48 protein-coding genes (1 of these 48 only partly in view) are annotated in these 57,671 nt (G+C 53.9%); 13 read left to right on the top strand and 35 right to left on the bottom strand.

What is annotated here, in order from left to right:
• Positions 1-53: 53 nt before the first annotated feature.
• The 6 genes from aroB to J7I43_RS02830 form a co-directional block, all read right to left on the bottom strand.
• Positions 54-1,079 (bottom strand): 3-dehydroquinate synthase, encoded by a 1,026-nt coding sequence (gene aroB, locus J7I43_RS02855; RefSeq protein WP_209143024.1) that lies wholly within the window; start codon positions 1,077-1,079, stop codon positions 54-56.
• Between the two features lie 22 nt (positions 1,080-1,101).
• A complete protein-coding gene (locus J7I43_RS02850) occupies positions 1,102-2,187 on the bottom strand; it encodes a chorismate mutase (RefSeq protein WP_209143022.1) in 1,086 nt (361 codons plus the stop codon).
• Between the two features lie 37 nt (positions 2,188-2,224).
• Positions 2,225-3,067: a prephenate dehydrogenase gene (locus J7I43_RS02845; protein WP_209143020.1), complete on the bottom strand. Its 843-nt coding sequence runs from the start codon at positions 3,065-3,067 to the stop codon at positions 2,225-2,227.
• On the bottom strand, positions 3,064-4,248 hold the full coding sequence (locus tag J7I43_RS02840) for a pyridoxal phosphate-dependent aminotransferase (protein ID WP_209143018.1): 1,185 nt from the start codon (positions 4,246-4,248) through the stop codon (positions 3,064-3,066). The genes J7I43_RS02845 and J7I43_RS02840 overlap by 4 nt, the downstream gene beginning before the upstream one ends.
• 19 nt (positions 4,249-4,267) lie before the next feature.
• On the bottom strand, positions 4,268-5,095 hold the full coding sequence (locus tag J7I43_RS02835) for a prephenate dehydratase (protein ID WP_209143016.1): 828 nt from the start codon (positions 5,093-5,095) through the stop codon (positions 4,268-4,270).
• Between the two features lie 602 nt (positions 5,096-5,697).
• Positions 5,698-5,898 carry a hypothetical protein gene (locus J7I43_RS02830; RefSeq protein WP_209143014.1) on the bottom strand — a complete coding sequence of 67 codons (201 nt, stop codon included), beginning with the start codon at positions 5,896-5,898 and terminating at the stop codon, positions 5,698-5,700.
• A gap of 146 nt (positions 5,899-6,044) precedes the next feature.
• On the opposite strand from J7I43_RS02830, the gene J7I43_RS02825 reads away from it, so the two are divergent.
• A complete protein-coding gene (locus tag J7I43_RS02825; protein WP_209143012.1) occupies positions 6,045-6,599 on the top strand; it encodes an RNA polymerase sigma factor in 555 nt (184 codons plus the stop codon).
• 20 nt (positions 6,600-6,619) lie between these two features.
• Positions 6,620-7,696 (top strand): trypsin-like peptidase domain-containing protein, encoded by a 1,077-nt coding sequence (locus J7I43_RS02820; RefSeq protein ID WP_236023322.1) that lies wholly within the window; start codon positions 6,620-6,622, stop codon positions 7,694-7,696.
• 96 nt (positions 7,697-7,792) lie between these two features.
• Here the strand turns inward: J7I43_RS02820 and J7I43_RS02815 are convergent, their stop codons facing one another.
• From J7I43_RS02815 to J7I43_RS02775, 9 genes are all read right to left on the bottom strand, one after another.
• On the bottom strand, positions 7,793-8,542 hold the full coding sequence (locus J7I43_RS02815; RefSeq protein ID WP_209143008.1) for a carboxypeptidase-like regulatory domain-containing protein: 750 nt from the start codon (positions 8,540-8,542) through the stop codon (positions 7,793-7,795).
• A gap of 134 nt (positions 8,543-8,676) precedes the next feature.
• Positions 8,677-8,862, bottom strand: a complete 186-nt coding sequence (locus tag J7I43_RS02810; protein ID WP_209143006.1) for a CsbD family protein — start codon at positions 8,860-8,862, stop codon at positions 8,677-8,679.
• Positions 8,863-8,958: 96 nt separating this feature from the next.
• Entirely contained in the window at positions 8,959-9,888 is a 930-nt protein-coding gene (locus tag J7I43_RS02805; protein ID WP_209143004.1) for an aldose 1-epimerase, read from the bottom strand.
• Positions 9,889-9,987: 99 nt separating this feature from the next.
• Positions 9,988-11,316 carry a xylose isomerase gene (gene xylA / locus J7I43_RS02800; RefSeq protein WP_209143002.1) on the bottom strand — a complete coding sequence of 443 codons (1,329 nt, stop codon included), beginning with the start codon at positions 11,314-11,316 and terminating at the stop codon, positions 9,988-9,990.
• 12 nt (positions 11,317-11,328) lie between these two features.
• Complete coding sequence (locus J7I43_RS02795) at positions 11,329-12,816, bottom strand: xylulokinase (RefSeq protein WP_209143000.1); 1,488 nt, start codon at positions 12,814-12,816, stop codon at positions 11,329-11,331.
• A gap of 46 nt (positions 12,817-12,862) precedes the next feature.
• On the bottom strand, positions 12,863-14,491 hold the full coding sequence (locus J7I43_RS02790) for a sodium/sugar symporter (protein WP_209142998.1): 1,629 nt from the start codon (positions 14,489-14,491) through the stop codon (positions 12,863-12,865).
• A 150-nt stretch (positions 14,492-14,641) separates the two neighbouring features.
• Positions 14,642-16,111 (bottom strand): alpha-L-fucosidase, encoded by a 1,470-nt coding sequence (locus J7I43_RS02785; protein ID WP_209142996.1) that lies wholly within the window; start codon positions 16,109-16,111, stop codon positions 14,642-14,644.
• Positions 16,112-16,128: 17 nt separating this feature from the next.
• Entirely contained in the window at positions 16,129-18,513 is a 2,385-nt protein-coding gene (locus J7I43_RS02780; RefSeq protein WP_209142994.1) for a glycoside hydrolase family 95 protein, read from the bottom strand.
• 94 nt (positions 18,514-18,607) lie between these two features.
• Positions 18,608-19,717 (bottom strand): NAD(P)/FAD-dependent oxidoreductase, encoded by a 1,110-nt coding sequence (locus tag J7I43_RS02775; protein ID WP_209142992.1) that lies wholly within the window; start codon positions 19,715-19,717, stop codon positions 18,608-18,610.
• 255 nt (positions 19,718-19,972) lie between these two features.
• On the opposite strand from J7I43_RS02775, the gene J7I43_RS02770 reads away from it, so the two are divergent.
• On the top strand, positions 19,973-20,248 hold the full coding sequence (locus J7I43_RS02770) for a type II toxin-antitoxin system RelE/ParE family toxin (protein WP_209142990.1): 276 nt from the start codon (positions 19,973-19,975) through the stop codon (positions 20,246-20,248).
• Between the two features lie 11 nt (positions 20,249-20,259).
• Positions 20,260-20,613 (top strand): HigA family addiction module antitoxin, encoded by a 354-nt coding sequence (locus J7I43_RS02765; protein ID WP_209142988.1) that lies wholly within the window; start codon positions 20,260-20,262, stop codon positions 20,611-20,613.
• Here the strand turns inward: J7I43_RS02765 and J7I43_RS02760 are convergent, their stop codons facing one another.
• From J7I43_RS02760 to J7I43_RS02715, 10 genes are all read right to left on the bottom strand, one after another.
• Positions 20,614-21,483 carry a hypothetical protein gene (locus J7I43_RS02760; RefSeq protein ID WP_209142986.1) on the bottom strand — a complete coding sequence of 290 codons (870 nt, stop codon included), beginning with the start codon at positions 21,481-21,483 and terminating at the stop codon, positions 20,614-20,616.
• Between the two features lie 113 nt (positions 21,484-21,596).
• A complete protein-coding gene (gene ilvA, locus J7I43_RS02755; protein WP_209142984.1) occupies positions 21,597-22,862 on the bottom strand; it encodes a threonine ammonia-lyase IlvA in 1,266 nt (421 codons plus the stop codon).
• A 130-nt stretch (positions 22,863-22,992) separates the two neighbouring features.
• The gene (gene ilvC, locus J7I43_RS02750; RefSeq protein WP_209142982.1) at positions 22,993-24,036 is read right to left on the bottom strand and encodes a ketol-acid reductoisomerase; all 1,044 of its coding nucleotides are present in this window, start codon (positions 24,034-24,036) and stop codon (positions 22,993-22,995) included.
• Between the two features lie 59 nt (positions 24,037-24,095).
• Positions 24,096-24,638 carry an acetolactate synthase small subunit gene (gene ilvN / locus J7I43_RS02745; protein ID WP_209142980.1) on the bottom strand — a complete coding sequence of 181 codons (543 nt, stop codon included), beginning with the start codon at positions 24,636-24,638 and terminating at the stop codon, positions 24,096-24,098.
• A gap of 29 nt (positions 24,639-24,667) precedes the next feature.
• Entirely contained in the window at positions 24,668-26,419 is a 1,752-nt protein-coding gene (gene ilvB, locus J7I43_RS02740) for a biosynthetic-type acetolactate synthase large subunit (protein ID WP_317197056.1), read from the bottom strand.
• A complete protein-coding gene (ilvD, locus tag J7I43_RS02735) occupies positions 26,385-28,064 on the bottom strand; it encodes a dihydroxy-acid dehydratase (protein ID WP_209142979.1) in 1,680 nt (559 codons plus the stop codon). Before ilvD ends, ilvB begins: the two co-directional genes overlap by 35 nt.
• A 260-nt stretch (positions 28,065-28,324) precedes the next feature.
• The gene (locus tag J7I43_RS02730; protein ID WP_209142976.1) at positions 28,325-29,227 is read right to left on the bottom strand and encodes a branched-chain amino acid transaminase; all 903 of its coding nucleotides are present in this window, start codon (positions 29,225-29,227) and stop codon (positions 28,325-28,327) included.
• Between the two features lie 77 nt (positions 29,228-29,304).
• Entirely contained in the window at positions 29,305-29,448 is a 144-nt protein-coding gene (locus J7I43_RS02725; RefSeq protein ID WP_209142974.1) for a hypothetical protein, read from the bottom strand.
• A gap of 186 nt (positions 29,449-29,634) precedes the next feature.
• Complete coding sequence (locus tag J7I43_RS02720; RefSeq protein WP_209142973.1) at positions 29,635-30,690, bottom strand: phosphotransferase enzyme family protein; 1,056 nt, start codon at positions 30,688-30,690, stop codon at positions 29,635-29,637.
• 41 nt (positions 30,691-30,731) lie between these two features.
• Positions 30,732-31,628, bottom strand: a complete 897-nt coding sequence (locus tag J7I43_RS02715; protein WP_209142971.1) for a nucleotidyltransferase family protein — start codon at positions 31,626-31,628, stop codon at positions 30,732-30,734.
• A gap of 289 nt (positions 31,629-31,917) precedes the next feature.
• On the opposite strand from J7I43_RS02715, the gene J7I43_RS02710 reads away from it, so the two are divergent.
• The 4 genes from J7I43_RS02710 (at position 31,918) to J7I43_RS02695 (ending at position 37,202) form a co-directional block, all read left to right on the top strand.
• The gene (locus J7I43_RS02710) at positions 31,918-33,252 is read left to right on the top strand and encodes an alpha-L-fucosidase (RefSeq protein ID WP_209142969.1); all 1,335 of its coding nucleotides are present in this window, start codon (positions 31,918-31,920) and stop codon (positions 33,250-33,252) included.
• A gap of 30 nt (positions 33,253-33,282) precedes the next feature.
• Positions 33,283-35,538 carry a family 20 glycosylhydrolase gene (locus tag J7I43_RS02705; protein WP_209142967.1) on the top strand — a complete coding sequence of 752 codons (2,256 nt, stop codon included), beginning with the start codon at positions 33,283-33,285 and terminating at the stop codon, positions 35,536-35,538.
• Positions 35,522-36,409, top strand: a complete 888-nt coding sequence (locus tag J7I43_RS02700) for a 1-aminocyclopropane-1-carboxylate deaminase/D-cysteine desulfhydrase (protein WP_209142965.1) — start codon at positions 35,522-35,524, stop codon at positions 36,407-36,409. The genes J7I43_RS02705 and J7I43_RS02700 overlap by 17 nt, the downstream gene beginning before the upstream one ends.
• 70 nt (positions 36,410-36,479) lie before the next feature.
• Positions 36,480-37,202: a hypothetical protein gene (locus J7I43_RS02695; protein WP_209142963.1), complete on the top strand. Its 723-nt coding sequence runs from the start codon at positions 36,480-36,482 to the stop codon at positions 37,200-37,202.
• Here the strand turns inward: J7I43_RS02695 and lipB are convergent.
• Entirely contained in the window at positions 37,186-37,902 is a 717-nt protein-coding gene (gene lipB / locus J7I43_RS02690) for a lipoyl(octanoyl) transferase LipB (protein WP_209142961.1), read from the bottom strand. The two genes, J7I43_RS02695 and lipB, sit on opposite strands and share 17 nt — an antisense overlap.
• Positions 37,903-37,947: 45 nt before the next feature.
• Here lipB and J7I43_RS02685 point away from each other — a divergent pair, with 45 nt between their 5' ends.
• Both J7I43_RS02685 and J7I43_RS24910 read left to right on the top strand, forming a co-directional pair.
• Positions 37,948-39,009 (top strand): RluA family pseudouridine synthase, encoded by a 1,062-nt coding sequence (locus J7I43_RS02685; protein ID WP_209142959.1) that lies wholly within the window; start codon positions 37,948-37,950, stop codon positions 39,007-39,009.
• A gap of 261 nt (positions 39,010-39,270) precedes the next feature.
• Positions 39,271-40,890, top strand: a complete 1,620-nt coding sequence (locus tag J7I43_RS24910) for a gliding motility-associated C-terminal domain-containing protein (protein WP_209142957.1) — start codon at positions 39,271-39,273, stop codon at positions 40,888-40,890.
• Between the two features lie 65 nt (positions 40,891-40,955).
• Here the strand turns inward: J7I43_RS24910 and J7I43_RS02675 are convergent, their stop codons facing one another.
• From J7I43_RS02675 to J7I43_RS02645, 7 genes are all read right to left on the bottom strand, one after another.
• Positions 40,956-41,870 carry a hypothetical protein gene (locus tag J7I43_RS02675; RefSeq protein WP_209142955.1) on the bottom strand — a complete coding sequence of 305 codons (915 nt, stop codon included), beginning with the start codon at positions 41,868-41,870 and terminating at the stop codon, positions 40,956-40,958.
• Positions 41,871-41,996: 126 nt separating this feature from the next.
• Positions 41,997-42,839: an anti-sigma factor gene (locus tag J7I43_RS02670; RefSeq protein WP_209142953.1), complete on the bottom strand. Its 843-nt coding sequence runs from the start codon at positions 42,837-42,839 to the stop codon at positions 41,997-41,999.
• A gap of 5 nt (positions 42,840-42,844) precedes the next feature.
• Complete coding sequence (locus tag J7I43_RS02665; protein WP_209142951.1) at positions 42,845-43,396, bottom strand: RNA polymerase sigma factor; 552 nt, start codon at positions 43,394-43,396, stop codon at positions 42,845-42,847.
• A 101-nt stretch (positions 43,397-43,497) separates the two neighbouring features.
• Positions 43,498-44,076, bottom strand: coding sequence for a peptide deformylase (gene def, locus J7I43_RS02660; protein WP_209142949.1), 579 nt, complete (start codon positions 44,074-44,076; stop codon positions 43,498-43,500).
• Between the two features lie 56 nt (positions 44,077-44,132).
• The gene (gene ruvX, locus J7I43_RS02655) at positions 44,133-44,549 is read right to left on the bottom strand and encodes a Holliday junction resolvase RuvX (protein ID WP_209142947.1); all 417 of its coding nucleotides are present in this window, start codon (positions 44,547-44,549) and stop codon (positions 44,133-44,135) included.
• A 4-nt stretch (positions 44,550-44,553) separates the two neighbouring features.
• Positions 44,554-45,423: a UbiA-like polyprenyltransferase gene (locus J7I43_RS02650; RefSeq protein ID WP_209142945.1), complete on the bottom strand. Its 870-nt coding sequence runs from the start codon at positions 45,421-45,423 to the stop codon at positions 44,554-44,556.
• Between the two features lie 4 nt (positions 45,424-45,427).
• On the bottom strand, positions 45,428-45,961 hold the full coding sequence (locus J7I43_RS02645) for an RNA methyltransferase (RefSeq protein ID WP_209142943.1): 534 nt from the start codon (positions 45,959-45,961) through the stop codon (positions 45,428-45,430).
• A 55-nt stretch (positions 45,962-46,016) separates the two neighbouring features.
• On the opposite strand from J7I43_RS02645, the gene mutS reads away from it, so the two are divergent.
• Positions 46,017-48,617, top strand: a complete 2,601-nt coding sequence (gene mutS / locus J7I43_RS02640) for a DNA mismatch repair protein MutS (protein WP_209142941.1) — start codon at positions 46,017-46,019, stop codon at positions 48,615-48,617.
• Between the two features lie 229 nt (positions 48,618-48,846).
• On the opposite strand, the gene J7I43_RS02635 is transcribed toward mutS, so the two are convergent.
• Positions 48,847-50,535, bottom strand: coding sequence for a SusD/RagB family nutrient-binding outer membrane lipoprotein (locus J7I43_RS02635; protein ID WP_209142939.1), 1,689 nt, complete (start codon positions 50,533-50,535; stop codon positions 48,847-48,849).
• Positions 50,536-50,553: 18 nt separating this feature from the next.
• Positions 50,554-53,844 (bottom strand): SusC/RagA family TonB-linked outer membrane protein, encoded by a 3,291-nt coding sequence (locus tag J7I43_RS02630; RefSeq protein ID WP_209142937.1) that lies wholly within the window; start codon positions 53,842-53,844, stop codon positions 50,554-50,556.
• 1,132 nt (positions 53,845-54,976) lie between these two features.
• On the opposite strand from J7I43_RS02630, the gene J7I43_RS24675 reads away from it, so the two are divergent.
• Both J7I43_RS24675 and J7I43_RS02625 read left to right on the top strand, forming a co-directional pair.
• Positions 54,977-55,258, top strand: a complete 282-nt coding sequence (locus J7I43_RS24675) for a carboxypeptidase-like regulatory domain-containing protein (protein ID WP_236023280.1) — start codon at positions 54,977-54,979, stop codon at positions 55,256-55,258.
• Positions 55,192-57,671 carry the 5' portion of a SusC/RagA family TonB-linked outer membrane protein gene (locus J7I43_RS02625; protein WP_317197064.1) on the top strand. The gene runs 556 nt beyond the window's last position, so the window shows 2,480 of its 3,036 coding nt (coding positions 1-2,480); it begins with the start codon at positions 55,192-55,194; the stop codon falls past the right edge of the window. Before J7I43_RS24675 ends, J7I43_RS02625 begins: the two co-directional genes overlap by 67 nt.

Here is a 57,671-nt window from a genome sequence, read left to right as displayed (position 1 = left end):
TGCACATGCTGTTTTTAAACGGTCAAATGAAATCCCGCTGTTGAGCGGTTACATTATATTTCCTGTAAGATCTGCTTCAGCTCATCGAGCAGTATCGGCTGGGTTTTGGCCTGGCCGAGCTTTTCGAGCAGCACGAAGTGAATGTGATCTTTTTCCCTTTTTTTGTCAAGTTTGAAGATGGAGAATACCGCCTCCTTGTCTGAGGTCATGGTTACCGGCAGGCGGTAATCATTGATCAAACGGATCAACCGGTTGGTTTGTTCGGCCGGCAGCAGATCGTATTTTTCGGAGATCTTAGCAGCTGCTACCATCCCGATGGCCACCGCTTGTCCGTGCGCGATACTCTCCAGCTTTTCCACGGCATGCCCGAGGGTATGCCCGAAGTTCAGCCAGCGGCGGACGCCGCTTTCAAACTCGTCTTCCAGTACAAATTTTGTTTTGATTTCCACAGACCGCTGCACGAGGTATTCCAGCGTGCCCACGTCTTTCGCCATCGCTTTATCTTTATTCATTTCGAGATAATCGAATAATTCCGCGTCGTAGATGCAGGCATATTTGATGATCTCCGCGAAGCCGTTGCACCATTCTCCTTCGGGCATAGTGGAAGGCAGCGAATAATCGAAAAGAATAAAACGCGGCTGGCTGATGGTGCCGAGCATGTTTTTATGCATGCCGTGGCTCACGCCGTTCTTTCCGCCGATGGATGCATCTACCTGCGCCAGCAAAGTGGACGGCACAAAGCCGAAAGGAATGCCGCGCATGTAAATGTTCGCGGCAAAACCGCACATATCCGTGAGCATGCCCCCGCCGATGCCTACCAGCATCGTTTTCCTGTCTGCCTCCAGTTCTATCAGCCCGTTGATGATCTGGTCGATCACGTCCATGTTCTTGTTTTCTTCCCCGTCGGGGATCACGAGTTTTTTCCAGCCCGGGAACATTTCCGCGTAATGCTGGTCTACGTTTTCGTCTACCAGCAGGATGGTGCGCGATTTGTCCACATAGTTGCCGAGATTGGCGATGCTTTCACCGAGATAATATTCGGTGGAGGCGTTTTGAAAGCGGTGCGTCTGTTTGATCATATATCGTACTGAAAAATTGGGCTTAGTCGTTCATCACTTTGTTCTGGCGGTTGATGGATTCCAGGTGCACCGCGTCAAAGTATTTCAGCACGAAATCTTTGGTAAGGCCCAGCTTTTCGCCGGCGCGGATGCCGCGGTCCAGGATCTCGTTCCAGCGGTTGGTCTGCAGGATCGTGATGTTGTTCTCTTTTTTGTACTGGCCGATCTTCTCCGCGATCTTCATGCGGTTGCCCAGCAGCAGCAGGATCTCGTCGTCGATGCCGTTGATCTGGTTGCGCAGTTTTTCCAGCGCGGTGTTAAAATCTTTCTGGTCGGTACGCTCGTGCCTCCAGGTGATGTTGTCCAGCATTTCGCCGAATTTCTCGGGCGTGATCTGCTGTTTGGCGTCGCTCCATGCGTTATCCGGATCAACGTGCGTTTCGAGCATCAGGCCATCGTAATCGAGGTCGATCGCTTCCTGCGCTACTGCCTGCAGAATGTCGCGGCGGCCGCTGATGTGGCTCGGGTCGCAGATCATGGGCAGTTCGGGGTGGCGGCGTTTCAGTTCGATCGCCAGGTGCCACATGGGCGCGTTGCGGTATTCGGTGTTGCCGTAGCTGGAGAAGCCGCGGTGGATCAAACCGATCTTCTCGATGCCTGCTTTGGCGATACGCTCAACGGCGCCGATCCACAGTTCCAGGTCGGGGTTGATCGGGTTTTTGATCAGCACGGGGATCTTCACGCCTTTCAGCGCGTCGGCCACGTCCTGCACGGAGAAGGGGTTTACGGTAGTGCGGGCGCCGATCCAGAGGATGTCTACACCGAAATGCAGCGCGTCTTCCACCTGTTTGGCGGTAGCTACTTCCACCGTTGTAGGCATGCCCGTCAGTTCTTTGGCTTTCTGCAGCCAGGGCAGGCCTTTTGCACCGATGCCTTCGAAAGAGCCGGGGCGGGTGCGGGGCTTCCAGATACCGGCGCGCAGCACATCCACTTTACCGGTTTTTGCCAGCGCCAGCGCGGTGGCAAGCGTTTGTTCCTCAGTTTCGGCCGAGCAGGGGCCTGAAATGATCAGCGGCTTTTTGTCTGAAGCCGGATCTGCGAATTTTGTTTTTGCTAAGATCTGTTCCATTGTTATCGTGACGTGTTAAGAGTTTACAAATGATTTGTTATTTCAGGATCTTCCTGATCTTATTGCTTTTCTGGATCAGCTTGTAGAAGGTGTCGTAATCTTCCGCCTGCAGCAGCTGTTTCATCTGCTGTAATTGGTTGATATGCTCCTCCAGTACGTCCAGCACATTGTTGCGGTTGTGTTTGAAGATCGGCACCCACATGTCCGGCGAGCTTTTGGCAAGCCTTACGGTGGATTCGAAACCGCCGCTGGCCAGCTCGAAGATCCTTCCCTGCTCTTTCTCTTTTTTCAGCACCGTTAATGCCAGCGCGAAGGAGGTGATGTGGGAAATGTGGCTCACGTACGCCGTGTGCAGGTCGTGCTCTTCGGCATTCATGTACACGATGCGCATGTTCAGTTTGTCCACCATCGATTCCACCAGCTCCAGCGCGTCTTCGTCGCTGTTCTTCACATCGCAGAGCACCATCGTTTTTTGCGCGAACAGGTTGCGCACGGCCGCTTCAGGACCGGAATACTCGGTGCCGGCCATCGGGTGGGCGGCTACAAAGCGGCCTCTTTGAGGATGACCGGCAGCGAGCTGCAATAATTTTTGTTTGGTGGAGCCCACGTCCATGATCACATGATGCGGCTTCACTTTATCGAGAATAGACGTAAGTGTTTGCAGCAGCGCGTCTACCGGGATGGCCAGCACGATCAGCTGCGCGCGTTCCAGCGCATCTTCGAGCGTGGAGCCTTCGTCGATTATTTTCAGTTCCTGGGCTTTGGCGAGATTTTCTTCGTTAAAATCCACGCCGATGATCCAGTTGGCCACACCTTTTTCTTTGAGGCTGAGGGCGAGCGAACCGCCGATCAGGCCCACTCCTACGACGGCGGCTATCATATGGCGGCGGTTTGAGGTGCAACAATCGTTTTTCTCACCCGCTCGATCGCTTCGGCGAATACCTGTTCGTCGCGGCAAAGGCTTACGCGGATGTATTGCTGCCCGTTCGCGCCAAAGATGCCGCCGGGGGTGATGAACACATGCGCTTTCTGCAGCACGGCGTCGCTCACGGCATAACCGTCCGCATATCCCGCCGGTATTTTCGCCCAAACGAACATGCCTACCTGGTTGCGGTCGAATTGCGCGCCCAGCAGTTCCAGCAGCTCGAACACTTTTTTGCGGCGGCCGGCGTAAATGGTATTCAGTTCGGCGTACCATTCAGGCCCCAGCTCAAGCGCGGCCACGGCGGCCATCTGCACGGGCTGGAACATGCCCGAATCCATATTGCTTTTAAAGCGCAGGATGTCGTTGAGGAATTCCGCTTTCCCCACGAGCATGCCTACACGCCATCCGGCCATATTGCCGCTTTTGCTGAGGGAATTCAGTTCCAGCGCCACTTCTTTTGCGCCCGGCGTGGCCATGAGGCTGGCGGGGCGGTCGTTCAGGATAAAACTGTACGGGTTGTCGTGGCAAAGAAGAATATGATGTTTGGTGGCGAAGGCCACCAGTTTTTCGAAAGTATCTTTTTTTGCCTGCGCGCCGGTGGGCATATGCGGGTAATTCACCCACATGAGCTTAACGTTCGTCAGGTCGCGCTGTTCCAGGGCGGCGAGATCCGGCTGCCAGTCGTTGGCGACGTCCAGATCGTAGGTAACCGGCGTGGCGCCCGAAAGCTGCACGGCGGAACGGTAGGTGGGGTAACCCGGGTCGGGAATGAGGGCTTCGTCTCCTTCCTGGAGGAACGTCATGCAGATGTGCATGATGCCTTCCTTGGAGCCGATAAGCGGCAGCACTTCCATATCGGGGTTGAGGGGAACGTTGTAGTAACGGCCGTACCAGCCGGCAATGGCCTGCCTGAGGGCGGGAATGCCTTTGTAGCCCTGGTAGGCGTGGGTGTTGGGCTTGGCGGCGTGCTCGTTGAGCGCGGCCGTCACCGAGGGGTGCGGCGGCAGGTCGGGACTGCCGATGCCCAGGTTGATCACGTTGGCGCCCGCTTTATTCATATCGTCGATTTCGCGGAGCTTCCGTGAGAAATAATATTCCTCTGTATGCTGTAATCGTTTGGCTACGGATGGTTGCATTAGTTTATGATTTCAGGTATCAGGTATGCGTATTGCCTTTTTTGTATATACCCAGCACCGTGAGGCGCTCCGTAAGCGGTGTGATCTTTTTCAGCGCCTGCTGGAAATGATCCAGGGATTCGAATTCCATGTCGGCATGGAAATAATAATGCCATTCTTTCGCCGGGATGGGGAAGCTCTGGATCTTGCTGAGGTTAATACCTTCCCCTGCGATCCGGGTGAGCACCTTCGCCAGGCTGCCGCTCTCGTTGGAAGTTTGGAAATATACGGAAGATTTGTTTGCATCAGCGGGCGGTTGCACGCCATTTTTTGAAATCGCCAGGAAACGGGTGTAATTGTTCTTGGCGGTATGAATGTTGCGCCCGATGATGTCCAGCTCATAGATCTCCGCCGCGAGGTCGCCCGCGATGGCCGCCGTGCTTTTCAGCTTTTTCTGGCGCACATGTTTGGCGCTGAGGGCCGTGTCTTCCGTTTCCACTAGTTTGATCTGCGGGTGTTTCGCCAGGAAGTCCATACACTGCAGCAGGGCCATGGGGTGACTGTGCACTTCCTTGATGTCTTCGATGGACTGCCCGGGCATTACCATCAGGTGCTGGTTGATCTGGAGGTAAACCTCGCCGATCACGTGCAGGCCTGAGTTTTTAAGCAGGCTGTAATTGGGCAGGATGCTCCCGGCAATGGAGTTTTCGATGGCCATCATGCCGGCATCGGCATTGTCTGCATTCTTCACTTTCCTGACAAGCTCGGGGAAAGAGGCGCAGGCTTCAATTTCGGACTGTTTCCCGAAATAGTTGCGCGCGGCGATCTGGTGAAAACATCCTTCGAATCCTTGTATGGCAATACGCATGAGCTGAGAATATGAATGATTGAGTCAATAAAAAAGGGCCCCCTTTTGAGCGGGACCCTTCATTTGTTCGTTTTTGATAAACCGTTGTTACAAGAGAGTCCCGCTTTCTTCGTGGTAAAAGAAAAAATAAAAGAAATACAGGCTAAAGCTCTTTTGTGACATATAATCTGTTTATCGGAATTCATTGTAAAAAGAAAGGCCCCCTTTCCAGGAGGCCCGTTATATTTTTAAGCATTTTCAGCACAAACGAACCTCCTATTCCTGGTACCAGAAAAAGTAAAAGCCGTAAAAGTAACCGAAAGTGCGTTGTTGCATTGCTGTTTATTTTGATAGAACAAAAGTAAGCCAGGATTTTAATTGTTCAAAGAGCCGTGCAAAAATATAAAAATCATCAAACAAAACAATTAATTACATAGATTTTATTCAAAAACGGGATAAAAATGGTACAATATTGGCATCAAAGAGGCGTTTTGTATGCTATAGCAAATAATTTTCCGGAAGGAAATTTGCTGGGGAGAGCTTTGTGCCTGGCGCGGACAAGGCAAAAAAAAGCCCCGCTTACGCAGCGGGGCCCGGATGAATATCCTTTTGCTTGCCTATAATTATTTAGCAGAATCAGCAGGAGCTACAACCGCAGAGTCAACCACTGCAGCAGTGTCAACGGGAGCGATGGTAGAAGTGTCTACGCTGTTGTTGATCGCGCTGTCCAGGTTGGTAGAATCACCAGAACCGGAAGTACCAGCATTGTTACAAGCTGCAACGAACAGACCGAGGGCGAGTGCCAGGAAACCAAACTTTTTCATTTTGAATGTTTTTAAGGTTTATTTGAAATGAGATTTATACTTTATTCCGGGATCACCCAAAAGGTAACCCGCCATTTCAAAAAAAATTATTTTTCCTACTTTGGGTTACTAAAAGCCGCTAATCGTATTAATAAGTGAATAATCTTTTGCACATAGAAAGGGATCAGGAATTACTGCACGGGCTGGCCGCCAACGACGATAAGTCTTTGGAAACCATTTATTTAGAAAATTTCCCGGCAATCGCCAGGATGGTCATGCAGAATAACGGGTCGGAAGACGATGCCAAAGACATCTTCCAGGAAGCGATGATCGTGTTGTATGAAAAGGTGCAGGAAGGGGGATTTGTGCTAAGCTCGCGTTTAAAGACCTTCCTTTATTCCGTTTGCAGAAGGCTGTGGCTCAAGAAGTTACAAAGCTCTTCCCTCAGCGCGCCCCTTTTCGGGGAGCTGGAAGAAACCACCGCCGCAGAAGACGCCCTTGAAGCACATCTCGAACGCGACCGGCAGTTCAAACAAATGGAAGAGGCGATGGGGAAGATCGGGGAGCCTTGCAAAACCATCCTTGAAGATTATTACATCCACCGGCAGAGTATGCAGGATATCGCGGAAAGGTTCGGCTACACCAACGCCGAAAATGCGAAGAACCAGAAATACAAATGCCTGATGCGACTGAAGAAATTATTCTTTGCACCATATAAATAAAAGCCAGGGAGGCTGTTGTGATGAACGATATACATTTAATCCAGGAAATAGAACGTTATCTCGACGGAGAAATGAGCGCCCCTGAAAAGGAGGCCTTCGAATCTCTCCGCCGCAGCGATTCCGCTATCGACCGGCAGGTAACCGAGCACCGGCTGCTGTTGCAGCAGCTTAGGGCCAACGGCATGCGGAAAGACCTGCTCCGCCGCATGGATTCCATCCATGCCAAAGCGGAAATACCCGTCGCTCCGCCCGCACTGGCGCCGGTGGTACCGCTGCGCAGCCGCCGCCGCACCTGGCTCAACCTCGCCGCGGCAGCATCCATCGCGCTCATCACTTCCCTCGCCACCATGGCCATTATGCAGAATAATGCCAAAAGGTCTTACACTTCCAAGTATGAAGACGTGCGCCGCGTGCTGAACAATATCCAGCGCTCGCAGAACGCTCTCATCCGCGATATCAGCAAAAACAATCCTCCCCTCAACCCCGGCACCTATGGCGGCACCTGTTTCGCCATCAGCCGCAACGGTTTCATGGTCACTAATTACCACGTAATCGCCGGGGCGGATTCCATTTATATTCAAAACAACAAAGGCGAAGCCTTCAAGGCGGTGAGCATTTTCGAAGACGTGTCCAGCGACCTGGCGGTGCTTCGCGTGGCGGATTCCAATTTCCGCACGCCGGCGCTTCCCTACTCGCTGAAACTGCAGCCTTCCCGCCTCGGCCAGGAAGTGTTCAGCATGGGCTTCCCGAGAGACGAGATCGTTTATGGCATGGGCTACATCAGCGCACAGACCGGCTTCAACGGCGATACCCTGGCCTACCAGGTAAGCATCCCCGTGAACCCCGGCAACAGCGGCGCTCCCCTGCTGGATAACAGCGGCGAAGTGATCGGCATCATCACCGGCAAACAATCCTCTTCAGACGGTATTGCTTTCGCAGTGAAGTCCGGCCACCTGAAACGTCTGCTGGACGAGCTTCCCAAAGAAAAATTCAACCGCAGGGACCTGAAACAGAAAAGCCAGCTGGGCGGCCTCAACCGCGTAGACCAGGCTAAAAAGCTCGAAGAGTTTGTGTATATGGTGAAAGTGTATAACTAAACCGCGGGTTGTTGTGATTTGCTTTCCAAAATGAAAAATAAAAAGAAAAGGGCCGGAGTGATCCGGCCCTTTCTTTATTTGCGGTAAGTTGATCCGTTATTGCAGATCGTTTTCCTTCAGCACCCTTTTCGGGTCCTGCTTCCATTGTTTTGCTCTCACGGAGATCCACATGATCAGGTCTTCGTTGGTGATCTTGCGCAGCAGGCCGTAAGACGGTGTGTACACCTGCATGAACTGCATCAGCGTATCGCCCGTGAACCCGGTTACCCGGCTTACAAAACTTTTGGAATAACGGTAGTCGATGTATTGCTGTATCTCGTTTTCCGCGTACAGCTTTTTGAATTTCCGGAGGTCCTTTTGTTTCCGCGAAGCGCGCGTAAAGGGACTGAATGTAATCCCGAAGCCGCCGCTGGTGCGTTTCGAGGTATCCACCAGCGTACGCGTTTTTTCTTCCAGGAACGGCCTGAACTCCTCGTACCGCGCTATGGAATCGAGCTGGTAAGGGTTCCAGCGGCCGGAAACCTCCACCTGCGGCAGAAACCGCTCTTTCATCCGCAGCCGCGCATTGTAGATCTGCGTGCCGGCCACATTGGTCACCTTCACGCTGTCTGACACGTAACCGATAAAAGAGATGAGAATTTCGTCGCCGCTGTTGGCATTGATGCGGTAATAGCCGCCCTGGTCGGAAAATACCCTGGCGCCGGTGTTTTTATTCCGGATAGTGGCTGGGTACAACACCAGCTGCCCGTCTGCACTGGTGATCTGGCCGCGCAGGGTAACGGGGTTCTGATAATCCTGCGCCCCGGCCGGGGTGAAAGCGCCTCCCGCAAGCAGGACGGCAAGCATGGTTCCAAATAACAGTCTGCTGATCATGTATTTACTAACAATTGTGCCTGTGAATAGTTAATACACGAATGTAATATAAAAATCAATTCCCGGGAGTGCACTGGTCTCCCGGGAATTGCCGTAGTTCTTGCTTTTTACAAAGACCGGATGAGCGAAATCACTTCATCCCGCGACTTACCCAGCTTGATCTGGATCTGCCCGATCAGGCGGTCGTCTTTTCCCTGCTCGTAATACAGGTCTTTATCCGTCAGGTCGTCAAACATTTGTTTCAGCTTGCTCTTTATCTCCGTCCACCGGTCCTTGATCATCAGGATGTCCATATCATGACATTTAATTGTGAAAAATGAGGGGTCATGCTACCTGAAATCCAAAGTTTGTGCCAAACAGCAGTTATTGATCAAAACCGGCTATGGTGGCTATTTTACGCGAACGGCCGTGGTAAAAAGCATACTTTCCCCCGCTTCCAGGGTAACCAGTCCCATGCCGTTGTTGAAAGCGTTCGGGGCGCCGGTCAGGTTTTCAATCGCAATGCTGTTGCGGTGCGGCGGCGTGTATACCTGCAGTACGGGATAGGCCTGATCGGGGAAAAACTCGATCTGTACGCCTTTTACCGGGTCTTTCAGGGTGCAGAGCGGCGCGGGGCGGTTAAAATCGAGCAGGAAGGAATTGTCCAGGCTCACGCCATGGAGGCTTTTGCTTTCGCTGTAGCCGTTGAAAGGCAACACTTTGCCGGTGGGAATGAGTTTTTCGTCGAATTCGACGATCTCTTTCGACCAGAATTGCAGTTCCAGCTGGTCTACCGGCGTGCCCGTCGTAAAGTACGGGTGCCAGCCGTCCATGACGGGGATAGCGCCGGAATGCTGGTTGAGGATGGCGGTGGTTACCTGCAGCATCTGGTCGGGCAGCAGGCGGTATTTTACTTCGCAGCTGTACGGGAAAGGATAACCGGCGTCTGAACCAGGATAATGATGTTCCAGCTCGATCTCGGCGTAACTGTCGTTCACTTCCTCTTTTGTAATGGTGAATGCCTGGTCGTACAGCAGGCCGTGGATGGGGGATTTCTGAACGGTATAACTTTTTCCCTGCCAGTTGTACCGCGCGTCTTTGATGCGACAGGCGAAGGGGCTGAGCTTTACGCTTTTGAAACTGCCGGTAACGCCCGCGTTGAGCTCGCTTACATTCTTATAGCTGTCTATTACATTCAGTTTTCCATTGCCGTTAGGCACGATAAACGCGTGCAGCAGCGCCCCGAAAGAGGGGATCACATGCACTTGGGCCCCTGCGTCGTCTTTCAGGGCAATAATGGAGAAACCGTTTTCCTCCAGGTGTTCGATACTAAATCCCATGCTGTCAATTTGCGGTAAAATACAAAATGGCGGCAAAAAGTTCATATGCAAAAAGGCGTCGCTGCGGTAACAACGGCGCCTTTTTTATGATTGAAAAAATTAAATGTACTGGTTGATGATGTTTTCCAGCCATTCCTGCCGGCCGCTGGTCTGCTTGGGCTCGCCGTTGGCGATGGCGAACGCGCGGAGATCTTCCAGCTGCAGTTTGCCTTCTTCAAAGGCTTTACCCTGGCCGCTATCGAAGGAAGCGTACCGTTCCGTGCGGAATTTGCGATAGGGCGATTCGCGCAGGATCTTGTCTGCAACGATGGCCGCGCGCGCAAATGCGTCCATGCCGCCGATGTGCGCGTGGAAAATATCCTCAAGATCGGTGGAGTTGCGGCGCGCTTTTGCGTCGAAGTTTACGCCGCCGCCTGCAAAACCGCCCGATTCCAGGATCACCAGCATGGTTTCCACCAATTCGTTGAGGTTCATCGGGAACTGGTCGGTGTCCCAGCCGTTCTGGTAATCGCCGCGGTTGGCGTCGATGCTGCCCAGCATGCCCGCGTCTGCCGCCGTTTGCAGTTCGTGCTGGAAGGTATGGCCGGCCAGCGTAGCGTGGTTCACTTCGATGTTGAGCTTAAAGTCTTTATCAAGACCGAACTGGCGCAGGAAACCGATCACCGTGGCGCTGTCGTAGTCGTATTGATGTTTGGTAGGCTCACAGGGTTTCGGTTCGATGAAGAACGTTCCCTTAAAGCCCTGTTTACGCGCATAATCGCGGGCCATGGTGAGAAAGCGGGCAAGATGCTCCAGCTCTCTTTTCATATCGGTGTTCAGCAGCGTCATGTACCCTTCGCGGCCGCCCCAGAACACGTAGTTTTCACCGCCCAGCGCGATCGTGGCGTCCAGCGCGTTTTTGATCTGCGTGCCGGCGTAAGCCACTACTGCAAAATCGGGATTGGTGGAAGCGCCGTTCATATAACGCGGGTTGCTGAACACGTTGGCGGTGCCCCAGAGCAATTTCACGCCGCTGGCTTTTTGTTTTTCCTTCGCATACTCAACGATCTGCTGCAGGTGGCTTTCGTATTGGGAAAGACTGCCGCCTTCGTCTACCAGGTCGATATCATGAAAACAATAATACGGCACGCCGAGTTTGGTGATGAACTCAAAAGCCGCGTCCATTTTGTCTTTCGCCTGCTGCACGGGATCGGAGGCCGTGAGCCAGGGAAAGGCCTTGGTACCGGGACCGAAAGGATCGCCGCCGGTGCCGCAGAACGTGTGCCAATAAGCCACTGCGAAACGGAAGAGTTCTTTCAGCGGTTTGCCGTTGATCACTTTGTTTTCGTCGTACCATTTATAGGCGAACGGATTATCTGATTGTGCGCCTTCAAAGCTGATCTTCCCTACTGTCGGGAAATATGTTTTGTTGCCGGTAATGATATTCATGGTCAAAAGTTTTTAAAGAGTTGAAAGGATCTGGCCGAGGCGGTTTTTCCATTTTTCGTACGTTTCGCCGTAAGCTTTGCTGATATTCGCATCCGGCTCGATGGAGGCCAGGCATTCCATGCCAATGAACGCTTCGGGGAACGAGCCATACACGCCCGCGCCCACCCCCGCGCCTCTTGCCGCGCCCAGCGCGCCGTCTGTATTATACAATTCAATCGTAACGCCCGCGGTATTGGCGAAAACTTCCCGGAACAGCGGGCTGAGGAACATGTTGGCTTTGCCCGCTCTCACGCGGCTGATCTGCAGGCCCATTTGCCGCATGATGTCCACGCCGTAGGTCAATGCAAATACGATCCCCTCCTGGCCCGCGCGCAGCAAGTGCTCGCGATGATGCACGCCAAACTCGAGGCCTTCTATTCTTGCGCCTGGCTGACGGTTGGCGAGAATGCGCTCCGCGCCGTTGCCGAAAGGAAATATCTGCAAACCTTCCGAGCCGATGGGCGCTTTGGCGGCAAGCTGGTTCATGTCGTCGTACGAAAGCCCGCCGGTGATGCCGCGCAGCCAGCTGTTGAGGATGCCGGTGCCGTTGAGGCACATCAGCACGCCGTTGCGAATATCTTTATCGGTCTGGTTCACGTGCATGAAGGTATTCACCCTGCTTTCCGCATCGTACGCCGCGGCATCGTGCACGGCGTACACCACTCCCGAAGTGCCCGCTGTGGTGGCGGCTTCGCCGGGCTGCAGCACGTTCAGCGAAAATGCGTTGTTCGGCTGATCGCCGGAGCGGTAGGTAACGGGAATGCCTGCACGCAAACCGAGCAGCTCCGCCGCTTTGTCCGTCACACGGCCCTGTTCGCCGAACGTGGGCACGATGGGCGACAACAGGCTACGGTCTATTTTGTAATAATCGAGCAAACGTTGCGATACCTGCTGCTCCGCAAAGTCCCAGAAAATGCCTTCGGACAGGCCGGAAAGCGTAGTGGCGGGCTGGCCGGTGAGGCGCATCGCGATAAAATCGCCGGGCAGCATGATATGTTTGATGCGGGCGTAGAGCGCCGGCTCGTTTTCCTGCACCCATTTGAGTTTGGAAGCGGTGAAATTCCCGGGGGAATTGAGGAGATGCGGAAGGGTGTAGGCGCTGCCGAGGTCCTGCGCGGCTTTGTCTCCAAGGGCCACGGCGCGGCTGTCGCACCAGATAATGGAAGGCCGCAGGGCCTGCTGGTTTTCGTCTATGCACACCAATCCGTGCATCTGGTAAGCGATGCCGATGCCTTTTACGGCGGCGGGATCGAATGCATATTGTCCGCGGAGGGCGCGGGTGGCTTTGATCACTTCCTGCCACCACATTTCAGGGTCCTGCTCGGCCCAGCCGGAGCGGGGCACATTCATGACCAGTTCGCCATCCGACCCGGTGGAAGCCGCCAGGCAACAGCCTGTTGCGGCATCCAGCAGGGCGGCCTTTATAGACGAAGAGCCGATATCATAACCGATTAAAAACATAATACTGTAGCGTAATGCGTGGAATGTAAAAAAACGATGTTACCTGTTACCAGAACACGGTGTACAACGCCGCCAATATCCCGCAAATGAGGATGGCGCCGATAGTGAATGCCGGGTTGAGTTTGAACATGGACGCATCAATTTTAAGCGCTTTCGGATTGTCTTTGCTGCGCGGGTCAGCCAGGCTGATCACGGCCATAACGGCAACGATGATCAGGAACACCCAGCCCATCCTGTTGATGAAGGGCAGCGTGGTGAACTGGAACTTTAACCAGACAGACAGCGGGATCGCCAGCGCGGCGCCTGCCAATGCGGCATTGGCGGTGGTGCGTTTCCAGAAGAACCCGAGAATGAAGATCGCGAACACGCCCGGGGAAATAAACCCGGTGTATTCCTGGATGAACTGGAAACCCTGGTCGAGGCTCTTCAGCGCGGGCGCAACAATGGCCGCGATGATGCAGGATACGATGATCACGATGCGGCCTACCTTCACCTGGTCCTGCTCGGTAGCATTTTTCTTGAAGATGTGCTTGTAGATATCGAGCGTGAAGATCGTTGCGATGCTGTTCGCTTTACCAGCCAGGGACGCCACGATGGCGGCGGTGAGCGCTGCGAAGGAAAGCCCTTTCAGGCCCGCGGGCAGCAGGTTCAGCAGGATGGGATACGCATTGTCCGGCTTCACTACTTCCTTGCCGTCTACGAAACCGAGCATTTCTTGCTGGAACATGCCGTTCTTCCACAACACGTATGTCGCAATACCGGGCAGCACTACGATAATCGGCATGAGCAGCTTGAGGAAACCGGCAAACAGCAGGCCGTTGCGCGCGGTCTTCAGGTCCGCGCCCAGCGCGCGCTGCGTGATATATTGGTTACAGCCCCAGTAATTCAGGTTCACGATCCACATGCCGCCGATCAGTACGGCCAGCCCGGGAAGCTCCATGTAATTGGGATTGCTTTTGTCGAAGATCATATGGAAATGCTCGGGCGCTTTCTGCCGCAGCAGTCCCAGCCCGTTCATCATCCCGTCGATGGAATAACCCTGCCCGCCGCTGCCGAGATTCTGCGATACGAGGTTTAGCGCCAGGTATGTAGTAGCCAGGCCGCCGAGGATCAGGAAAAACACCTGGATCACGTCGGTAAAACCGATCACTTTCATACCGCCTAGCGTAATGATCACCGCGAACACCGCCAAACCGATCATGCACGCCGTAAAGCTGAAGCCGGAAATGGTAGATACCGCGAGCGCCCCGAGATAAAGGATGGAAGTGAGGTTCACGAACACGTACAGCAACAGCCAGAACACCGCCATCACCGTGCTTACCCTTGAATCGTACCGTTGCTGCAGGAACTGCGGCATGGTATAGATCTTATTTTTGAGGTAAATAGGCAGGAAAAAGATCGCCACCACCAGCAGTGTAGCGGCCGCCATCCATTCGTAAGTACTGATAGCAAGCCCCATTTTAAAGCCGGAGCCGCTCATGCCGATGAACTGCTCGGCGGAAATATTGGAGGCGATCAGCGATGCGCCGATAGCCCACCAGGTAAGAGACCCTTCTGCAAGAAAAAAGTCTTTTGTGTCGGCGACAGCTTTCTTTTTACGGTTGTAGATATAGTAGCCATAGCCTGCTACGATCACAAAGTAAATGGCAAAGACGAAATAATCTTTCAGTTCCATTTTGTATCAGAATAACGTGAGAAAAATTAATAGTGTGTCAAGATAACAAACTATTTTTAATTGTTAAATCTACAGTTAAAAATATTGGCATAAAAAAGACCGGCCCGGGAGGGGCATCCCCACGGGCCGGTCCAAACTGTTCACAATCAATTAACTGGCTTTAGTGATCTTAAACGTGAACGCATGCTCGCAGGGCGTTTCTTTCACGCTCAGCCTGGGCACGGAAACCTCGATGCCGCCCGTTACTTTTTTGAAAGAAAGGTCTTTGTCGTAGCCCAGCAGCCGAACTTTCGTGCCTGCAGAAGGCTGTACGCCTTTAATGAGCAGCCTGCCTTCGGGAAGAACGGGCGCGATGGCGTAAACATTGTCGCCGTTCACGGTGAAGAACAATTCTTTGCGGGCATAACCGGGGTCGGGGTTTACGGTCTGTTTCAGCATCACCTCGCCGCTTACCATGCCTTTATTCGCCGGCTTCCAGTCCTGGCGGCCTTCAGACCATTGCACATGCGTTTTCCAGGCGCGGGTGTTGTAGATGGCCTCGCCGTTCACATCGAGCCATTTGCCGATCTGCAGCAGGCGTTCCTGCATAATGGGCGGGATCTTGCCCTGCGCATCCGGCCCGATGTCCAGCAACAGGTTGCCGCCGCTGCTCACGATATCGAGCAGCAGGTATATCAGCGACTGCGCGCTGTTGTAATCCTCTACGTCCTCATTCCTGTTATAACCGAACGAAAAGCCCATGCCGCGGCATTCTTCCCAGGGGCGGGCAAACTTCGCTCCCACTTCGTATTCCGTGGTGTAATAACCGCCGTGTTTTTTACGGATGCCTTTGCCCCAGCGGTCGTTCACCGCGATCTTGTCTTTCACCGGCGATTCGTTGTACAGCCAGGTGAGGAATTCGCGGCTTTGCCACAGCGTGTCCGACTGCTCCCATTCGCCGTCGGGCCAGATAATGTCCGGCTCGTAACGGTTCACGAGGTCTTTCAGCTGCGGGATCATATGATCGTTCACGTACGCTTTGTATTGTTTGTTTTTGTACAGCGGGTTGTACCATTCGTACAGCGAATAATAAAAGCCCATCTTCACCGGCGTTTTGCGCACGGCGGCGGTGAGGTCGCCCAGCAGGTCGCGTTTGGCGCCCGCATCTACCGCGTTCCAGGGCGTGCCGAAGGCTTTGGTGGCTTCTTTGCTGGGCCAGAGGGCAAAACCGTCGTGGTGTTTGGAAGTAAGCACGATGTATTTGGCGCCTGATTTTTCGAAGAGTTTCGCCCATGCGTCCGGGTCGAAGTCTTCGGCTTTAAAAAGGTCCGCGAATTTGTAATACGAAAAATCGTCGCCATACACTTTTGCGTGATGGTCGTACACGGCGGTGGGTTTGGGATTGTTATTCCCGTGCACCTGTTTGGATTGCAGCCAGTACTGGTACCATTCCGAGTACACGCCTTTCGGCGCCCATGCGGGCACGGAATACACGCCCCAGTGGATGAATATCCCGAACTTTGCGTTTTCGAACCATGCGGGAACCGGCCTGCTGTCCAGCGATTCCCAGGTGGGCTTGTACTGCTGCGCCATCGCGGTGAATGGCAAAAGCAGCCATAACAAACATTTTAATGATCTCATATAATTGACGTGTTTTTTTATAAAAGCTGATCGACGGATACCGTTATTTCTTTTCCTCGTTCAACGGTGAGCGGCAATAAATGCTGGCGGTACTTCAGCACCAGGTTGCGCCCCGTGGTGGAATGTACTTTCACGGCGGAAAGCGTGCCGTTCTCCCAGGCAATGTCCAGCACAAAACCGCCGCGCGCGCAAAGCCCCTTGATCTCCCCGGAAGTCCATTCGGCGGGCACTGCGGGCAACAGCTCCACGTAATCGCCATGGCTTTGCAGCAGCGCTTCCGCAATGCCGGCGGTGGCGCCGAAATTCCCGTCTATTTGGAAAGGCGGATGGTTGTCGAAAAGATTGGGCAGGGTGGATTTGGCGAAAAGCGCCTGCAAATGGTTTCTCACACTGTCCGCCTGTTTGAGGCGGGCGTAGAAGTTGATGATCCATGCGCGGCTCCAGCCGGTGTGGCCGCCGCCTTTGGCAAGACGGCCGGTGAGCGTGCGCAATGCGCCTTCATACAAAGCCGGCGTTTGTTCGGTGATCTGTGTGCCGGGGTGCAGGCCGAACAGGTGCGAGATGTGCCGGTGGCCGGGCTCTACTTCCTGGTATTCCTGCATCCACTCGAGAATGCGCCCGTCTTTCCCGGTTTTGGTGGGCGGCAGCTGCGCGATGATGCTTTCCCAGCGCGCGATCTCAGCAGAATCGGTGCGCAGCGCTTTGGCAGCGGCGATGCATTTGCCGAGGAATTCGCGGAGGATCTGGCTGTCCATCGTAGGCCCGTAAGTGAGGCCGGTGGGCTTGCCGGTAACCGGGTGCACGAACTGGTTCTCCGGGGAGCTGCCTGGGGAGGTCACGAGGTAACCTTCCGGGCTTTTCACGAGATAATCTTCCACGAACAGCGCGTGTTCTTTCATCACGGGATACGCTTTGTTTTTGAGGAAAGCGTAATCGAGCGTGAACGCGAAATGTTCCCAGAAATGCAGGCACATCCAGCTGGCGGCCATCGGAAAAGTACCCCATGCCACGCCGTTCTGCACTCCTGTTTTACCAAATGCATCCGTACAGTGATGCACTACCCAGCCGCGGGCGTTGTACATTTTTTTTGCGGTGATGCGCCCTTCCGGCCGGATGTAGTCCATGAAGTCGAACAGCGGCGCGGTGGTGAAGGAAATATTCGTCACTTCCGCCGGCCAGTAGTTCATCTGGAGATTGATGTTGGTATGAAAATCCGCGTTCCAGGGCGCGTCGAGATGCTGGTTCCAGATGCCCTGGAGATTGGCGGGCAAAACGCCCGGCGCGCGGGAACTGCTTACGAGCAGGTATCTTCCGTATTGAAAGAAAAGACTGATCAGGTGCGGGTCTTCGATACCTTGTTTTGTTCTCAGCAGCCGCTCGTCCGTAGGCAGATCGTCTGCATGCGGGCCGTTGATGCGCAGGCTCACGCGTTCCATGATGGGCTCCAGGTCCTGCACATGTTTGGCGGAGATATTTGCGTAACTCTTTGCCGCGGCGGATTGCAACAGTTTTTTACATTTATTGAGGGCAGACACGGCGTTCTCGAAATCCTGTTTTTTGTAATTGTAATTGGTGGCGCCCTGGATGTACAGGGTTACGGTGTTCGCGTTCTTCACTTTTATTTCCTGCCCGTTTACGGCCCTGCTGCCGCCGGCGTTGGACACCTGCAGCATGCCCGCGAATTTCATATGCAGGCCTTCGGGGCCGCGGTCTTCCCTGCCGTTTTTGTCGTTGATCTGCCCGTTGAGCACCAGCTGGCTGCTGCCCGCGGCGGTTACCCTGCAATCGGCGAAGCGGTTGCTTGTATCGCGGATGTCAGGCCGGTCGATACTGAACGCGGCGTTGATGGAGCCGGGTTTCGACGCGGTGATATGCACCACGATCACATTGTCCGGCGCGGAAGCGAGCACTTCCTGTTTGTATTCAACGCCGTTCACCGTAAAGGTGGTGGCGGCGATGCCGGTGTTGAGGTCGAGACTGCGTTTATAATGATCGTAGGCGCTGAAGCCGTAGTGGATGTTCACGTTCATCAGCGTTTGATAAGAGCGGAATGCGCGCGCGGTTTTGGTGGAATTTTCCGCGTCTACCGCGAGGAAGTTGGCCTGCGCGATAGTGAGCGCTTCCTGGTTCTTCCCTTCGAACAGCAGCTGGCGGATGGTATCCAATACTTTGTATGCATTGGGATTGGCGTCGTTGAATTTAACGCCGGCCCATACGCTTTCTTCGTTGACCTGGAGTATCTCTTTTTCAGGCCGCCCGTAAACCATCGCGCCCATTCGGCCGTTGCCGACGGGCAAAGCCTCTTCCCATCTGCGGGCGGGCTGTTTGTACCACAGCTGCATGGATTCCTGCGCCATGGCCGCATTGGAGAACAGTAACAGTAGTATAAGGAGCTTTTTCATAACTGTAAACGATGTAGGATTAGGATAAATATAATAAATGAGGCGTTGGCTTACAACATACCGTTAATTAAATACCACTATTTGAGACGATCCGTTAGTCCTGCATCATGGCCGCAAGCGTTCTGCCCACTTCAGAACCGATGGCCACGCCCATTCCGCCCATGCGGACGGCCAGCCAGATGCGGGAAGAATATGCCTGCACGATGGGCTGCTTCGTTTTGCCGAAGGCCATAATGCCCGCCCAGCGGTCTTCGATGGTAAACTGGTGATGGGGAAGGATGATGGTTTTCAGTTTTTCCTCAAGGTCTTGCTGTATGCGTTGGCTCAAAGCGAATTCGGTGGTGGCTTCGCCATTGAAATCGAGATTGCGGCCGCCGCCGAACAATACGCGGCCGTTCAGTTCACGGAAATAATAATATCCCTGGTCGAAATGATAGATGCCTTTGAAAGGCAGTTTTTTGACGGGCGCGGTGATGAGCACCTGTCCGCGGCCGGGCGTTACGTCCAGCCCGGGGACCAGTCCTTTTGCAAAAGCGTTGGTGCATATGGCGAGGCGCGGGGCGGAGAAAACGACGCCGTCGTTCACGGCGACTTCTACCCTGTCTCCTTTTTCTTCAAAGTGAGTAACGTTGCAGCCTGTTTTGATCTCGATGCCGCGTTCGATGGCGACGTCGATGAGCGTGCGCATCATTTTGCCGGTGTTCAGCTCGCCTTCGTAATTGTTCTGCACGAGGTGTTTTGCAACGATGCCTTTCTGCGCGATCTTTTCATCGGCGGGGGAAAAGGCGGGGCCGGGCAGGATGTCGAACAGCAGCTCGTTTATTTTCCCGAGCTGTTCGAGCGCGGGCGTTTCGTTATCGCTGATCAGCTCGAAGCTGCCGTTTTCGCGGTAATCCATACGATCGTCTCCGATGCGGCTGCGGAGGAGTTGCAGGCCTTTGCGGCGCATTTGCACAAGGGCCACGACATCATTTGCGGGCATATGCTGCAGGTCGTCGAGGATTTCGGTGAGACTGCCGATGCAGGCGAAGCCGGCGTTGCGGGTGGATGCGCCGGTGGGGAGGAGGCCGCGTTCAAGTACGAGGATGCGTTGGCGGGGGAAACGTTCTTTGAGGCTGATCGCTGTGGAAAGGCCGACGATGCCGCTTCCGAGAAGGATGCAGTCGTATTGGAGAAGGCTTTGTTTTTCCCAGTAGCTCAGCATATTGCGAATGTAACAAAAAAATCTATTACCATCTTTTTGGGAACGGTAGAAGCAAAGTGTAAAGCGTGGCTTTACGCTTTTGAATATTTTTTGGGTTGATATAGTGTAAAGCGTAACTTTACACTATACAGGCAGGGGATGAAAAAGTCATCTCCGTATTTTTGAGAAATAGCCCTGAAACACTGAGATATTCTCACCTTTTTCATTCGCCCTTTATCATCGTTTTCTGCTCTTTATAAGAGTAAATAGAAAACAATGATAAAAAGCTTTAGAAGCAAAGCGTTAAAGCTTTGCTGGGATAATGACGATTGTATGAAGCTGCCTCCCGCCATGCTCAACAAGATCAGGTGGCTGCTTCAGGCAATCGATAGCGCACAGATAGTTCCGGATGAACTGAGCTACTGCGACATACATTCTCTGAAAGGAAATTATAAAGATCACTGGAGTGTAAAAGTAAACCGCAATTACAGGATCGTTTTCATTTTTATGAAAGGGCACGCATACGATGTGGATTACATTGACTATCACTAAAAATTTTAGATATGGAACGCAAAATGAAACTTGAGCATCCCGGCATTCTTATCAAAGGCCTCATTTTCGACGAACACGGCCTCAGTATTTCCAATGCCGCCGAAATGCTGGGCGTAACCCGCACGGCGCTTTCTCACCTTGCCAATGGCAAGGCGGACCTTTCCGTAGACATGAGCCTGCGCATCGAAATGGTATTCGGCGGCACCGCGGAGTACTGGCAGCGTTTGCAGGCCGCTTACAATATTAACGAAGCCCGGCCCCGCATCGCCAAACTTAAGCTCAAACGTTACAAACCGGCATTAAAAAAGCCCCTGCCCGTCAAAGAAACGAAGAGCAGGGGCCATAAAGCCAAAAAGGTAGCGTAGTTAATTCACCAGCGGCTTCAGCCCCCGCACGCCCATATCCACCACAGCCTCCCCTTCCAGCGGGTCGTATTTGCCGTTGCCGTTCGTGTCTTTCCATTCAAAACTTTTATTGACAGACAACGACACCGTTACCACCACATCCTGCTTTTCCTTTCCCGTGATCTGCAACGGCGTATCAAACGGCCCCGTTACCACGCAGGAGCCCGCAGGCACCGGCGAAGTAGCCGCGATCGGGTTCGGCACCGTGGTAGCCCCTGCCGGCGCCTGACCGCTTACCACGCTGTATTTCGTTTCCAGCGCCCAATATCCCTGCTTGCGGTTCCCGTTCACCTGCTGCGTGCTGTCTTTGATCTTATAACTCGTGATATAGCTGTTAAACCCGATGAATGAAGCCACCGAACCGGTCCATTCCTGCCCCAGCGCATTGAATTTGATATCGTAATTCTGGTACGCCAGCGACACCCGCAGGTATTCATACTTTCCCGCAGGCACATCCTTCAGCGGCACCTCATAAAACACCTCCCCATCTCCCGCCAGCTTCGCGCTCGCAAAATCTATGGCCGTTTCGCCTCCTTTCGCCGTTTCCTGGTGTTTGTACAGCACCGCTCCTTTTCCCAAAGCCGTTAACGCACCGGGCGCCAGCTCCAGGTAGTGCGAGCTCATCACCCTGAAAGCCGGGCTCTGCGCGGCATTCCCCGCAGGCACCGATACCGGCTGCCCCAGGTTGCCCAGGCGCTCCTGGTTAGGATCGAATTTGTATTTGAAAATGAGTTTAGCGCCTTTGTCCTCCACGGAATCTTCGTTTTTGGAACAGGCAGCGCAGCATGCTAGCGCCGCAAGGCAGCCCGACAGGAACAGGTTTTTCGACATAGACCGGATTTTGGATATTAATAACGCCGGCAACTTACAAAATATTGGCGGATTACAAAGAAAGCCCCTGCCAACGGGGGCCGGGGCTGCGCTATTGCAACTATTCAGACCGGTTACACCAGGTAACCGAAAAGATTATCGTCTTTGTTCAGTTCGGTATAATGCACGTTATACTTCGTCATGTTCGTGAGCAGCACATCGTAATCTTCCCTGTTTTTCAGCTCGATGCCTACCAGCGCGGGGCCGGTTTCCTTGTTGTGTTTCTGGATGAACTCGAAGCGGGTGATGTCGTCTCCCGGGCCTAGCACATGGTTCACAAATTCCTTCAAAGCGCCCGGCCGCTGGGCAAAACGGACGATGAAATAATGTTTCAGTCCTTCGTACAGCAACGACCGCTCTTTGATCTCCTGCATCCGGTCGATGTCGTTGTTGCTGCCGCTCACCACGCAAACCACTTTTTTCCCTTTGATCTCTTCCGCGAAATCTTCCAGCGCGGCGATAGACAAGGCCCCGGCGGGCTCTACCACGATCGCGTCTTCGTTGTACAACTTGAGGATCGTGGAGCAAATGCGCCCTTCCGGCACCAGGCTCATTTTATCCAGCACGTCTTTACAGATCCGGTAAGTGAGCTCTCCCACTCTTTTCACCGCCGCTCCGTCAACAAACCTGTCTATTTCAGGCAATGTAACAGGCCCGCCGTTTTCCAGCGCTTTCAGCATGGAAGGCGCGCCTTCCGGCTCCAGCCCGATGATCTTTGTGGACGGGCTCACGCTGCGGAAATAAGACCCGGTGCCCGATGCCAGCCCGCCGCCCCCAACGGGCACGAACAGGTAATCGACCTCCGGCTGTTCGTCCAGTATCTCCAGGCCTACGGTACCCTGCCCTTCGATGATCTTCTCATCGTCGAACGGCGGGATGAACGTCATATGTTGTTCGCGCGTGAATGCCTGGGCCTCGGCGGAACAATCGTCGAACGTATCCCCTACCAGCCTGATCCCGATGTTGTCTCCGCCAAACATCTTGACCTGGTTTACTTTTTGTTTCGGTGTAATGATGGGCATGAACACCACGCCTTTTAGGTTCAGCAGGCGGCAGCTGTAAGCAAAGCCCTGTGCGTGATTGCCCGCGCTGGCGCAGGTAACGCCGTTGGCCAGCTGAAGCGGCGTCAGGCTGCTCATGAGATTGTATGCACCGCGCAGTTTGTAGGAACGCACCACCTGCATGTCTTCTCTTTTGAGATACACATCGCACTGGTAGCGGCGTGAAAGATTTGCATTGTAGGTTAACGGTGTGCGGGTGACCACGGAGCGTAGTCTTTCGGCGGCTGCTTTTATCTGGTTGGTGTCTATGGGCCGGTTTTGTTGCAGTACTTCAGTCATGTTGGTTCTGTTAAAAAATAAAAAAGAAAAGTATCAGGAAAAATGCGCCGGCGTCAAATCGAACACACTCCTCCGCAACCGTTGCCAACAACTCTCCTGATACTTTTCATATTTTATTTTTTATAGCTTTTTACTTGCCGGGGCGGAGCTTTCTTACTGCCGCGCCTGCCTGCCACATTTCGCTGTTACGCAGTTCTTCGAGCTCTGCGTTCAGCTTGGGGCGGTAATCCGCCTGGCCGTTCAGGTCGATGGAACGCTGTGCTTCTTTACCGGTAGCAACGGAAGCGTACAGTTCGTCGAATACGGGCTGGGTAGCGTCTTTGAATTTTTTCCACCAGTCGAGCGCGCCGCGTTGTGCAGTGGTAGAGCAGTTGGCGTACATCCAGTCCATGCCGTTCTCTGCTACCAGGGGCATCAGGGATTGGGTCAGCTCTTCAACGGTTTCGTTGAACGCTTCGGAAGGTGAGTGGCCGTTGTTGCGCAGCGTTTGGTACTGTGCAGCGAAAATGCCCTGGATAGCGCCCATCAGGGTGCCGCGTTCGCCGGTAAGGTCGGAATACACTTCTTTTTTGAAGTCTGTTTCGAACAGGTAACCGGAGCCAACGCCGATGCCGAGTGCGATCACGCGTTCACGTGCGCGGCCGGTGGCGTCCTGGAAAATGGCGAAGCTGGAGTTCAGGCCCTGGCCGGCGAGGAACAGCCTGCGCAGTGAAGTGCCGGAGCCTTTGGGTGCTACCAGGATCACGTCTACGTCTGCCGGGGGAATGATATTGGTCTTTTCTTTGAAAGTAATGCCGAAACCGTGTGAGAAATACAGGGCTTTACCTTTGGTCAGGAAGGGCTTCAGCGTGGGCCACAGCTGGATCTGGCCGGCGTCTGACAGCAGGTACTGAATGATGGTGCCTTTCTGGGCGGCTTCTTCGATCCCGAACAGCGTTTCGCCGGGAACCCAACCGTCTGCAACGGCTTTGTCCCAGGTTTTGGAATCTTTACGCTGGCCGATGATCACGTTGAAACCATTGTCTTTCAGGTTCAGCGCCTGACCGGGACCTTGTACGCCGTAACCGATGATCGCGATAGTTTCATTCTTCAGCACTTCTCTTGCCTTTTCCATGGGGAATTCTTCTCTGGTTACTACGTCTTCCAGTACCCCGCCAAAATTGATGGTTGCCATGTTTTGTTAGTGGTTTTTAAAAAGTTTTAAGTTCTAGGTTATTGCATTCTTTGCCGTTATCAGTCTTTCAGGCTGTCTGCCTCGATGAGCGACAGGTCTTTGAGATGTTCATGGAAACGGCGGCTCCATTTCACGATCGCTACGCGGCCGCTTTTGGAATATTCTATGAGGCCGTACGGTTCCAGCTTCTGGAGCATCGCGATCAGCTCCTGCTGGTGGCCTGTTTTTTCAAGTACGAAGTAATCTTCCGTAATGGTGAGGATGCGCGCGTTGTTGTCCCGGATGATCTTCTCAATGTCGCCATTGTGAAGGCTTTTGGTGGATATTTTGTACAACGCCAGCTCCTGGTAAACCACTTCGTCTTCGTCGTGCACAAATGCGCGGTGCACTTCGATGAGTTTTTCGATCTGGCCTACTACTTTTTCCAGCCTGTCGCGGGTGGACAATACCGTGATGATGAATTTATACACCCCGGTGATTTCCGTTTCGGCGGTGGTAAGACTGGTGATGTTGATGCCACGGCGCGTGAAGATCACGGAGATGCGGTTGGTGATGCCTACCCTGTCTTCTGTGTATACCGTAACTGTATATTCCTTTTGCATGTTGTGTCTGGATTAATGGTGATGAACTGCTACTCGAGGCGGATAGACGAGATGGGTGCGCCTGCCGGCACCATCGGGAATACGTTGTCTTCCTGCTCCACCACTACTTCCAGCAGGTAGGCGCCTTTTGTGTCCAGCATTTCCTTTACGGCGCCTTCGAGGTCCGCGCGTTCGGTCACCTTGCGGCCCGGTACGTAAAAACCTTTCGCGATCTGTACAAAATCCGGGTTGATCATCACGGTGGAAGAATACCGTTTGTCGAAGAACAATTGCTGCCACTGGCGAACCATGCCGAGGAAGTTGTTGTTCAGGATCACGATTTTCACGCCGATCTCGGATTGGTAAATGGTGCCGAGCTCCTGCAGCGTCATCTGGAAACACCCGTCGCCGATGATGGCCACCACTTCCCTGTCGGGCGCGCCCACTTTGGCGCCCATGGCCGCCGGAAGGGCGAAGCCCATGGTGCCCATGCCGCCGCTGGTGATGTTGGTGTTCGGGTCTTCGAAGCGGTAATAACGCGAAGCGATCATCTGGTGCTGACCTACGTCTGTTACCAAAATCGCTTTGCCCTTTGTTTGTTCGGAGATGATGCGGATCACTTCCGCCATTTTGATCTGGCCTTCGGTGGGGTGCAGTTCGCGGTGACGAACTTTTTCATCTTCTTTTTTATCGGCTTCCCTGAACAGCTGCAGCCATTCGGGATGTTTCGCTTCTTTGAGCAGCGGCAGCAATGCGGCAAGCGCTTCTTTCGCGTCAGCATGTACGGCCACGTCTGCCGGGATGATCTTATTGATCTCCGCTTTATCGATCTCGATGTGGACTACTTTGGCCTGGCGGGCAAATTCGTTCACGTCGCCGGTGATGCGGTCGTCGAAACGCATGCCTACCGCGATCAGTACGTCGCATTCGTTCGTATTGATGTTCGGGCCGTAATTGCCGTGCATGCCGGTGTAACCCACGTAACACGGGTGATTTACGGGCACGGCGGAAAGGCCGAGCAGCGTGGAGGCGATCGCGATGTCCGCCTTTTCGGCCACTGCGATCAGTTCTTTTTCCGCGCCGGAGATCAGTACGCCGTGGCCGCAGAGAATGTACGGGCGTTTGGCGTTGTTGATCAGTTCGGCTGCGGCTTTCACCTGGTCCATGTTCAGCACGGGGTGCGGGTGATAGCTGCGGATGCTTTCGCAGGCTTTGTACTGGAAATCCAGTTTGCCGAACTGCGCGTTTTTGGTGATGTCTACCAATACGGCGCCGGGGCGGCCGCTGCGCGCAATGTAAAATGCTTTGGCGATGGCGCCGGGTATATCTTCAGGCCTGGTAACCTGTATGTTCCATTTGGTGATAGGTGTGGTGATGCCGATCACGTCCGTTTCCTGGAAAGCGTCTGTACCGAGCAATGCCGCGGCTACCTGGCCGGTGATGCACACCATGGGGGTTGAGTCCATCTGCGCATCTGCAAGGCCGGTCACCAGGTTGGTGGCGCCGGGGCCGGAGGTGGCGAATACCACGCCTACCCTGCCGTTTGCACGGGCATAACCCTGGGCGGCGTGCGTGGCGCCTTGTTCGTGGCGCACCAGGATGTGGTGCACCTGGTCCTGGAAATCATAAAGAGCGTCGTAGATCGGCATAATGGCGCCGCCGGGGTAACCGAAAATGGTGTCCACACCTTCCGCAATCAGCGACCGGATCACTGCTTCCGCGCCGGTGATGATCTCGGGGGCGGCGGCAGCCCGCTTGTCAGACTGATCAGTCTTCATCGGTAACACATCCTTCTGTTGCATTTTTTACTTGTTTTGCGTACTTGAATAATATCCCGTTCGTAGCCTTCAGAGCCGGTCTTTTCCATGCTGCTTTTCTTTCCGCGAGCTCTTCGGGCGTCAGGTTAACCTTGATGATATTGTTTACGGCGTCCAGTTCGATAATGTCGTCGTCTTTTACGAGCGCGATGGTACCGCCTTCGTAGGCCTCCGGTACGATATGCCCTACCACAAAGCCGTGCGTGCCACCGGAAAAACGGCCGTCTGTAATGAGGGCCACGCTTTTACCCAGGCCAACGCCCATAATGGCGGAAGTGGGTTTCAGCATCTCCGGCATGCCGGGGCCGCCTTTGGGGCCTACGTAGCGAATGACGACGACGTCTCCCGCTTTCACTTTGCCGGACTGTATCCCCGCGATCAGCTCGAATTCTCCGTCGAATACACGGGCCGGGCCGGAGAATTTTTCGCCTTCCTTGCCGGTGATCTTCGCCACGGAGCCCTGCTCGGCCAGGTTGCCGTACAGGATCTGGATGTGGCCGTTGGCTTTCAGCGGCTTCTCCAGCGGATGTATAATGTCTTGTTTTGAAAAATCGATGTCGGGCACGGATTCCAGGTTTTCCGCCAGGGTCTTGCCCGTAACGGTCAAACAATTTCCGTGTAACCTGCCCTGTTTCAGCAGGTATTTCATGACCATGGGAATGCCGCCGATGTTGTGGAGGTCTTCCATCAGGTATTTGCCGCTGGGCTTGAGGTCCGCCAGTAAAGGCGTGGCGTCGCTCAGGCGCTGGAAGTCGGCCATAGTGATGTTTACGCCAACGGATTTGGCGATGGCGATGAAATGCAGTACCGCATTGGTGCTGCCGCCGGTTGCCATGATCACGGTGATCGCGTTCTCGAACGCTTCACGGGTCATGATGTCTTTCGGTTTGATGTCTCTTTCGAGCAACAGGCGGATGTATTTGCCCGCTTCCAGGCATTCCTCCTGTTTTTCCTTGCTCAGCGCGGGATTGGAGGAGCTGTACGGAAGGCTCATGCCCAGCGCTTCGATAGCGGAACTCATGGTGTTGGCCGTGTACATGCCGCCGCAGGCGCCGGCGCCGGGACAGGAATTTTGTACGATGCCTTTGAAGTCGCCCTCGTCGAGGTTGCCCGCCATCTTCTGGCCGAGCGCTTCGAAAGCGGATATGATGTTCAGGTCCTGCCCTTTGTATCTGCCGGGCGCGATCGTTCCGCCGTACACCATGATGGCGGGACGGTTCAGGCGGCCCATGGCCATCAGCGAGCCGGGCATGTTCTTATCGCAGCCGGGCACGGTAATCACTCCGTCGTAATATTGCGCGCCGCACACGGTTTCAATGGAATCAGCGATCAGATCGCGGCTGACGAGCGAATAACGCATGCCGTCGGTACCGTTGCTGATACCGTCGCTCACGCCGATGGTGTTGAAAATAAGCCCTACCAGGTCGTTGGCCCATACGCCTTTTTTTACCTGTTTGGCCAGGTCGTTCAGGTGCATGTTGCAGGTATTGCCATCGTAGCCCATGCTCACAATGCCCACCTGTGCTTTTTTCAGGTCTTCCTCAGTCAGTCCTATCCCGTACAGCATGGCCTGTGCGGCGGGCTGTGTGGGATCTTGCGTAATCGTCTTGCTGTATTTGTTTAACTCCATATTAATAAGGTCGTTATTACCGGGTCACGGCTATCTGAATTTCTAATTATCGTACAAGTTATTCCCGGTGCGGCGTTTATTCAAACCAATAATTCGGTCGTTCCCGGTCTTCAAAAGGCAGGCAGGATGGCCAAAATCCGCTATGGGTATGAGTTAGGAAGAAAAGCGTTTACGCCATTCAACGGCTGTGTCCCACGCTTTTTTTTAAGAAAATCCCCCCTTCCGGTTGCAACGGCGGAAGGGGGAGCTTCCGGGTATTATCAGGCAGGAATTGCCTCGCGTTTGAATTCTTTTTCCAGCACTTTGGCTTTGTAAGCCTGCTGGATGACCTTGCCGAGGGATTCGGCCCAGGGTTTGGAGAAACCTTGCCCGTCGAGGCTGTCCCATCCGATCACTTCGGCGGCAGTACCGCAGTAGAACACTGCTTCGGCCTGTTTCAGCTCTTCCACGGTGATCTGTTTTTCCACCAGCGGAATGCCCAGTTCGCCGCAGATCTCGATCACGGTGGCGCGGGTGATGCCAGGGAGGATGTTGCCCGGGGCGGGCGTATAAATGGTGCCTGCTTTTTCGTAGAACAGGTTGGCGCCGGGGCCTTCAGCCACAAAACCGTTGATATCCAGCAGCAAAGCTTCGTCGTACCCTTTTTCTTTCGCCTCTTGCGAAGCCAGGATAGAGTTTACGTACAGGCCGGCGGCTTTGGATTCGATCTTGAACGCTTTCGGGTTGGGGCGTTGGTAGGAAGAAATGCATACGCGGAGCAGTTTTTCGCCCAGGTAAGCGCCCCAGTCCCATGCGCAGATCAGGATGTGGGTTTCGGAAGCGGCTTTCAGGGTCATATTCGGCGGGCAGAACACCAGCGGGCGGATGTATGCTTCCTCCAGGTTGTTCAGCTCCAGCACTTTATAACAAGCGGCGATCAGTTCGTCGTTGTTGTACTTGTAAGGTATATGTATCAGCTCGCAGGAACGCTTGAACCGGTCGAAGTGCTCCTTGGGTTTGAAGATTTTCACCTCGCCACTGGCGGTCTTGTAAGCGCGGATGCCTTCAAATACCGCGTATCCGTAATGCAGCGACTGACCATACAGGTCAATTTTGGCCTCTGTGGCTTTCGTATAAGCCCCGTCAAAGTAAAGAATCGTGTTTTCGTTGTAATAGCTATACATATAATTGGAATTTGCACATAAAAAAAGCCTTCCTGGTGGAGGAAGGCGTTTATTTTCAGTTGTATTGTACGCGCGTGTTATCCTCCTATCGGTTGACGGGTGACAATGACAATGACGATCACGACGAGCGTAATAGCCCAGTTGAGCTGCGGTACGATGTGACTGATCTTGTTATTGTTTTTGTTTACCCACATGGAGGTCCTGATGATTTTTATTATCACTACAAATGTATTGGTGAATAAAATAAAAAACAATACAGGGCGAAAACTTTTGAGAAAAATCAACCCAATAGGCGATTTTTTAAAATATCGAAAACAAAAGCGCTTTTGTTGGAAAAAAATCAAGAAACAGCTGTTTCACCGCACTCCTGTCAAAACAAAAAAGGCCCCCTTGTGAGGGGCCTTCGGTTATTTTTCGCGTACGAGCGTTGCAGTTTTAAGGCAATCGTCTATCACCCTTTGCAGCACATCCTCCTTTTCGATGAGCTTTTCCAGCAGTATGAACTGGTTTTTCGCCCGGTTGAAGTTATGCTCGGGGTATTTTACCGGGTAATACACGTCCCCGTTGAGGTAATCCGTCAGGAAACGGATGCCCTGCATGTAGATCATGAATTTGCCGGCATAGAACAGGTGCGCTTTTTCTGTCGCCGATAAGGTGCTGCCTACTTCGGAAAGGTAGCCTTTCATAAGCGCTTCAAAATATTCCTCACGGATACGGATCTGCGAAAAGTCGCGCTCTTCTTCGGAAACGGGGCATACGTAAGTACGCACCATATCGCCGAGGTCGGAGATGATCTTCCCGGGCATGAGCGTATCCAGGTCGCATACGCAAATGCCTTCGTAGCTGTCTTTCCGGAGCAGCACGTTGTTGATCTTGGTATCGTGATGCATGAGGCGGTCGCTGAATTCCGGGGCGGTCTTCAGCGTTTCGAAGGTAACCGCGATGTCGCTATGGCGGAGGAACTGCGCGATCAGCTCGTCGGCAAACCCTTTCCTGTCTTCTTTCGCCTGGCGGATGGCTTCCTGGAAGGAGGCGTACCGCAGGGTCAGGTTGTGGAAGTTGGGAATGCTGGCCTTAAACTCATGCAGATCGATGCCATGGAACATCCGGGCCATCAGCCCGAACTGGCGGGCCGCTTCGAATGCCTGCTTGGGCGTGTCCGCCTGGTCTACCGAAGTGGAATCCGGTATGAAAGGGATCATGCGCCAATACTCATCGTTGAAATGAAAGAGCTCATCCCCTGTAGCGGTAGGGATGGGAACAATAAAGAGGTAGCTTGGGTGGTTCGAAGCCAGGAAATCGGCCGCCAGCCTTTGGTTCCGGGCTATTACACCCGGTTCCCTGAATACATACGTGTTGATTTTCTGGAGGATGAAATTTTCACCGCCGCGGCCACTCAAAAGAAATGTGTTGTTGATGTGGCCGCTCCCGAATTTCTTCACGTCAAAGCTGGCAGGCTCCAATCCGAAGGCTCGGATTATGTCTGTATTCACCATTATGGAAATTATTTCCAGAGATTGTCCGGGTATTCCCCGTTTTGCACCAGGGCAGACAGGCTTTGCTGTACCCCGGGCGCGTCTTCTTTGTAAGTGACGCCAAACCACTGGCTGCTGGTCGGGATCACTTTTACGGAGCCCAGGCCTGCCGCAATGAATTGGTCCACTACGATCGGTATGAAAAATTCTGATTTAGGATTGCTGATATTTTGTTCCAGGAACTGGCTGAACAGTTTTTCGCTCACCTCGAACACAGACGGCGCAAAACCCCAGAAGTTCATGGATACGGGCGTTTTCGGGCCCAGTTCTACTTTTTTGTCCCCTTCTTCGTAAACGATCTTCCCGTCTTCCACCACGATCTTGGTACGTTCGGTAATACCGCTCAGGTTGCCATTGCTCACCTCGCATACGCCGCGGCTCACAAAGCCGTACTCGCTCACGGTTTTGCCCAGTTCGTAACCTACCACGCTGTATTTGTCGCCCGCGCATTCGGTCTTCAGGAAAGCCGCCATTTTTTCAAATGCGTCCCGGCCATAAAAATCGTCTGCGTTGATCACCGCAAAAGGCTCGTTGATAGCGTCTTTCGCGCATAATACCGCGTGGGCGGTGCCCCAGGGTTTGGTACGGTCCGCCGGTATCTCGAAACCGTCGGTAAATGCGTCCATATTCTGGAACACGTATGCTGTTTCTACTTTTCCTTTCAGTTTAGGCTCAAAGATCTCTTTGAACTCCTCGGCGAAATTCTCGCGTATGATAAACACGATCTTGCCAAAACCCGCGCGGATAGCGTCATAGATTGAATAATCGATAATCGTTTCTCCGCTGGGGCCAAACTGCTGGATTTGCTTCAAACTTCCGTAACGGCTGGCCATACCGGCCGCCAGGATCAATAATGTCGGTTGCATTTGTTGATATTAGTTTATAAATTTCACTCAGATTAATATCGGGGGCTAAAAATAAACATAAATTTTTCCCAATCCCCGAAATCCTTAAATTTTAAAATACCGGCCAAATTTAGGAGGATTTTCCACTTCACCCCATACTTAAATGAGTAAAAGAATGACGGCCGTAAAGCGGAATTTTGCTACTTTTATTTTTTCGATCCAACGTATGCCCCCTCCCGACCGGCACTTTTTGTATGATAAGCGATGCCGGCATTTAACTTAATCATATTAGTACGACAAAACAAAACTGATGAAAAAAATCGCAGTGGCAGCAGCCATGGTATTGCATTTGCTGACGCCGGCCAAAGCGCAGCAGAAAACCAGCCCGGAAGAGATAAAGTCGAAAATGCAATGGTTTGCAGACGCCAAGCTCGGCATCTTTATCCATTGGGGCATTTACTCCGTGAAAGGCATCGACGAAAGCTGGAGCTTTCATAATAAAAAAATATCTCATGCGGATTATATGGCCCAGCTCAAGGGTTTTACCGCCGGCAAATACGATCCCCAGGCCTGGGCAGACCTGATCAGGGAATCCGGTGCCCGGTACGCCGTGATCACCACCAAACACCACGATGGCGTTGCCCTGTGGGACACGAAGTTCAATAAACTCTCCACCACCAAAAGTACCCCGGCCAAAAGGGACGTGCTCAGCCCCTTCTTCGCCGCGCTTCGCAAAAATAATATCAAAACAGGCGCTTATTTCAGCCTGCTGGACTGGTCATCGCCCGATTATCCCGGTTTCCTGAAAGACAGCAGCCGCTACAAGATCAGCGAGCAGCCGCAGCGATGGGCGAAATTCCAGGCGTTTTACCAGGGGCAGATGGCCGAGGTCATGAAACAGTTCAATCCCGATCTTTGGTGGTTCGACGGCGACTGGGAACGCAGCGCCGAAGAATGGCAGGCCGTGAAAGTGCGTAAAATGCTCACAGACTTCAATCCCAATACCATCATCAACGGAAGGCTCACCGGCTACGGCGATTACGACACGCCCGAGCAGAACTTCCCCGTGGAACGCCCGCATTACAACTGGTGGGAGCTCTGCATGACCATCAATAACAACTGGGGCTGGCAGCCGCAAGACACCAACTGGAAAACGCCTTACGAGATCATTACCATCTTCGCGGACGCCATCAGCAACGGCGGCAATATGCTGCTCGACATCGGCCCGAAAGAAGACGGCACCATTCCGCCCGAAGAGATCAACGTGCTGAAAGAGCTCGGCAAATGGAACAAAAAACATGAAAAAGCGATCTTCAGCACCATCGGCGGCATCCCGCAGGGACATTTCTACGGGCCTACCACACTCAGTAAAGACAGCACCAGCCTCTATCTTTTCCTGCCCGGCAAAGTAACCGGCAATATTATGGTCAAGGGGCTGGACAACAAGATACAAGACATCACCGTTGTAGGGAACGGCGCCAGACTGCAGCATAAGATCGTGGGGAAAATTTCCTGGAGCCCCGTGCCAGGGCTCGTTTACATTACTGTGCCCGCCAACGTGCAGGATGAATACATGACCGTGCTGGAACTGAAGCTGGACAAACCCGTGAAGCTCTACAGGGGCAAAGGCGGATTGGGCGGCTAACGGAAACGCATATACTATCTTAATCTACATATGAAAAAAACGCTCCTATTTATTTTGATGTCGCTGGCCTCCGCAGCAGGTTTTGCGCAATTGAAGGTCTCGCGGCCCGGCATTATCCCCGAACCGCAATCCATGGAAATGAGGGAAGGCCATGTGCCGGTCAACGCGCGCATGAAATATTTCAGCAACAGCGAAGCCGCCGAACGCGCGGCCGAACTGTTCAACACTTTCCTGGAAGCCAATTACAAGCTGCGCCTCGAAAAAGGCACCATTAAAAACGCCACGCTCATCTTTTCAGACGACGAGATGCTGCCCGCGGAAGGCTACCAGCTTACCGCCTACCGCACCAAGATCGTGCTGCAGGGCCACGAAGCCGGTTTGTTTTACGCCGTGCAAACGCTGCAGCAGCTGATCACGCGGAACAAAACGCTCATCTACGTTCCCGCCGTTACCATCAAAGACCAGCCGCGCTTCGCCTACCGCGGGCTGATGCTCGATGTAGGCAGGCACTTTTTTCCCGTGTCTTACATCAAACAGTTCATCGACGTGATGGCGCATTACAAGCTCAACCGTTTTCACTGGCACCTCACGGAAGACCAGGGCTGGCGCATCGAGATCAAAAAATACCCGCGGCTGCAAAGCGTGGCCTCCCAACGGAAAGAGACCATGATGGGCCCTTACCGGGACGGCAAATACGACGGCAAACCTTACGGCGGGTATTATACGCAGGAAGAAGTGAAAGACGTGGTGAAATACGCGGCAGACCGCTTCATTACAGTAGTGCCCGAGATCGAAATGCCCGGCCACGCGCAGGCCGCGCTGGCGGCGTACCCCAACCTGGGCTGCACCGGCGGGCCGTACGAGGTGTCTACCAAATGGGGCGTTCACAAAGAAGTGTACTGTGCCGGCAACGATTCGGTGTTTGCATTCCTGGAAGACGTGCTCAACGAAGTGATGCCGCTTTTTCCCGGCCAGTATGTGCATATCGGCGGAGACGAATGCCCGAAAGACCGGTGGAAAGAATGCCCGAAATGCCAGGCCCGCATGAAGGCGCTGGGACTAAAAGACGAACATGAGCTGCAGAGTTATTTTATCCAGCGCATGGAAAAATTCCTCAACAGCAAAGGCAAAAAGATCATCGGGTGGGACGAGATACTCGAAGGCGGCCTCGCGCCCGACGCCACGGTGATGAGCTGGCGCGGCGAAGCCGGCGGCATTGCGGCGGCCAAACAAAAACACGACGTGATCATGACGCCCAACACCTATCTCTATCTCGATTATCACCAGGGCAACCCGGCCACGGAACCGCTGGGGATCGGCGGATACCTGCCGCTGGAGAAGGTGTACAGCTACGAGCCTTACCCGCCCACGCTGAGCGCCGAAGAAAAGAAATACATCAAAGGCGTGCAGGGCAATGTGTGGACGGAATACATTCCCGACGACAAAGGCGTGGACTATTTCACTTATCCCCGGGCGCTTGCGCTGGCGGAGATCGCCTGGAGCCCGGCTTCTAAAAAGAACTACAGAACTTTCAAGGAAAAGCTGAAAGGCGCGTTGGAAGACCTCGATGCGCGCGGGGTGAACTTCCGCATACCGGAAGCCATGGGCGCCGAAAACCTCGTGCTTTCCGGGGCCAGCACCACGGTAACCCTGAAGCCTGTATCCGGCGGGAAAATATTCTACACGACAGACGGCACTTTGCCATCGCCTCACGGAAAAGCATACACGAAACCGATCGTGATAGCGCCCGCGCAAAAAGCGACCGTTACGCTCAAATACATCGTGGTATTGCCTTCCGGCCGGAGCAGCGCGGTGTATTCCAACACTTACACGCGCAAACCTTACAAAACCGCGCGGAACGTGAGTCCCCCGCGCAAAGGCGTGCAGTTTTCCGTATACGGCAAAACCTTTCAGCAGGCCAGGCAGATAGGCGGGGGAACTGCGGACAGCAGCGGCGCGGCGCCCGATTTTTCCATCCGTCCCTTTATGCACCGCGTGAAATACGGCGTGAGCTTCGAGGGGTATATCAAGATCGACGAAACGGGGCTGTATGAATTCAAGACCAATTCAGACGATGGTTCCGTGCTGGCGATAGACGACGAGCTGATCGTAGACAACGACGGGGAGCATGGCGCGGTAGAAAAAACCGGCATGGTGCCCCTGTTGAAAGGATATCACAAGATCCGGCTGCAATATTTTAACGTGGGCGGCGATCAGAGTTTGCAGGTGAGCTTTGGCCTTAAAGGCAAACAAAGCATTAACTTGCGGAATGCACTTTTCCACTAAGGACATATTGCAACCTTTCCATACCACATGGCTGCCCGGCAACATCCAGGCAGCCATGTTGCGTTTGGACACGATCCATCCGCTGGTGCAGGGCAACAAATGGTTCAAGCTCAAATACAACCTCGAAGCCGCGGGCAATACCCGCATCGTGACCTTCGGCGGCGCATATTCCAACCACATTGTGGCCACGGCCGCGGCCTGCAGGCTGTACGGGCTGACCTCCGTGGGCATCATACGCGGCGAAAAGCCCGCGTCGCCCGGGCATACCCTGCAAAAAGCCGCGGAACTGGGTATGGAGCTGCATTACGTGAGCCGCGAGCTGTACTCGCAGCTTAAAAGCGGCGGCGAAATGATGCAGCTGATGCAGCACCTGCTGGACCAGGCTTACGTGATACCGGAAGGCGGGCATAATGCGGAAGGGGCGAGAGGTTGCGAGGATATTTTGAAACTGGCGGACACTTCCGCCTTCACCCATATCCTTTGTGCCGTGGGCACCGGCACCACGCTGGCGGGGCTCGTCAATGCCGGCACCGGTCAGCATATCACCGGCATATCCGCATTAAAAGGGGCCTTTTCGCTGGAACAGGAAGTGGAAAACCTGCTGAAAGCGCCTTCTTCGCAGTGGCGCCTCCTGCACGACTTCCACGAAGGCGGTTACGCCAAACATTCCCCGGAGCTGATCAGTTTTATGAACGATTTTTACCGCGAAACGGGCATCCCGACGGATAAAGTGTATACCGGTAAAATGGCGCTGGCTTTCAGGCGGCTGGCGGAACAATCGTATTTCCCTGCGGGGAGCCGCGTACTGCTGATACATTCCGGCGGGCTGCAGGGCAATGAATCTTTAGCGCCCGGCGTTCTATGCTTTTAAAACACGGAACCGTATATTTGACCTTCGGATCGTATTTTTGCCAACTTAAGACGTTTTTTTGATGTACTGTATGAAGCAGACTGTTAGAAGCCTTATCGCCACCGTGATTTTTATAGGTACCATCACCATAGCCAAAGCGCAGGATGCAATTCCGGGGCCCACTCCCCCGGTGCTCCCCGATTTTTCCGCATTGATCAAAACAGGGAAAATACAGCTGGACTGGATATCGGGTTTCCCGAACGCAGTGCAGATCGGCATCCAGCGATCGCTGGACAGTGTGCTGAACTTCACCACTATCGGCTACGCCAGTTATCCCGATCAAACGCGCAACGCCTACCTGGACAATAAACCGCTGCCCGGGAAAAACTACTACCGCCTGTTCATCCTTTTCAAAAACAACCGGTACATGTACAGTAAAACGGTACTGGCCGTGTCGGACAGCAGCATTGCAGCCAACACCAAGCTGGGCGCGCAGGACGTGGCTGCCACCAATACGAACAACGCTACCGGCACAGGAACGGTGATTCCCTGGAAACCCAGCAACTACGTGTATACCACGGCAGATGGGAATGTGAACATCCGCCTGCCGCAAGCCGCGCAGAAAAAATATCATATTAAATTCTTCGAGCCTACCGGCGCATTCCTTTTTGAAGTGGAACAGGTGGCCGAGCCTTTCCTGATACTGGAAAAGGCCATATTTATGCATGCCGGCTGGTTTAATTTCGAGATATACGAAGACGGGAAGCTCCTCGAGAAGTGGAGCCTGTACATACCGCTCAATTACCGCTCATAACCATCTCAGCCTCAAATACCTGGGCGAAATGACACAATATCCGGGCCTGTACTTCCTCCAGGGGAATTACGCGCCCGGTTTCTTTTTGCAGGGAAGTGACCGCCTTGTCGGGAATACCGCAGGCGACGATATTGGAGAAATAATTAAGATCGGTATTGACGTTGATGGCAAAGCCGTGCATGGTGACCCAGCGGCTGCAACGCACGCCCATGGCGCAGATCTTGCGCGCCCTGCCGGGCACGTCCGGCTCCAGCCAAACGCCCGTTTCCCCTTTCGACCGTTCCCCTTTCAGCCCGTAATCGGCCAGGGTGCGGATGATCACTTCCTCCAGGAAACGGAGGTAACGGCCGATATCGGTGAAAAACTGCTCCAGGTCGATGATCGGGTACCCCACGATCTGGCCTTCGCCGTGAAAGGTGATATCGCCGCCGCGGTTGGTATGCACGAAACCGATGCCTTTCTGCGCCAGCGCCTGGTCGTTGACCAGCAGGTTTTCCATGTGGCCGCTTTTTCCGAGGGTATATACGGGAGGATGCTCGCAAAAGAGCAAATGATGCTGCGTGCTTGCGCCCGGCGCCGCCAGGCCGTTGCGGATATCGGCCTTCAGGGCCACACTTTCCTGCAATAACCGCTCCTGCAGGTCCCACGCGTCCTGGTAGGGGATCACGCCCAGGTCGCTCACTTTAATCTGCTGTTTCATCCCCACAAAGATAACTATAAGCTATCTTTGCAAAAATTTTTACCGATGACCGATCAGATCGAAGAGCTGGAAGACGAACTGGAAAACGGCGAAGGCAGCGAGGAAATGTACGAAAGAGTGAACCTGGTGGTGGATAAAGGCCAGGAGCCCCTGCGGATCGACAAATTCATCCAGAACCGGATCGAAGGCGCCACCCGCAACAAAGTACAGCAGTCCATCGAGGCCGGCATGGTGCTGGTGAACGACAAGCCCGTTAAATCCAACTACAAGGTGCGGCCGCTCGACCGCCTGATCGTGTATTCCACCAAAAACCCCGAATCCACCGAGGTTAAGCCCGAAAATATCCCGCTGAACATCGTATATGAAGATGAAGACCTGCTCATCATCAACAAACCGCCCGGCATGGTGGTGCACCCCGGCTGCGGCAACTATTCCGGCACACTCGTAAACGCCCTGGCGTATTATCTCAGCGACGACAAGGAAACGGCCGTAGAACCGGAGATCCCGCGTTTCGGGCTGGTGCACCGCATCGACAAAAACACCAGCGGCCTGCTGGTAGTGGCCAAATCCGAAAAAGCGATGAGCGACCTGGCTAAACAGTTCTTCGACCATACCGTGCAGCGCCGTTACCTGGCCCTCGTCTGGGGCGATTTCGAGGAAAGCGCCGGCACCGTGATAGCCCATGTGGGCCGCCACCAGCGCCTGCGCAAGATCATGACCGCTTATCCCGACGGCGAGCATGGCAAAGACGCGATCACCCATTACGAAGTGCTGGAACGCTTCAACTACGTAAGCCTCATCGCCTGCAGGCTCGAAACCGGCCGCACGCACCAGATCCGCGTGCACATGCAGCACATCGGCCATCCGCTGTTCAACGACGATACTTATGGCGGCGACCGCATCGTAAAAGGCACCGTGTTCGCCAAATACAAACAATTCGTTGAAAACTGCTTCGAAATAATGCCCCGGCACGCGCTGCACGCGCAAACCCTGGGCTTTATTCACCCGCGCACCCGCAAACCGATGCTGTTCGAAAGCGAATTGCCCGCGGATTTTACCGGTGTGCTCGAAAAATGGCGCAGGTACCGGCGGAAAGACGACGAATAAGCGGGCGGACATTTACCCCCGGCCATACTTTTACCGGCAATTCCCCGTTTTTTATTCAACCAAATCACAGTGCAGACCAATGGCCCCGGAAGCCCCTCCCGCCCTGCAGTCCCATGCCTGTTAACGATTAATTATTTTATTAAAAACAATCTACATATTCAATATTTCTATTAATTTAGTGCTCCGATGGTTCCGATGAAAAACCTAGCCAGGCTCCAGGCACTTATCCTGACTTTTTTGCTTACAGCGTCTGTTTCGGCTGTGGCAAAACCCCGTCCCCTGCTCACAAACTTTACCTACAGCACCACCTGCCTCAACGATAGCGTCAAATTCGTGATCACCGACGATATAACGACGATCGATTCCGTGAAATGGTATTTTGTAAGTCCGCCCGTAGTGGCCGAAGATTCGTCTGACCTCATTGAAGGCGCTTATCATATTTACGCCGCGCCCGGCACCTATACCGTTACGCTGAAAGCGTACCGCGCAGGCGTGGAAGATATCACCACCCAAACCATCACCATCGTAGCGCGGCAAAACGCCAACCTCGGGCCGGATCTCACGCTTTGCGAGAACGGCACTACGGTTATAACGGCGCCGGCTATACCTGGCGCGGAATATACCTGGTATTACCTGGAAGACACCGTGTCTACCGGCACGGTCAACACCTTCACCGTTACTGAAATGGCCACTTATCACGTAGCCATCAACGGCTGCCGCGAGATCGATTCGGTGAACATCTTTTATTCCCCGATCCCCGACTTCGACCTGGGCCCCGACCGCACATTGTGCACCGATGAGCTGATGACGCTCGACGCCACGGCCCAGAACGCCACTTATACCTGGAGCACCGGCGAAACCACGCCCACCATTCTCACCACCGGCGTTACGCAAACCTACACGGTAACGGCGCATGTGGCGGGTTGCGGCGATTTCAGCGACCAGGTGACCATCACTTTCACCGGCACGCCCTACCCGTTCAACCTCGGGCCGGATACGCTGCTTTGCCCCGGAGAATCGGTGATATTGAATGCATTGCGGCCCGAAGGCACGCGCTACCAGTGGAATACCGGCGCCACCACGCCGCAGATCAACGTGGCGAGCAACGGCGATTATTCCGTATTTGTGACCATCAACGGCATCTGCGATGTGCTGGACACTATCGGCGTGCGTTACAGCCGCCTCCGCCCGATCGATCTCGGCAACGATACCACGCTTTGCAACGGCGATTTCCTGGTGCTGACGGCGGATTTCGGAACGGGCAATTATCTCTGGCAGGACGGGTCTGACCAGGCTACATACCACGTAGACAGCTCGGGATATTATCACGTTCGCGTGCAGATCGGGCGTTGCGTGGAAATGGACACCATCCGCGTGGACTTCCAGGATTCGCTGCAGGTTACGCTGGGCATGGATTCCGTGCTGTGCGTGGGCGAAACGCTGACACTTACGCCAAGAGGCGCGGGTATGAATTACAAGTGGCAGGACAGCAGTTCCGTAGCCAGCTTCACCGTTACGCAGCCCGGCGTTTACGCCATCGTGGCCGAAAACGTATGCAACCGCGCCACCGATTCCGTGAACGTCTGGTACCAGAACTGCGATTGCCAGCTATTTTTCCCGACGGGCTTCACGCCGAACGGCGACGGGGTTAACGACCTGTTCAGGCCGAAATACCGGTGCCAGATCACACAATATAAACTCAGCATTTACAACCGCTGGGGCGATTTCATCTTCTTCACCACCGACCCGGGCGTGGCCTGGAACGGCAAACACAACGGGGAGCCCGCTTCACTGGGCACTTACGTTTGGGTGGTGGAATATATAGACGAACTGAACGCGAAATATTACCGCAAGTCGGGCGCGGTCACGCTGATCAGGTAAACCAGACATTACCGCATAAAAAAGGGACGCAATCGCTGCGTCCCTTTTCTTTTATCGCTGAAATATCAATGTTTGAAATCGAAGAATTTAGCGGTAAACACGGCCGTCTCCCGTTTTTTGAAAGGCACGTTCCAGGTACCGTCGTACGTAATGAGCGCGGGCAGCAGCAGATCGTCGAGCTTGGTCATTTCCACGTTCATGCGCACATTAAAATCGAATACGAGGGTTTTGTAAGAAAGGGAATATTTCCGCCCGACGATCTCCATCGTTTCTTTGTTGAAATACGTGATCAGTTCGTCGTACACGATCTCCGCGCGGTCAACCCCGCTCAGGTTCTTTTTCATCACCGCGCTGAACACGTAACAATCGGTGCCGGTGAATTTTTCGGAGGTGATGGAAAAGTCGTAGAAACGCATGAGGTTGCGGTCGAAAATGGCGACTTTATTACCCACCACCGGCACGCCGGATATGGGTTTGCCGGGATTGAATATCAGTTGTTTGAGCTGCGATTTATGACGGGCAAGGCTGCCTTTGTCTCCCCCGCCGTCTTCATTGCACACGGTGCCTTTGGTGAAGAACAGGTTGGCGTACAGCTCGGCGGTGTAATAATTGTAATCGCCTTTGCGGTTGTAGAAATTGCCGGTGGTTTTCTCCTCCAGCGTTTCCATGCTGCGGCAATTGTCTTTCATTACCTGGCGGGTGCGCGATTTAAGCGAAGCGAGCGTTTTGCCGCCTTTTTTGTCGGTTACCCGGATATCGTTATCGGCAGTAAAATTAATGAGGCGGAGATTTTTGAAAGCGCGGTAAAACGTGGTGTCTTCTTCCACTCTTTGTATAAAACCGTTCACGTCGAAGCCTATACGTTTGGCTTTCACCACATGTTCGTCCAGGTTAATGGTCATGCCTTTATATCTGGCGGTATCCTGCGCCAATGCGGGAATGCAGGGTATCAGGTATAACAGTAGCAGGATTTTTCGCATCGGGCAAATTTAAGCAATTCGGCTGGTTATGAAAGTGCAATATTCAGGCCAGAAGGGGGCTGAACGGCTCGCGCAGCGAAATGCGGCTGATGCGGCTGTAATGTTTAACGGAAAAATAAAAAAGGATCAGCCGGAAACTTTGCCGGCTACGTACATGGCAGTAAGCGTTGGTGTGGGAGAGCCGCCTTTTTTCTCAAGCGTGATAGCGAACATCTGTGCATTGGCCACCATGGTTTTCATTTTCGCAAAACCTTTCGCCGCCTGTTCCATATCGAACACGCCCGCGTCAACCGGTTTGCCGTTCACGATGCCCCACAGCTGGTATTGCTGATCGGCGGCGGGCGCGGGCAGGTTGGTAACGGTGAGGAATACTTCTTCCGATTTCGGGTTCCAATATACAGTGGCCAGCAAGCCCGGGCGGGCAGCCGTTACCGTGTACATGTGCACCAGTTTCATGTAGCGAAGCGATTGCAGCATTTTCTGGGATTCTTCCATCCTCGTCTGCATCACGGTATTATCCGCTATCATTTTATCTTTTTCAGTCAGCAGGGCCTGGTATTTATCCTGCCATTCCTTACTGCTGTTGGAATATTGCATATTCATCCACGCGCTCGCCGCCAGGCCGATCAGCGCGGCGGCGGCTACGTATGCCCATACCACGCTCACGCGTTTCGGTTCTTTGGGCTCTTCGGGAATTTCTTCTTCGAAAGATGCACTGCCCACCGGCACCGCGGTTTCCACACCTTCATTATTGATCAGCTGGAAAATACGGTCTTTCAAAGCGGGCGGCGGCGCAATCTGCTGCATGTCCACATAACGCTCCATATCGAGCTGCGCGGCATCCACCGCGGCCCTTACTTCCGGCGACTGGGCCATCGCTGCCTGCAGGTCACGGACCTCCTGGTCCGTAGCCAGCCCAGCTACGTAGCTTTCGATTATACCGGATGATATGTAACGTTGTACGTCCACTTTGCTTACAATTGTTTTAAGATATTTCTCAATTGTATAATTGCGTTTCGCATTCTAGTTTTTACGGTGCCCAAAGGAATGTCCAGCACCCTGGCGATTTCTTCCTGAGTGCAGCCCTTATAGTAGGCAAGATCAATAATAGTCCGCTGTTCTTTGTTAAGCTTTTCCAGCACCTTGGAGAGGCCCAGGTGATCCACGGCAGGTTGAACCGTTAACTGACTTGTTTGTAGATATACGTCGTTGCTAAGCTCCTGGATTTTTTGATCCAGCTTATGCCCTTTCGAGCGGAGTGAATCGATAGCGGTATTTCTGGCGATATTGAGCATCCAGGTGAAGAGGCGCCCTTTTTCTGTGTCGTATTTGTCTATGCTTCGCCAGATTTTCAGGAATACTTCCTGCAGCACGTCGCTTGCGGTATTTTCATCGTTGAGCACTTTGAGCACCACGCCATAAAGCGCCGGTGAATAGTGGTCGTACAGATAACCGAATATCTGCTGGTCACGGGCTTTCAGTCCTTGTACCAGTTCGAGTTCAGTATATGTATTTGCAGTTCCCAAGTGATGTTATCGGAAAATAGTGGCACTAAAATAATGAAAATACTTACAATATGAAATTCTTAGGCATATTTATTTTTTATAATGCCCGGAAAGATTAATATTTATCGCGGGAATGTCATTTTGTAATCCACCCGCACCTTTCCCTTGGAAATATCTTCCAGCTTGCCTTTGATCATTCTTTTTTTCAGCGGCTTCAGGTAGTCGATAAAAAGTTTCCCTTCGATGTGATCGTATTCATGAAAAATCACGCGCGCGGTAATGCCGTGAAACGTGCGTTCATGCGGCTGGAAATTTTCGTCGAAATATTTGATCCTCACTTTCTCCGGGCGGTAAACGTCCTCCCTGATCTTGGGAATGCTGAGGCAGCCTTCGTTATACGCCCAGTCGTCTCCTTCCGTCTCCACGATCTTCGCGTTGATGAACGCCTGTTTGATGCCATGGTCGCCGGGATAAAGGTTTTCCTCGTCTTCTTCCAGGTTGTTGATGATCTGCTCGCTGTCTACCACAAAAAGACGGATGGGTTTGTTGATCTGCGGCGCCGCGAGGCCCACCCCACTGGAGGCATACATGGTTTCCCACATGTTTTCGATCAGTTTCTGCAGATCGGGGTAATCAGGCGTAATGTCCTGGCTTACTTCTCTTAAAACGGGCGCCCCATAGGCTACGATTGGTAAAATCATCTGTTATGCGAATCAAAAATGGAAAAATGCAAAGTTACGTTTTTTCCCCGAAGGGCTTAGCCGTTGTGGTGATGAAGGTATTCCTGCAGCATGATCGTGGCGCTGATCTCGTCTACCAGTCCTTTATTCTGCCGGTCCTTCTTTTTCAACCCGCTGTCTATCATGCTCCTGGCGGCCATTTTGGAGGTGAACCGTTCGTCTACCTTTTTCAGCGGCATGCCGGGGAAATTTTTGGTGAGGATGCGGATGCATTCTTCCACTAATGCGGTAGCGTCTGTGGCGCTCCCGTCCAGGTTGCGGGGAAGCCCTATCAGCACCAGCTCCACGGGTTCCGCCGCAAAATATTTCCGGAGGTAAGGGATCAGTTCGTGTGAAAGAACGGTGCCGAGGCCGGTGGCGATGATCTTCAGCGGATCGGTTACGGCCAGCCCCGTGCGTTTTTTCCCGTAATCGATGGCGAGTATCCTAGGCATGGCCTTATTGTTTGAATATCAGCATGTCAGCAATCGCGAATACGGCATACACCACGCTGGCAATGCCGTTGGTGGTCATAAAAGCGATGTTCACGCGGGAAAGATCGTGCGGTTTCACCAGCCGGTGCTGCATGAACAGCATCAGGATAAACACGCCTGCGCCGATCCAGTACAGCCAGCTGAACTGCCCCATTACGCCGATGGTTACGGCCAAAGCCGCGGCCACCACGTGCAGTCCTTCCGAAAACCGCAGCCCGCCTGCTTTTCCAAGCCAGGTGGGAATGGAATGCAGCTGCTGCGAACGGTCGAATTCCTCGTCCTGCAAAGCATAAATAATATCAAAGCCGGACACCCAGCAAAGCACCATCACGCTCAGCAATACCGGCAGCAGGCTGAAATGCCCGGTAACCGCCAGGAAAGCGCCTATCGGCGCGAGGCTGAGCCCCACGCCCAGCACCAGGTGGCACAATGCAGTGAAACGTTTGGTATAACTATATCCCAGCACCACCAGCATCGCTACGGGCGACAGGAAAAAACAAACAAGGTTGATGAACCAGGTGGTGGCCATAAATAATATGACGTTGCCGATCACGAACCACAGGGCGTTGGAGGGCGAAATGATCCCGGCGGGGATCTCGCGCCGGGCGGTGCGCGGGTTCTTTTTATCGTATTCAGCGTCCAGCCAGCGGTTGAAGGCCATGGCCGCGCTGCGGGCGAACACCATGCAGAGCACCACGAGCAGCAGCAGGGCCCAGCTGAAGGAATATCCCGCCCAGCTTACGGCCATCACAAAACCGGTCATGGCGAAAGGCATGGCGAAAATGGTGTGACTGAACTTTACTAATGAAAGGTAGTTCTTAACAGTTGAGGGCATGGCGCTAATTTACAGGTTTCAGTTTACAAAACAGGTCCCAGATCACGATACCGGTGCTCACGGAAATATTGAGGGAATGTTTCATGCCCAGCTGGGGAATTTCGATGCAGCCGTCTGCCAGCGCCATCACGTTCGGGTCCACCCCGCTTACTTCGTTGCCAAAAACCAGCGCCAGCGGCTGATCTTCCGGCCTGAACGCGTCCAGCATCACGCTTTGCGCCGCCTGTTCGATGGCGATGATGGCGTAACCCTGTTCCTTTAAGGATTGCACGGCTTCCACGGTAGTGGGAAAATATTGCCATTCCACCGTTTCGGTGGCGCCCAGCGCCGTTTTCTGGATGTCGCGGTGCGGGGGCACGGGCGTATACCCGCACAGCGCGATGCCCTGCAACAGGAAAGCGTCTGCCGTTCTGAACACCGAGCCCACGTTGTGCATGCTGCGCACATTGTCCAGCACCAGCACCAGCGGCGTTTTGTCCGCCGCCTTGAACTCGGCCACCGTTTTACGGCCCAGTTCCTGCATGTTTAACTTCCGCATGGGTGCAAAGATAGTTGACTATAAGTTAATGCCCGCAGCTTCTTATATTTGCCGCATGGCTAAAAGTAAAACGGAAGAAACGCCCCTGATGCAGCAGCACAACGCTATCAAAGCCCGGTATCCGGACGCGGTGCTGCTTTTCAGGGTCGGGGATTTTTATGAGACGTTCAACGCCGACGCGGTGATCGCCTCCAAAGTGCTCGGCATCGTACTCACCAAAAGGGCCAACGGCAGCGCCTCTTACGTAGACCTCGCGGGGTTCCCGCATCATTCGCTGGACAGTTACCTGCACAAACTCGTGAAAGCCGGCCATCGCGTAGCCATTTGCGACCAGCTGGAAGACCCGAAAATGGTGAAAGGCATCGTGAAACGCGGCGTCACCGAAATGGTAACGCCCGGCGTGGCCGTGAACGATAAATTGCTGGACAACGGCACCAACAACTTCCTGGCGGCGGTGCATTTCGGGCAGAACGAACAGGCGGGCGTGGCTTTCCTCGATATTTCGACGGGGGAATTTTTCGTGGCGCAGGGCTCGCTGGAGTATGTAGATAAACTCCTGCAGAGTTTCCGCCCGCAGGAAGTGGTGTTCGCCAAACAGCAGCAGAAACATTTCCGGCAAACGTTCGGCAGCCGCTTCTACACCTACACCCTTGAGGAATGGATCTTCACCAATACTTATGCAAAGGAGGTCCTGCACAAACATTTCGAGACGCATTCCCTGAAAGGGTTCGGCGTGGAGGAAATGACCGACGGCATTATTGCGGCGGGCGCCACCATGCATTACCTCAAAGATACCGAACATCCTAACCTGCAACATATCACCGCCATCACGCGCGTAGACCAGGACGAGTTCCTGTGGATGGACCGTTTCACCATCCGCAACCTCGAGCTGCTGCAAAGTACCGTGGAACAGGGCAGATCGCTGATCGGCACGCTGGACAATACCTTGTCTCCCATGGGCGCGCGCCTGCTGAAACGCTGGATCATCTTCCCGCTGCGCGACATCGGCAAGATCCACGAAAGGCTCGATGCGGTGGAAACGCTCATCCGCGAAGCGGACAATACCAAACTGCTGCAAACACATCTGAAAATAGTGGGCGACCTGGAAAGAGTGGTATCGAAGATCCCGCTGAAAAAGATCAACCCGCGCGAAGTGATGCAGCTGGCGAAAGCATTGCAGCAGGTCGAAGAAATTTCCAATGTGCTTTCCGGTACCGACAATGCGCTGCTGCGGCAGTTGCAGGAACAGCTCGACCCCTGCAGGCCCATCCTGGAGCGCATCCTGGCGCAGGTGGCAGACAATCCGCCGGTGCTGGCCAACAAGGGCGGCGTGATCCGCGAAGGCACCGACGCCGCGCTGGACGATCTCCGCGCCATCGCCACTTCCGGTAAAGAATATTTGCTGCGCATCCAGCAGCAGGAATCGGAAGCCACCGGCATTCCTTCGCTGAAAGTAGCGTTCAATAATGTGTTCGGGTATTATCTCGAAGTGACCAACACGCACAAAAACAAAGTGCCCAACACCTGGATCAGGAAACAAACGCTGGCGAACGCGGAAAGGTACATTACGCCGGAGCTGAAAGAATACGAGGAGAAGATCACCGGTGCGGAAGAAAAGATACTGGCGCTGGAAATGCAGCTGTACGACGCACTGCTGCTGGCCCTGCAGGAATACATCGTGCCTATCCAGCGCAACGCGCAGGCGCTGGCGCGGCTGGACTGCCTGCTTTGTTTCGCGCACAACGCCGTGCAGTTCAAATACCGCCGGCCAGACGTAAACGATTCGCACAATATCGATATCAAAGAAGGCCGTCACCCCGTGATCGAACAGGGATTGCCCACCGGGGAAAGTTACGTGACCAACGACCTGCTGCTGCGCCGCGACGATCAGCAGGTGATCATTCTCACGGGGCCCAACATGAGCGGTAAATCCGCGCTGCTGCGGCAAACGGCGCTGATCACGCTGATGGCGCACATGGGCAGCTTTGTGCCGGCCGCTTCCGCGGAGATCGGGCTGACGGATAAAATATTTACCCGGGTAGGCGCGTCAGACAACCTGAGCGGCGGCGAAAGCACCTTTATGGTGGAAATGAACGAAACCGCTAGCATCATCAACAACATCACGCCGCGCAGCCTCATTATTCTCGACGAGATCGGGCGCGGCACCAGTACGTACGACGGCATTTCCATCGCGTGGAGCATCGTGGAATACCTGCACGACATGACGCCGCACCGGCCGAAAACGCTGTTCGCCACGCACTATCACGAGCTGAACGAACTGGAGAACACGCACAGCCGCGTGAAAAATTTCCATATCACCAATAAAGAGGTAGGCAACAAGATCATCTTCCTGCGCAAGCTCGCCCCTGGCGGCAGCAGGCATAGCTTCGGCATTCACGTGGCGAAGATAGCGGGCATGCCGCCGCAGCTGATAGACCGCGCCAACGAGATCCTTTCCCAGCTCGAAAGCCAGCACATCGAATCGCCGATGGAACAGATCGCGGCGCCGGTGCAGAAAGTACAGCTCAGCATCTTCGATGCGCACAGCGATACGTTCCAGAACATCCGCGAAAAACTCAACGCGGTAGACATCAACCGCCTCACGCCCGTGGAAGCGCTGATGAAACTGAGCGAGATCAAAGACCTTTTGCAGTAGATATTTTGAGATACCGGCTTTCCGATGCATCTGTTAAAGCGGGCCTTCCGGAAGGCCGGCTCCTTTATCGGCACATGTGCGCCTCACCTTCAACAACCATAGTACTTTCATAGCACGATCCTTTAAAAGTACAATTAGGGTAATGTAGTACTACATCTTTTGCCGGAGCAACGCAATAAAAAAGCCCCGGCGATATGCCGGGGCTTTTGTCAGCTCATTCCATTCTTCACTATTTTTTATCCCACCAAACGCGGCCGGTGATATCTTCCACCGCGTTGCCGTATTCGCCGGTCGCCTTCATTTCAGCAACGGCTTTATTGTAATTGTCGATGTTCTGGTTGGAGATGGGCAGCGGCCAGCGGCGCGGCACTTCCTGCCTTACACCGCTTGCAATAAATTCCTTGCGATTGAGGACGCCGCCCACTTTCGGGTAGCCCAGCAATTTGTAGTAACCCCATGCTTCCCACGGCGTTTTGAAGCTGTTGAGATATTGCTGGATGCCGATCTTTTCCAGCTTCTGCTCGTCCGTGCCCGCAAAAGCGATGGCGGGTTTGGCCAGGTAAGCGTTGATAGCGTCGGCCGTGGGCGTTGCGAACCCGATGGCGGGCGCCAGCGTGGCGATCGCGCTGTACGCGTTGATGGACGCGGTCACGCCTTTGTTGTACCAGTCCGCCGCATCACCGGGTACAATGCCTTTGAGCGAAAGCTCAGACAGCATGAAGCACATTTCGGCGTAGGTCATGATCGGCTGGGTGTACTTGCCGTCCAGGTTGCCGTCTGAACCCAGGTCGAAAATGCGGTTCTGGAACATAGACAGCGTGTCTACCTGCACGGTCACGTTCTGGCCGTTTTCCACGATGCTGTAGCTTTTTACGCCGAACAGCCTGGCATAGGCGGGATTGGCCCTGTCGTCCGGGCTTTCGGGCATGCCCACGTACTGACGCGGGTTGTATACCGCGGATGCGGGAAATGCGCCGCCGGCTTTCAGGCGGTTAAATACCGCTTCGGTGAAACCGTTCTTTTTGAAGAACAGGCTCAGGCGCGGGTCCGCATTATCGTACATAAAATCCACGAGCGTTTTGCCGCCGCGGGTGGCGTTGCCTTGTGCGTTCCAGTTGCCGCCTCTTGCAAAGTTGGTACTGGAAACGAATTTCCATTCGTCCGCATTGCCGGTGAACAGGCCCGCAGGGCTGGCCATTACTTCAGCGGCGATAGCTTTCAGTTTGTCCGCATCCCGTTTGCCGAGGCGCATCGCGATCTTCAAACGCAGCACATTGGCGGCTTTGGCCCATTTCGCCGCGTCTCCGTTATAGAAAATATCCGAGTTGCCGTATTTCATAAACTCACCGGTGGCCGTTAAAGCAGCGATCGCTTCTTTCAGCTCCGCATCAAAAATGCCGAACAGTTTTTCCTGGCTGTCGTACACCGGCGTTAAAGTGCCGTCGATGCGCGCCTGAAAAGCTTCGGTATAAGGAATGCTCCCGTTCACGTCCGATACGCGGAAGGCGGAATACACCTTGTTGATGGTGGCGATCGCCCTTACCTGCGAATAATAGGTTTTATCCTCGCCGGTCTTTTTGTCTACCACCTGCTGGATATCGGCCAGGTTACGCCCGATGTTCCGGTAAAACGCGGAATAAAAATCATTCACGCGCGGGTTGGCGAACATGCCGCTGTTATTCCCGTCCGGATAACTTACGGTGTACTGCGCATAACGCATCAGGTATTGGTAGTGCTCGTAAAACCAGTCGAAATCACGGTCTACCATCGCTTTCTGCGAAGTGGTGATCAGCTGCTCGGGGGAAATGTCCGGCGTGATCTCGGGATTTTTATTGATGTTCTCAAAATCCTTTGTGCAGGAGCTGGCGAATGTTACCAGTGCCAACGCCCCTATTCCCAATGTATGAATCGCTTTCATGATTGTTTCGTTTTGAAATTAGAAGCCAAGTTGAAGGGTTACCGCCATGTTCCGCACGAAGGGCGTGCCGCCGTATTCGGAAAACGCGCTGGTGCTGTTGTTGCGGAGGCTTTCCGGGTTGATGTGATCGGGCAGGTTGTTGTACAGGTAACCGAGATTGCGGCCGATCAGCAGTACACGCACTTTGTTCATGCGGATCTTCTCCGCGATCTTGCTGGGCATGGTATAACCGAGAGACACCTCGCGCAGCGCAACATACGTTGCGTCGAACACGGATGCTTCGCGGATGCCGATGCCCCAATCGCCCACCATGCTGTAATATTCATACGGGCTCATCGGGTTTACATACCCTTTGTCGAAAGCGTCGCGGTAGCTCATGCCGCCGAGGTCCACTTCAGAACCGTTGTGCGTGATCTTGTAACCGTCTTCGAACACGCCTTCGGGAATGATGCCGTCGTTGCGCTGGCGGCCTGATTTATCCGTCCATGCAATACCGCCGTGCTCCGCGTCGCGGCCGTTGATGGTGCTGGCTACGGTGCCGCGGCCGGTGCCGTATTGGTGGGATGCGGAGAACATGTCGCCGCCGATCCTTGCCTGTACCAGGAAGCCGAGGCTCCAGTTTTTGTAGTTGAAGTTGTTGTTCAGGCCAAGGTTGAAGTCTGGCGTGATATTGCCCACTACCGCCGCGCCGCGTTTGAATTTATACGGCAGGTCGGTGGAGTTGGGTGAAATGATGGGTTTGCCGTTGTTCGGATCGTTGGCGTCTTTACCCTGGTAACGGGTATAACCGTAGTTGGTCTGGATCACGCCGTATGCGGCGCCCACCATGGCCAGCACGCGTACGTCCTGGTCGTTGCCCATTTCGTACTCTTTTTCATTGCCGTAAAGGGAAATGATCTTGTTATTGTTTTTGCTGCCGTTCAGCGTCAGGTCCCAGCCGAAGTTTTTAGTCTCGATGGGCCTGGCGTTGATGGCGATCTCGATACCGCTGTTCCTGAATTTGCCGGCGTTGATATAACGTTCGTTCACGCCGCTTTCGGGCGCAGCGGGTATCTTCAGGATCTGGTCTTTAATGATAGAGCGGTACCAGGCTACGTCGAGGCCTAAACGGTTTTTGAGGAAACGCACGTCCGCGCCCAGTTCCACGGAACTGGAAGTGGAGGGTTTCAGGTTCATGTTAGGCAGCGTGCCCGGCTGGTAATACTCGTTGATCGGCAAAAGATCGGCCGCGCCGTTCCACACGGAAGAGGTGACATAACCCGAGTTATTGTCCCAGGGCAGCATATCGCCGCCCACAAATGCATACGAAGCGCGGAGCTTACCGTAGGTCACCCAGGAAGGCATGCTCTGTTTAAAGGTTTCGGTAAACTCCCAGGCCGCGCTTACAGACGGGTAGAAGTAAGAAGGCGTACCGTGCCCGTCAGGGTACATCAGGGCGGAAGACCAGTCGTTACGGCCGGTCACGTCCAGGAACCACGCGTTTTTGTAGGAGAAGCTGGCGGCGAAGAACAGGGAATTGATCCTTTTCTGTTTTTCTATCGCAGCTTTTGCGTCTACCTGTCCTACGCTGTTGGTCATGGCATACAGGCCCGGAATGCGGAGGCCGTTGGTGGTGGCGGTGCGGAAGTTATTACCGATGCCGGAAGTCCAGGTTTCGGCGCCGAGGTTAAGGCTGGCGTTGAAATCGGAACCGAGTTTCGGCGTGATCACGGCCATGCCGGTAAAGGTGTATTGCGTTCTGTTGAGACCGGAAAGCACGAAGAGGCCGCGGTTGCCCGTGAAGTTCGGGCCCCAGCCCAGCTGGCGGCGGTCGTCTGCATTCTGTTCGTAGCTGAAGTTACCACGGGCGATGAATTTCAGCCAGTCGGTAGCGGTGCCGGTGAGCGAAAGGTTACCCATGAGGAGTTTTTCCTTGCGCAACCAGTTGTCGTTTTCGAGCGCAAACCAATAATCTGCGCCGGGGTACTGGCCGAGATAATCGTTCAGGTCCTGCTTGCCGGGGTTGGGCCCCATGTAGCGCGCCTGCCAGTAACCGGCGTCGTAGTTGCGGGGGAAAATGTAGATCCATTTGCGGCCTACGTTTTCGTTGGTGTAATCGCCGCCCTGGCGGGTGGGATTGGTGGTTTCGCTGGAAGTGAAAGTGACGCCGCCTTCAGCCGAAAGGAATTTGGAAATAACGGCGGACGATTTCAGGGAGAACGCGTCTCTTTTAAAACCGTTGTTCGGCATTACGCTGTTATTGTCCACATGCGAATACGAAAAGCGGAAATTCGCTTTTTCGTTGCCGCCTTCCACGGCTACGTTGGTATTAAAATATTTACCGGTCTGGTAAGTGTTTTTCCAGTTGTTGGGCTGTGCGCTGAAAGGAACGATGTCGCCGTTGATGATTTTGGCGGGGCTGCCGTCCATTTTGGGGCCGAAGCTGTAAGCGCCTGCCCATTCCACGACATTATTATCATCCGCGTCTTTTCCGAAAAAGGGATTGTAACCCGCGCCATAGGTATTCTGCAGCGCGATGGGCGTGCGGTACACCTGCTCGAACTGCACGGTTTGACTGAAGTCTACGCCGAGGCCTTTGCGGGTGGTGCCTTTTTTGGTGGTGATGAGGATGGCGCCGTTGATGGCGCGGGTGCCGTAAAGTGCGGTAGCGGCGGCGCCTTTGAGCACGGTTACGGATTCAAAATCGTCAGGGTTGAAGTTTTTGAGCACGTTGCCGAAGTTCACGGCATTGTCTGCCTCTTCGTTTTCGAAGATGGTACCGTCTATTACGAAAATAGGCTGGTCTTTACCGTTGAGCGATTTTGCGCCGCGCAGCACGATGCGGTTGGCAGACTGCGGGCCGCCCGCCGCGCCGGAAATGTCGAGGCCGGCCACTTTGCCCTGCAATGCGGCAACGGGGTTGATGGCGTTGGTTTTCGCCACTTCGGAGCCTTTCAGTTCGGTAACGGCGTAACCGAGCTTGCGTTGTTCGCGTTTGAAACCGAGCGCGGTCACTACAACTTCATTCAGGTTTTTGGAATCTTCTTTCAGCACGATGTTGAAAGAAGGGGCGGAAGCGGGCACTTCCTGCTGGGCGTAGCCCATGAACGTGAAAACCAGCGTTCCGTTGGGATCTGCGCTGAGTTTGAAGGAACCGTCGGCGAGGGTAACCGCGCCATTGGAAGTTCCTTTTTCGATAACGGTAACACCGGGTAAAAGCTGGCCGTTAACATCCTTGACGGTGCCGGAGACTGCTTTTTTGTTCTGCGCCCAAACGGCCGGGGCGAAGCAGAAAGACAGCAGGGTGGCGAGCAGAAGAATTCTTCGCATAGCTTCCTTAGATTTTAAGTTTGAACGTGAAAAACAATAGTTATCCTTTATTGGTTGATAGCCGATGGCCGGGCAGGCACAGCTCCGCCCGGTGCATTGGCTGCAATGCAATACAAATCCTTCCCGCCTCCCGGAGGCAGGTCTACATTTGAGTTTCTGCGGCTGATAAAACGAATACGGTCCCTGTCCGCTATTTCAGGCGGGCGCGTGCATATAGTGTTGCTGTAAAAAAGAGATAGATTTAGATTTTATGTTCACTGCGTATCTCTAAGCCAGCTCCGTTCACTTTCTCCGTTATTTCCGAACCGGGTTAAAACGTTTTAGCGTTCCATCCAATAAAAAATCCGTGCAATCCTTGCCCCGCCTTCATTTTCACAGATCACAGGTTCAACTTATCAGATAAAACGTTTTAGCATTCTACCAATAAAAAAAACCTGTGACATGCCAAGCGCTACAAAATTCTTTCTACTCGCACAGATTTGGTTCGGAAAAACGAACAGGTGCAAACTAGTCAAACTTTGTAAAGCGGCAAAAGAAAATTTAACTTTTTTTTGATGCGCCCTTTACATTACGCTAACAAACCGGAAAAAATCATCACCCCGCGCGAAAATCATACGCAAATTTTATCGTCGCCTGCAAAATCAAACCGCTGAAAGGTTTCAGCCTTCTCTACCACCGGTTCGTATAAGCACCGGGGTAACGATCTTGTCATGTTTTTTGAAGACAAAAAATTGATAAACGGCCATGGCCGTTTTCGAAAAATTCGGTAAGTTTGGATAACAATAACCGCCTCCCCGGGCGATCGTTCGGAACAGGGCAAACAGCAAGGCACCCCGGTCCTTTTTTTAGAAAACAAGGCTAAAACGTTTTAGATAACCCGCGCGCATCACCCGGATCAGCAATCAGCCAAATATCGACTTCAGGTCAACCAAATCAACATACAACGGACTCCAGGCAACGGCAATGCAAAACACTTAAAAGCAATACATCGATAACCAGGCAACAGCTTCATTCTAAACCGCAATAACCATCGAACCGATACAGGGACGCAAAACACCGGCCCTCTATTCACCTGTTCATTAAAACCCGTCCACATACCCGCATTTCATTTTTGTAACTAAAACAGTGAACAATGAAAAGAACGCTACTACTTCTGGCGGTCTTCATCAGCCTGTGCGATCAATTGTCCTTCGCGCAGGCCAGGAAAACCGTGTCTGGCTCCGTGCGCACCGCCAATGGCGACGCCATACCCGGGGTTACTATTACCGAAAAAGGCACTTCCAACGGCGCCATCTCGCAAACAGACGGCAGCTACCGCCTCAGCGTGGCGCCCAATGCCACCCTCGTATTAATTACATCGGCTTCCTCCGCCAGGAGATCAAAACCGGCGACGCCGCCGCCTACAACATCGTGATGCACGAAGACGTGACCGGCCTCAACGAAGTGGTGGTTACCGGCCTCAACATCCCCCGCGCGCGCAAAGCCCTCGGTTATTCCCAGGGCACCGTAAAAGCCGAGCAGCTCGAAAACATCGGCTCGCCCGTAAACGCTTTCAGCGCGCTGTATGGCCAGGTGGCCGGCCTCAAGATCACCGGCACCGCGCTCGGGCCCGCCGGCGGCATTTCCATCAACATCCGCAACGCCGTGGCCCTGTACGAAGGTTCCACCAACAGGCCGCTGTTCGTGATAGACGGCATCCCCATGCTCGACTGGCAGACCGACATTAACCGCAGCACCGGCAACGGGCTGAACGACCTCAATATGGACGATATCGCCAGCTTCGACGTGCTGAAAGGCGCCAAAGCCGCCGTGCTCTATGGCTCCCAGGGCGCCAACGGCGTGATCCTCATCACCACGAAAAGCGGCACCAAAAAACGCGGCTTCGGCGTAGACGTGAACCTTACCCATTCGCAGGACCGTGTGTGGCTCATGCAGAAATTCCAAAACGAGTTCGGCTCCGGCTTCCCCGCAGCATGGGTGAACCCCGGCGTGGTGGACGCGGAAGGTTTTTACCAGAAAAACGGCGTGCAGGCTTATTATCCCACCAATTACAACTTCGGCCCCAAAATGGACGGCCGGCAGATTCTCTGGTACGACAGCGTGATGCGGCCTTACGTCGCGCAGCCGGACAACATCCGCAACTTCTACCGCAACGGGTACACCAGTTCCGCCAACGTAGCCCTGCAGGGCGGCGGCGAAAACGGCGGCTTTCGCGTATCGTACACCCGCAAAGATTACAAAGGCATTTTCGAAGGGTTTAAGCTGCACGACAACAATTTCACCTTCAACGGCAACATCAAGATCACCAGCCGCGTGAACTTCAAGCTGGTGAGCACATACGCCAACACCTTCAACCACAATTCGCCACCCACCAACCAGGACGTGTTCGTGACCTACGGCGTGCCCCGGCAGCTGAGCACCGAACTGCTGCGAACGCAGGTGGTAGACCCGGCGAACGACAACTATTTCTGGTGGGCCATGGAAAACCGGCAAACGCGTTACCCCACGGGCGGAATCGTGCGGGACGGGCTGGCCGGCAATTATTTCTGGAACCAGATGCAGAACGATTACGACAATACCCGCAATCACTTCATCAACTCCGCCACCATCGACGTAGACATCGCCAAGGGATTTAAATTCCAGCTGTTGGGCGGTTTCGACTGGGTGACGAATAAAAACGAACAGAAGGAAAAACTGCGCAGGCCGCTCTCCATGGGCGAAGGCGGCAGGTATTACCTCTACAACAGCACAGACGTGTATTACAACGGCCAGGCCATCGTGAGCTACGAAAAACAGCTCAGTCCCAACTACAGCCTCAACGCCTTCGTAGGCGGCGTGATCCAGAAACGCACCAGCGAATGGACGAGCCGCAACACCCGGTCTGACGGGTTCATTACCCGCGACTGGTTCTCTTTCAGCAACGCCAAAACCACGCCGGTGGAAAGCAACGGCTTCCGCCGCTACAGCCTGTTGTACGGGGCTTTCGGCTCGGTACAGATCGGGTTTAAGGAATGGCTGTACCTGGAATTGCAGGGGCGCAACGACTGGTCTTCCATTCTCCCGCCCGCCAACAATTCCTATTTCTATCCCGGCGCCAGCGTTTCCTGGATCTTCAGCGAAGCGCTCAAAATGCCGGACTGGGTCAGCTTCGGTAAATTCCGGGTTTCCTGGGCAGACGTGGGCCGCCCCGGCCCCGAATATTTCGCGAACAACGTGTACGACATCGGCAACTACGGCGGCGTGATCACCTATGCCCCGCGCGGCTCGCGCCCGCCGGAAGACCTGAAGCCTGAACGCAAACGTGAAGTGGAGCTTGGTCTCGAAACCAAATTCCTCAACAGCCGCCTCGGCCTGGAAGTGAACTATTACAACGGCAACACCTACGACCAGATCATGGGCCTGAGCGTGCCGCCCTCTTCCGGCTTCGGCGATACCAAGATCAACGCCGGGCAGATCTCGCACAGCGGCATCGAGGTGTTCATCAACGCCACGCCGTTTAGAACTTCCAACTTCAACTGGAACACCGTGCTGAACTTCCACAGCGACAAACCGAAAGTGAAAAAACTCGCGCAGGGCATTACCACGCAGGGATTGTGGGGCATGTCCGGCGCGCGCGTGGTGGCGGTTGAAGGCCAGCCATGGGGCCAGGTAGTGGTGCGGCCGTACAAAGTGAACGAAAACGGCGAAAGGATCGTGGAAGGCGGGTATTATTCCACCGACCCCACTAAAGAAGAAGTGATCGGCAAAGTATTGCCCGACATCGCCGGCGGTTTCAACAACACCGTTTCCTACAAAGGTTTTTCACTCGACTTTAATATCGATTACCA

It is taken from the genome of Chitinophaga chungangae, assembly GCF_017742215.1.
Classification (GTDB): Bacteria; Bacteroidota; Bacteroidia; order Chitinophagales; family Chitinophagaceae; genus Chitinophaga; species Chitinophaga chungangae.
Note: the sequence above shows the minus strand (reverse complement) of the source record. Positions and strands in the feature narration are given on the sequence as shown.

What these genes read in the sequence shown, in the direction of transcription:
- aroB (WP_209143024.1), bottom strand. Translation starts at nt 1,079, where the DNA reads ATGATCAAACAGACGCACCGCTTTCAAAACGCCTCCACCGAATATTAT.
- J7I43_RS02850 (WP_209143022.1), bottom strand. Translation starts at nt 2,187, where the DNA reads ATGGAACAGATCTTAGCAAAAACAAAATTCGCAGATCCGGCTTCAGAC.
- J7I43_RS02845 (WP_209143020.1), bottom strand. Translation starts at nt 3,067, where the DNA reads ATGATAGCCGCCGTCGTAGGAGTGGGCCTGATCGGCGGTTCGCTCGCC.
- J7I43_RS02840 (WP_209143018.1), bottom strand. Translation starts at nt 4,248, where the DNA reads ATGCAACCATCCGTAGCCAAACGATTACAGCATACAGAGGAATATTAT.
- J7I43_RS02835 (WP_209143016.1), bottom strand. Translation starts at nt 5,095, where the DNA reads ATGCGTATTGCCATACAAGGATTCGAAGGATGTTTTCACCAGATCGCC.
- J7I43_RS02830 (WP_209143014.1), bottom strand. Translation starts at nt 5,898, where the DNA reads ATGAAAAAGTTTGGTTTCCTGGCACTCGCCCTCGGTCTGTTCGTTGCA.
- J7I43_RS02820 (WP_236023322.1), top strand. Translation starts at nt 6,620, where the DNA reads ATGAACGATATACATTTAATCCAGGAAATAGAACGTTATCTCGACGGA.
- J7I43_RS02815 (WP_209143008.1), bottom strand. Translation starts at nt 8,542, where the DNA reads ATGCTTGCCGTCCTGCTTGCGGGAGGCGCTTTCACCCCGGCCGGGGCG.
- J7I43_RS02810 (WP_209143006.1), bottom strand. Translation starts at nt 8,862, where the DNA reads ATGGACATCCTGATGATCAAGGACCGGTGGACGGAGATAAAGAGCAAG.
- J7I43_RS02805 (WP_209143004.1), bottom strand. Translation starts at nt 9,888, where the DNA reads ATGGGATTTAGTATCGAACACCTGGAGGAAAACGGTTTCTCCATTATT.
- xylA (WP_209143002.1), bottom strand. Translation starts at nt 11,316, where the DNA reads ATGAATATCATTACCGGCAACAAAACATATTTCCCGACAGTAGGGAAG.
- J7I43_RS02795 (WP_209143000.1), bottom strand. Translation starts at nt 12,816, where the DNA reads ATGTTTTTAATCGGTTATGATATCGGCTCTTCGTCTATAAAGGCCGCC.
- J7I43_RS02790 (WP_209142998.1), bottom strand. Translation starts at nt 14,491, where the DNA reads ATGGAACTGAAAGATTATTTCGTCTTTGCCATTTACTTTGTGATCGTA.
- J7I43_RS02785 (WP_209142996.1), bottom strand. Translation starts at nt 16,111, where the DNA reads ATGAGATCATTAAAATGTTTGTTATGGCTGCTTTTGCCATTCACCGCG.
- J7I43_RS02780 (WP_209142994.1), bottom strand. Translation starts at nt 18,513, where the DNA reads ATGAAAAAGCTCCTTATACTACTGTTACTGTTCTCCAATGCGGCCATG.
- J7I43_RS02775 (WP_209142992.1), bottom strand. Translation starts at nt 19,717, where the DNA reads ATGCTGAGCTACTGGGAAAAACAAAGCCTTCTCCAATACGACTGCATC.
- J7I43_RS02770 (WP_209142990.1), top strand. Translation starts at nt 19,973, where the DNA reads ATGATAAAAAGCTTTAGAAGCAAAGCGTTAAAGCTTTGCTGGGATAAT.
- J7I43_RS02765 (WP_209142988.1), top strand. Translation starts at nt 20,260, where the DNA reads ATGGAACGCAAAATGAAACTTGAGCATCCCGGCATTCTTATCAAAGGC.
- J7I43_RS02760 (WP_209142986.1), bottom strand. Translation starts at nt 21,483, where the DNA reads ATGTCGAAAAACCTGTTCCTGTCGGGCTGCCTTGCGGCGCTAGCATGC.
- ilvA (WP_209142984.1), bottom strand. Translation starts at nt 22,862, where the DNA reads ATGACTGAAGTACTGCAACAAAACCGGCCCATAGACACCAACCAGATA.
- ilvC (WP_209142982.1), bottom strand. Translation starts at nt 24,036, where the DNA reads ATGGCAACCATCAATTTTGGCGGGGTACTGGAAGACGTAGTAACCAGA.
- ilvN (WP_209142980.1), bottom strand. Translation starts at nt 24,638, where the DNA reads ATGCAAAAGGAATATACAGTTACGGTATACACAGAAGACAGGGTAGGC.
- ilvB (WP_317197056.1), bottom strand. Translation starts at nt 26,419, where the DNA reads ATGCAACAGAAGGATGTGTTACCGATGAAGACTGATCAGTCTGACAAG.
- ilvD (WP_209142979.1), bottom strand. Translation starts at nt 28,064, where the DNA reads ATGGAGTTAAACAAATACAGCAAGACGATTACGCAAGATCCCACACAG.
- J7I43_RS02730 (WP_209142976.1), bottom strand. Translation starts at nt 29,227, where the DNA reads ATGTATAGCTATTACAACGAAAACACGATTCTTTACTTTGACGGGGCT.
- J7I43_RS02715 (WP_209142971.1), bottom strand. Translation starts at nt 31,628, where the DNA reads ATGCAACCGACATTATTGATCCTGGCGGCCGGTATGGCCAGCCGTTAC.
- J7I43_RS02710 (WP_209142969.1), top strand. Translation starts at nt 31,918, where the DNA reads ATGAAAAAAATCGCAGTGGCAGCAGCCATGGTATTGCATTTGCTGACG.
- J7I43_RS02705 (WP_209142967.1), top strand. Translation starts at nt 33,283, where the DNA reads ATGAAAAAAACGCTCCTATTTATTTTGATGTCGCTGGCCTCCGCAGCA.
- J7I43_RS02700 (WP_209142965.1), top strand. Translation starts at nt 35,522, where the DNA reads ATGCACTTTTCCACTAAGGACATATTGCAACCTTTCCATACCACATGG.
- J7I43_RS02695 (WP_209142963.1), top strand. Translation starts at nt 36,480, where the DNA reads ATGAAGCAGACTGTTAGAAGCCTTATCGCCACCGTGATTTTTATAGGT.
- lipB (WP_209142961.1), bottom strand. Translation starts at nt 37,902, where the DNA reads ATGAAACAGCAGATTAAAGTGAGCGACCTGGGCGTGATCCCCTACCAG.
- J7I43_RS02685 (WP_209142959.1), top strand. Translation starts at nt 37,948, where the DNA reads ATGACCGATCAGATCGAAGAGCTGGAAGACGAACTGGAAAACGGCGAA.
- J7I43_RS02675 (WP_209142955.1), bottom strand. Translation starts at nt 41,870, where the DNA reads ATGCGAAAAATCCTGCTACTGTTATACCTGATACCCTGCATTCCCGCA.
- def (WP_209142949.1), bottom strand. Translation starts at nt 44,076, where the DNA reads ATGATTTTACCAATCGTAGCCTATGGGGCGCCCGTTTTAAGAGAAGTA.
- ruvX (WP_209142947.1), bottom strand. Translation starts at nt 44,549, where the DNA reads ATGCCTAGGATACTCGCCATCGATTACGGGAAAAAACGCACGGGGCTG.
- J7I43_RS02650 (WP_209142945.1), bottom strand. Translation starts at nt 45,423, where the DNA reads ATGCCCTCAACTGTTAAGAACTACCTTTCATTAGTAAAGTTCAGTCAC.
- J7I43_RS02645 (WP_209142943.1), bottom strand. Translation starts at nt 45,961, where the DNA reads ATGCGGAAGTTAAACATGCAGGAACTGGGCCGTAAAACGGTGGCCGAG.
- mutS (WP_209142941.1), top strand. Translation starts at nt 46,017, where the DNA reads ATGGCTAAAAGTAAAACGGAAGAAACGCCCCTGATGCAGCAGCACAAC.
- J7I43_RS02635 (WP_209142939.1), bottom strand. Translation starts at nt 50,535, where the DNA reads ATGAAAGCGATTCATACATTGGGAATAGGGGCGTTGGCACTGGTAACA.
- J7I43_RS02630 (WP_209142937.1), bottom strand. Translation starts at nt 53,844, where the DNA reads ATGCGAAGAATTCTTCTGCTCGCCACCCTGCTGTCTTTCTGCTTCGCC.
- J7I43_RS24675 (WP_236023280.1), top strand. Translation starts at nt 54,977, where the DNA reads ATGAAAAGAACGCTACTACTTCTGGCGGTCTTCATCAGCCTGTGCGAT.